General features: G+C 72.6%; 47 protein-coding genes and 3 pseudogenes. 20 read left to right on the top strand and 30 right to left on the bottom strand.

Annotation, left to right across the window (positions count from 1 at the left end; all coding sequences use genetic code 11):
- Positions 1-25: 25 nt before the first annotated feature.
- The gene (locus tag QSK45_RS12340) at positions 26-691 is read left to right on the top strand and encodes a CBS domain-containing protein (protein WP_285556075.1); all 666 of its coding nucleotides are present in this window, start codon (positions 26-28) and stop codon (positions 689-691) included.
- A 241-nt stretch (positions 692-932) separates the two neighbouring features.
- Positions 933-2,423 (top strand): AAA family ATPase, encoded by a 1,491-nt coding sequence (locus QSK45_RS12335; RefSeq protein ID WP_285556072.1) that lies wholly within the window; start codon positions 933-935, stop codon positions 2,421-2,423.
- A gap of 90 nt (positions 2,424-2,513) precedes the next feature.
- Here the strand turns inward: QSK45_RS12335 and QSK45_RS12330 are convergent, their stop codons facing one another.
- The 5 genes from QSK45_RS12330 to acsA all read right to left on the bottom strand — a co-directional run bounded on the left by QSK45_RS12330 (position 2,514) and on the right by acsA (position 7,963).
- Positions 2,514-2,759: an acyl carrier protein gene (locus tag QSK45_RS12330; RefSeq protein ID WP_285556070.1), complete on the bottom strand. Its 246-nt coding sequence runs from the start codon at positions 2,757-2,759 to the stop codon at positions 2,514-2,516.
- A complete protein-coding gene (locus tag QSK45_RS12325; protein WP_285556069.1) occupies positions 2,756-4,090 on the bottom strand; it encodes a dihydrolipoamide acetyltransferase family protein in 1,335 nt (444 codons plus the stop codon). The genes QSK45_RS12330 and QSK45_RS12325 overlap by 4 nt, the downstream gene beginning before the upstream one ends.
- A gap of 3 nt (positions 4,091-4,093) precedes the next feature.
- Positions 4,094-5,041: an alpha-ketoacid dehydrogenase subunit beta gene (locus tag QSK45_RS12320; RefSeq protein ID WP_490993559.1), complete on the bottom strand. Its 948-nt coding sequence runs from the start codon at positions 5,039-5,041 to the stop codon at positions 4,094-4,096.
- A 55-nt stretch (positions 5,042-5,096) separates the two neighbouring features.
- On the bottom strand, positions 5,097-6,029 hold the full coding sequence (pdhA, locus tag QSK45_RS12315; RefSeq protein ID WP_490993558.1) for a pyruvate dehydrogenase (acetyl-transferring) E1 component subunit alpha: 933 nt from the start codon (positions 6,027-6,029) through the stop codon (positions 5,097-5,099).
- A 143-nt stretch (positions 6,030-6,172) separates the two neighbouring features.
- Positions 6,173-7,963, bottom strand: coding sequence for an acetate--CoA ligase (acsA, locus tag QSK45_RS12310; protein WP_285556062.1), 1,791 nt, complete (start codon positions 7,961-7,963; stop codon positions 6,173-6,175).
- Between the two features lie 312 nt (positions 7,964-8,275).
- On the opposite strand from acsA, the pseudogene sigK reads away from it, so the two are divergent.
- A pseudogene (sigK, locus tag QSK45_RS12305) lies at positions 8,276-8,858 on the top strand (ECF RNA polymerase sigma factor SigK).
- 3 nt (positions 8,859-8,861) lie between these two features.
- Here sigK and QSK45_RS12300 read toward each other — a convergent pair.
- Positions 8,862-9,680: pseudogene (locus tag QSK45_RS12300) on the bottom strand (molybdopterin-binding oxidoreductase); the annotation flags it as partial.
- 180 nt (positions 9,681-9,860) lie between these two features.
- On the opposite strand from QSK45_RS12300, the gene QSK45_RS12295 reads away from it, so the two are divergent.
- From QSK45_RS12295 to QSK45_RS12285, 3 genes are all read left to right on the top strand, one after another.
- Positions 9,861-10,376 (top strand): NUDIX hydrolase, encoded by a 516-nt coding sequence (locus QSK45_RS12295; RefSeq protein WP_285556056.1) that lies wholly within the window; start codon positions 9,861-9,863, stop codon positions 10,374-10,376.
- Positions 10,377-10,518: 142 nt separating this feature from the next.
- Complete coding sequence (locus QSK45_RS12290) at positions 10,519-12,198, top strand: serine/threonine-protein kinase (protein ID WP_285556054.1); 1,680 nt, start codon at positions 10,519-10,521, stop codon at positions 12,196-12,198.
- A 230-nt stretch (positions 12,199-12,428) separates the two neighbouring features.
- Positions 12,429-15,926, top strand: coding sequence for a hypothetical protein (locus QSK45_RS12285; RefSeq protein ID WP_285556053.1), 3,498 nt, complete (start codon positions 12,429-12,431; stop codon positions 15,924-15,926).
- A gap of 789 nt (positions 15,927-16,715) precedes the next feature.
- Here QSK45_RS12285 and QSK45_RS12280 read toward each other — a convergent pair.
- The 3 genes from QSK45_RS12280 to QSK45_RS12270 form a co-directional block, all read right to left on the bottom strand.
- Complete coding sequence (locus QSK45_RS12280) at positions 16,716-17,519, bottom strand: hypothetical protein (RefSeq protein WP_285556050.1); 804 nt, start codon at positions 17,517-17,519, stop codon at positions 16,716-16,718.
- A 449-nt stretch (positions 17,520-17,968) separates the two neighbouring features.
- Positions 17,969-18,547: a GNAT family N-acetyltransferase gene (locus tag QSK45_RS12275; protein ID WP_285556048.1), complete on the bottom strand. Its 579-nt coding sequence runs from the start codon at positions 18,545-18,547 to the stop codon at positions 17,969-17,971.
- Positions 18,548-19,045: 498 nt separating this feature from the next.
- Complete coding sequence (locus tag QSK45_RS12270; protein ID WP_285556044.1) at positions 19,046-19,483, bottom strand: copper-binding protein; 438 nt, start codon at positions 19,481-19,483, stop codon at positions 19,046-19,048.
- A gap of 373 nt (positions 19,484-19,856) precedes the next feature.
- Here QSK45_RS12270 and QSK45_RS12265 point away from each other — a divergent pair, with 373 nt between their 5' ends.
- Positions 19,857-20,228 carry a hypothetical protein gene (locus QSK45_RS12265; RefSeq protein WP_285556042.1) on the top strand — a complete coding sequence of 124 codons (372 nt, stop codon included), beginning with the start codon at positions 19,857-19,859 and terminating at the stop codon, positions 20,226-20,228.
- Between the two features lie 518 nt (positions 20,229-20,746).
- On the opposite strand, the gene QSK45_RS12260 is transcribed toward QSK45_RS12265, so the two are convergent.
- From QSK45_RS12260 to QSK45_RS12250, 3 genes are all read right to left on the bottom strand, one after another.
- Positions 20,747-21,289 (bottom strand): hypothetical protein, encoded by a 543-nt coding sequence (locus tag QSK45_RS12260; protein ID WP_285556040.1) that lies wholly within the window; start codon positions 21,287-21,289, stop codon positions 20,747-20,749.
- A 218-nt stretch (positions 21,290-21,507) separates the two neighbouring features.
- On the bottom strand, positions 21,508-22,779 hold the full coding sequence (locus QSK45_RS12255) for a Dyp-type peroxidase (protein WP_285556038.1): 1,272 nt from the start codon (positions 22,777-22,779) through the stop codon (positions 21,508-21,510).
- 9 nt (positions 22,780-22,788) lie between these two features.
- Positions 22,789-23,370, bottom strand: a complete 582-nt coding sequence (locus QSK45_RS12250) for a copper chaperone PCu(A)C (protein WP_285556036.1) — start codon at positions 23,368-23,370, stop codon at positions 22,789-22,791.
- Positions 23,371-23,509: 139 nt separating this feature from the next.
- Here QSK45_RS12250 and QSK45_RS12245 point away from each other — a divergent pair, with 139 nt between their 5' ends.
- On the top strand, positions 23,510-24,136 hold the full coding sequence (locus QSK45_RS12245) for a copper resistance CopC family protein (RefSeq protein WP_285556034.1): 627 nt from the start codon (positions 23,510-23,512) through the stop codon (positions 24,134-24,136).
- A 1,020-nt stretch (positions 24,137-25,156) separates the two neighbouring features.
- Here QSK45_RS12245 and QSK45_RS12240 read toward each other — a convergent pair.
- From QSK45_RS12240 to QSK45_RS12220, 5 genes are read right to left on the bottom strand one after another with little or no spacing between them, the layout of a single operon-like run.
- A complete protein-coding gene (locus QSK45_RS12240) occupies positions 25,157-25,963 on the bottom strand; it encodes an ABC transporter ATP-binding protein (RefSeq protein WP_285556032.1) in 807 nt (268 codons plus the stop codon).
- A complete protein-coding gene (locus QSK45_RS12235; protein ID WP_285556030.1) occupies positions 25,960-26,946 on the bottom strand; it encodes an ABC transporter ATP-binding protein in 987 nt (328 codons plus the stop codon). The genes QSK45_RS12240 and QSK45_RS12235 overlap by 4 nt, the downstream gene beginning before the upstream one ends.
- A gap of 5 nt (positions 26,947-26,951) precedes the next feature.
- Positions 26,952-27,851, bottom strand: a complete 900-nt coding sequence (locus tag QSK45_RS12230; protein WP_285556028.1) for an ABC transporter permease — start codon at positions 27,849-27,851, stop codon at positions 26,952-26,954.
- On the bottom strand, positions 27,848-28,801 hold the full coding sequence (locus QSK45_RS12225; RefSeq protein WP_285556027.1) for an ABC transporter permease: 954 nt from the start codon (positions 28,799-28,801) through the stop codon (positions 27,848-27,850). The genes QSK45_RS12230 and QSK45_RS12225 overlap by 4 nt, the downstream gene beginning before the upstream one ends.
- The gene (locus tag QSK45_RS12220) at positions 28,798-30,426 is read right to left on the bottom strand and encodes an ABC transporter substrate-binding protein (protein ID WP_285556024.1); all 1,629 of its coding nucleotides are present in this window, start codon (positions 30,424-30,426) and stop codon (positions 28,798-28,800) included. The genes QSK45_RS12225 and QSK45_RS12220 overlap by 4 nt, the downstream gene beginning before the upstream one ends.
- A 130-nt stretch (positions 30,427-30,556) precedes the next feature.
- Here QSK45_RS12220 and QSK45_RS12215 point away from each other — a divergent pair, with 130 nt between their 5' ends.
- Complete coding sequence (locus tag QSK45_RS12215; RefSeq protein WP_285556022.1) at positions 30,557-31,648, top strand: LacI family DNA-binding transcriptional regulator; 1,092 nt, start codon at positions 30,557-30,559, stop codon at positions 31,646-31,648.
- On the opposite strand, the gene QSK45_RS12210 is transcribed toward QSK45_RS12215, so the two are convergent.
- On the bottom strand, positions 31,615-33,249 hold the full coding sequence (locus QSK45_RS12210; RefSeq protein ID WP_285556021.1) for an amidohydrolase: 1,635 nt from the start codon (positions 33,247-33,249) through the stop codon (positions 31,615-31,617). The two genes, QSK45_RS12215 and QSK45_RS12210, sit on opposite strands and share 34 nt — an antisense overlap.
- Positions 33,250-33,346: 97 nt before the next feature.
- Here QSK45_RS12210 and QSK45_RS12205 point away from each other — a divergent pair, with 97 nt between their 5' ends.
- From QSK45_RS12205 to QSK45_RS12175, 7 genes are all read left to right on the top strand, one after another.
- Positions 33,347-34,057 (top strand): TetR/AcrR family transcriptional regulator, encoded by a 711-nt coding sequence (locus QSK45_RS12205; RefSeq protein ID WP_285556020.1) that lies wholly within the window; start codon positions 33,347-33,349, stop codon positions 34,055-34,057.
- 271 nt (positions 34,058-34,328) lie between these two features.
- Positions 34,329-34,997 carry a hypothetical protein gene (locus QSK45_RS12200; RefSeq protein WP_285556018.1) on the top strand — a complete coding sequence of 223 codons (669 nt, stop codon included), beginning with the start codon at positions 34,329-34,331 and terminating at the stop codon, positions 34,995-34,997.
- 218 nt (positions 34,998-35,215) lie between these two features.
- Entirely contained in the window at positions 35,216-35,695 is a 480-nt protein-coding gene (locus QSK45_RS12195) for a hypothetical protein (RefSeq protein ID WP_285556016.1), read from the top strand.
- Between the two features lie 263 nt (positions 35,696-35,958).
- Entirely contained in the window at positions 35,959-36,978 is a 1,020-nt protein-coding gene (locus QSK45_RS12190) for a hypothetical protein (RefSeq protein WP_285556333.1), read from the top strand.
- Between the two features lie 642 nt (positions 36,979-37,620).
- Positions 37,621-38,028 (top strand): YciI family protein, encoded by a 408-nt coding sequence (locus QSK45_RS12185; RefSeq protein ID WP_285556015.1) that lies wholly within the window; start codon positions 37,621-37,623, stop codon positions 38,026-38,028.
- Positions 38,029-38,036: 8 nt separating this feature from the next.
- Complete coding sequence (locus QSK45_RS12180; RefSeq protein WP_285556331.1) at positions 38,037-39,182, top strand: RNA polymerase sigma factor; 1,146 nt, start codon at positions 38,037-38,039, stop codon at positions 39,180-39,182.
- A 678-nt stretch (positions 39,183-39,860) separates the two neighbouring features.
- Positions 39,861-41,093: a GNAT family N-acetyltransferase gene (locus QSK45_RS12175; protein ID WP_285556013.1), complete on the top strand. Its 1,233-nt coding sequence runs from the start codon at positions 39,861-39,863 to the stop codon at positions 41,091-41,093.
- Between the two features lie 115 nt (positions 41,094-41,208).
- Here QSK45_RS12175 and QSK45_RS12170 read toward each other — a convergent pair whose 3' ends face one another.
- The 4 genes from QSK45_RS12170 to QSK45_RS12155 form a co-directional block, all read right to left on the bottom strand.
- Positions 41,209-41,649, bottom strand: coding sequence for an Lrp/AsnC family transcriptional regulator (locus QSK45_RS12170; protein ID WP_285556010.1), 441 nt, complete (start codon positions 41,647-41,649; stop codon positions 41,209-41,211).
- Between the two features lie 372 nt (positions 41,650-42,021).
- Complete coding sequence (locus QSK45_RS12165; protein WP_285556008.1) at positions 42,022-43,353, bottom strand: flavin monoamine oxidase family protein; 1,332 nt, start codon at positions 43,351-43,353, stop codon at positions 42,022-42,024.
- A gap of 82 nt (positions 43,354-43,435) precedes the next feature.
- Positions 43,436-43,645, bottom strand: coding sequence for a hypothetical protein (locus QSK45_RS12160; RefSeq protein WP_285556006.1), 210 nt, complete (start codon positions 43,643-43,645; stop codon positions 43,436-43,438).
- Between the two features lie 279 nt (positions 43,646-43,924).
- On the bottom strand, positions 43,925-46,885 hold the full coding sequence (locus QSK45_RS12155; protein ID WP_285556005.1) for an aminotransferase: 2,961 nt from the start codon (positions 46,883-46,885) through the stop codon (positions 43,925-43,927).
- Between the two features lie 575 nt (positions 46,886-47,460).
- On the opposite strand from QSK45_RS12155, the gene QSK45_RS12150 reads away from it, so the two are divergent.
- Both QSK45_RS12150 and QSK45_RS12145 read left to right on the top strand, forming a co-directional pair.
- Positions 47,461-48,003, top strand: a complete 543-nt coding sequence (locus tag QSK45_RS12150; RefSeq protein ID WP_285556330.1) for a GNAT family N-acetyltransferase — start codon at positions 47,461-47,463, stop codon at positions 48,001-48,003.
- 796 nt (positions 48,004-48,799) lie between these two features.
- Positions 48,800-49,585 carry a DUF1963 domain-containing protein gene (locus QSK45_RS12145; protein ID WP_285556003.1) on the top strand — a complete coding sequence of 262 codons (786 nt, stop codon included), beginning with the start codon at positions 48,800-48,802 and terminating at the stop codon, positions 49,583-49,585.
- 231 nt (positions 49,586-49,816) lie between these two features.
- Here QSK45_RS12145 and QSK45_RS12140 read toward each other — a convergent pair whose 3' ends face one another.
- The 4 genes from QSK45_RS12140 to QSK45_RS12125 all read right to left on the bottom strand — a co-directional run bounded on the left by QSK45_RS12140 (position 49,817) and on the right by QSK45_RS12125 (position 53,907).
- Positions 49,817-50,116, bottom strand: a complete 300-nt coding sequence (locus tag QSK45_RS12140) for a sulfurtransferase TusA family protein (RefSeq protein WP_285556001.1) — start codon at positions 50,114-50,116, stop codon at positions 49,817-49,819.
- The gene (locus QSK45_RS12135) at positions 50,113-51,375 is read right to left on the bottom strand and encodes an MFS transporter (RefSeq protein WP_285555999.1); all 1,263 of its coding nucleotides are present in this window, start codon (positions 51,373-51,375) and stop codon (positions 50,113-50,115) included. Before QSK45_RS12135 ends, QSK45_RS12140 begins: the two co-directional genes overlap by 4 nt.
- Positions 51,376-51,600: 225 nt before the next feature.
- Entirely contained in the window at positions 51,601-52,809 is a 1,209-nt protein-coding gene (locus QSK45_RS12130; protein ID WP_490993557.1) for a flavin monoamine oxidase family protein, read from the bottom strand.
- A gap of 69 nt (positions 52,810-52,878) precedes the next feature.
- A complete protein-coding gene (locus QSK45_RS12125) occupies positions 52,879-53,907 on the bottom strand; it encodes an alcohol dehydrogenase catalytic domain-containing protein (RefSeq protein WP_285555995.1) in 1,029 nt (342 codons plus the stop codon).
- 123 nt (positions 53,908-54,030) lie between these two features.
- Here QSK45_RS12125 and QSK45_RS12120 point away from each other — a divergent pair, with 123 nt between their 5' ends.
- On the top strand, positions 54,031-54,927 hold the full coding sequence (locus QSK45_RS12120) for a LysR family transcriptional regulator (protein ID WP_285555993.1): 897 nt from the start codon (positions 54,031-54,033) through the stop codon (positions 54,925-54,927).
- 46 nt (positions 54,928-54,973) lie between these two features.
- Here the strand turns inward: QSK45_RS12120 and QSK45_RS12115 are convergent.
- Together QSK45_RS12115 and QSK45_RS12110 are read right to left on the bottom strand one after the other, a co-directional pair.
- Positions 54,974-55,243 (bottom strand): annotated as a pseudogene (locus QSK45_RS12115) (alpha/beta hydrolase); the annotation flags it as partial.
- 31 nt (positions 55,244-55,274) lie between these two features.
- Positions 55,275-55,703, bottom strand: a complete 429-nt coding sequence (locus tag QSK45_RS12110; RefSeq protein WP_285555991.1) for a hypothetical protein — start codon at positions 55,701-55,703, stop codon at positions 55,275-55,277.
- Positions 55,704-55,755: 52 nt separating this feature from the next.
- On the opposite strand from QSK45_RS12110, the gene QSK45_RS12105 reads away from it, so the two are divergent.
- Positions 55,756-56,019: a hypothetical protein gene (locus tag QSK45_RS12105; protein WP_285555989.1), complete on the top strand. Its 264-nt coding sequence runs from the start codon at positions 55,756-55,758 to the stop codon at positions 56,017-56,019.
- A gap of 53 nt (positions 56,020-56,072) precedes the next feature.
- Here the strand turns inward: QSK45_RS12105 and QSK45_RS12100 are convergent, their stop codons facing one another.
- Positions 56,073-56,267, bottom strand: coding sequence for a hypothetical protein (locus QSK45_RS12100; protein ID WP_285555988.1), 195 nt, complete (start codon positions 56,265-56,267; stop codon positions 56,073-56,075).
- A gap of 640 nt (positions 56,268-56,907) precedes the next feature.
- Positions 56,908-57,639: a hypothetical protein gene (locus QSK45_RS12095; RefSeq protein ID WP_285555986.1), complete on the bottom strand. Its 732-nt coding sequence runs from the start codon at positions 57,637-57,639 to the stop codon at positions 56,908-56,910.
- Positions 57,640-57,671: the final 32 nt, after the last annotated feature.

Here is a 57,671-nt window from a genome sequence, read left to right as displayed (position 1 = left end):
GCGCACGCAGGAAGGAACTGTCACGATGTCCGCCCAGCACAGCACCGTCAGCGAAGTGATGACACGCGATGTCGTCACCATCGGCCCTGACACCCCGTTCAAGGAGATCACCTCCGTCCTGACCACCCACGGCATCAGCGCCGTACCCGTGGCCGACGCACGTGGTGCGCCCATGGGACTGGTCTCCGAAGCCGACCTGCTCCGCAAGCAGACCGAGCAGCCCAAGGGGGACGGCGAGCGGGAAGTACCCGCCGGATGGCCGCACGAGAGGGCCAAGGCGCGTGCGGAGAACGCCGCCGGGCTGATGACCACACCCGTGGTCACCGCGCACGCCGACTGGCCGGTCGCCCAGGCGGCCCGGACGATGGACCATCACCGGGTCAGGCGGCTGGTGGTCGTGGACGAGACCGACCGGATCATCGGCATCGTCAGCCGCTCGGACCTGCTGCGCGTCTTCCTGCGCCCTGACGACGAGATCCGCGAGGAGATCCGCGACGACGTACTGAGGGGGATGCTGCGACTGGGCGGCACGGAAGTACAGGTCCATGTTCACGACGGTGTCGTCACCCTGCGCGGCGAGGTCGAGAACCGCAGCACCGCCCAGATCGCCGAACGACTCGCCAACGGCGTGGACGGGGTCGTCACCGTCAGGCCGCTGATCGACTACGCCGTCGACGACAGGGTCGCGTAGGGCCGGCCGCCACCGCGGGGGTGCGTACCACCGACCGGCAGACTCGTTCGGCGCGCGGAACCGCAGGTCCACGACGGACGCGGGCACGGCGGACAGGAACTGACGGGCCGAGACGCCTCGGGCGACGGAGGCGGCGCCCTCAGGGCCTGACCTGCTGTCCGAGCGTGGCCGCTCCTGTCGCGGTGCGCGGCAATCGACGTTGTACTGGTGGCAGGAGCGCCGCCGAGCGAGGGGAGAAGTCGTGTCGCCGTCCGACGTTTCCCGTCCCGCGAAGCCGAAGACGGTCTTCGACCGCGACGCCGAGTGGGACGCGCTCGTCGCGTTCGCCGGTGACACCCGGCCCGGACCCGGCCTCGGCGTGGTGTCGGGACGGCTGCGGCAGGGCAAGACGTACCTCCTGAAGACTCTCACCGCAGCCCTGGGCGGCTTCTACTTCGGAGCGCAGTCGGCGACCCAGGCCGAGTCCCTGCGTCGGCTCGCCGACGAAGTGTCCCAGTTCACGGGCACGAGGCCGGCGAGCCCCTGGCACGACTGGGGGGAGGCCGTCGACGCGTTGCTCGCGCTGGGAGACCGGCGGCCGGTCCCGATCGTCATCGACGAGTTCCCCGACCTCGTACGGCAGAGTCCCCCGCTGCCCTCCGCCATCCACAGCGCCTACCGGCGTCTGCGCGAGACGGACCCCGGCAACCGCGCCCGCCTGGTGCTGAGCGGCAGCACCCTGCCGGTGATGCACCGACTGTTCAGCGCGGCCTCACCGCTGCGCGAGCTGACCGACCTGCAACTCACCCTCCGCCCGCTGGACTACCGTCAGGCCGCGCGGCTGTGGGACATCGACGATCCCCGCCTCGCGCTGCTGGTCCATGCCGTCGTCGGCGGAACGCCCGCTTACTGGGGCTACGGCGGGGAACGCGCGCCCGGCGGGCCGGACGACTTCGACGCCTGGGTGTGCACAACGGTGCTCAACCCCCGGACTCCCTTGTTCCTCGAGGCACATCACCTGCTGCAGGAGGAGACCGACCACTGGGACCGCGCACTGTGCCACTCCGCACTCGCCGCCATCGCCTCGGGCTGCTCGACACAGGGCGAGATCGCGGAGCACCTCGGCGCTCCGCTCACCGATGCCGCCCGCTGTCTGGCGCTGTTGCGGGACAACGGTCTGCTGCACGGCGAGCCCGACGCCTTCCGTCCGAACCTGGTCCGGCTGCGCATCACCGAACCGCTGCTGGCCTTCGAGCACGCTGCCGTCTGGTCCCGTCGCCCGGCGCTGGAGCAGCAGGGCGGCGACGAGGTCTGGCGGCGCATGCGTCCCGTCTTCGACTCCGCTGTGGTCGGCCCCCATTTCGCGCGGATCTGCCGGGACTGGGTCATGGACTTCGCCGACCCGGCTGTCTTCGGCGCGCGGCCCGCGACGGCCGCCTACGGATCGCTCCCCGACCCGACGCGCCGTGCCGGCCCCGACACGCAAGCGGAGGTGGTCGTACGCGGCCCGGCCGGCACACGTCCCTCGGCCCTGCTGTCCGTGGGTGCGGCGCGCTGGGACCAGGTCATGGACCTGCACCACCTGGAACAACTCCGTCACCTCCTCGACCTCCTCGCCGCCCACGGCGAGGACGTCGCCCACACCCGACCCGCCTGCTACAGCGGAGTCGGCTTCACGTCCGCGCTCCGCGCGGCCGAAGCCAACGGGCATGTCGTGCTCGTCGACCTCGACCGGCTGTACCGGGGGACGTAGCCCGGCAGCAGCCGCGACGAGAGCGGCACTCGGCGGTGATCCGGTTCAGCCGGAACCCGCTTGCCGTGCCGACCAGGGCAACGGCGCCCGTCACTCGGTGCGGGCGACGAGAAGGTCGGCGCTGCCGGAGAGCGTGGTGAGGCGGGGGGTGTCCTCGTCGTCGATGCGGACGCCGGTGCGTTCGCTGAGGATCTCGATGAAGCCGAGGAAGTCGAGCGAGTCCATTTCGAGGGCGTCCCTGAAGGGGTCGTCGAGCCCCAGCCCGGCCAGGTCGGCGTCGGGGACGGCCTGGGCGATCGACTCCTTGACCGCGTCGAGTGCCTCGGTTCGGTTCACAGCTGCTCCGGGTTGCGCAGGAGGTGGTCGACGGCCGTGAGGTAGTGCGCTCCGACGGCGCCGTCCGTCGCTCGGTGGTCTGCGGACAGGGTGGCCGTGACGACGGGCCGTACCCCCAGCAGGCCGTCGACCGCGCACGGCCGGTCGACAATCCGTCCGAAGCCGACCAGGGCGACTTGTGGCGGGTAGATGACGCCGAAGACCGTTTCCACGCCCTGATCACCGAGATTGGTGACCGTGATCGTGGGGTCGGACACTTCGGAGCCGCGCAGCCTGCCCGTGCGGGCGCGCGCGACCAGGTCCTTCAGGGCTGTCATCAGCTCCCCGAGTTCGAGGGCGTCGGCGTCGTGCAGGGCGGGGGCGACGAGACCTCCGCCGCGCAGGGACACGGCTACGCCGAGGTGTACGCCCTCGCCGGCGGTGAAACGGTCGTCGGCCCAGAAGCCGTTGAGCGAGGGCACCTCTCGGGCCGCCAGGGCGGCTGCCTTGAGCAGCAGGGCCGCAGGGAGTATCCGCTCGGCGACGGGGATGCGCCGGTTGTGTTCGTGGAGCCACTCCATCGCCGGGGCCATGTCGATCGTGGTGGACAGGTAGTAGTGCGGGATGTCCCGGTTGGCGCGGGTCATCAGGCCGGCGATCGCCCGGCGCATGGCTGCCGTCCGGTCCTCCGGAGGGTGCGCGGGACGCCCCGGGGCGGCGGGGTGCCGCGGGGGCGGGGCCTCGGGGCGGGGGGCCGCCTCGCGTACGTCCGCGGCACGGATGGCGAAGTCCCCGCCGGTGCCGGTCACCGTGGCCAGGTCGATGTCCCGTTCGGCGGCAAGCCGACGGGCAAGCGGGGTGGCCCGTACCCGCGCCCGCGCAGCCGCCGTCGTGGCGGCCGCCGCCTGCTCGACGTCGGTCCGGGTGAGGCGCCCCCCGGGCCCGGATCCCCGGACGGCCTCCAGATCGACGCCCGTCTGCTCCGCGAGGTGTCGGACCAGGGGGCCTGCCTCGATGTGCCCGCGGTCCTGGCCCGCGGTCGGCGCGGACACCGGGGCGGGCACGGGCCGGACCGGCGGTTCGTCCTCGGTCTTCCGGGGTTTCCCGGCGCCCTCCGCCGTCGGTTCGATCAGCGCGAGCGGCGTGCCGACCGGCACCGTCGTGCCCGGCTCGACGAGCAGCTCCCCCATCCTGCCGGTCTCGAAGCACTCCACTTCGATCGCGGACTTCGCGGTTTCGACGACAGCCACCGGATCGCCCTTGCGCACCACGTCACCGGGCTGTACGAGCCATTCCTGGAGCGTGCCCTCGTCCATGTCGGCGCCCAGGGAGGGCATGGTGAACTCGGCCATGGTTCAGTCCACCGCCCGGTGTGCGGCCGCGACGATGTCGGCGCTCTGCGGCAGAGCGGCTTCCTCCAGCCGCCGGGCGTAGGGAATGGGCACCTCCGCGCTGCACACCCGCTCGACGGGTGCGTCCAGTTCGTAGAACGACCGCTCGGCGATACGGGCGGACACCTCCGCGGCGAGACTTCCGGTGCGCCAGGCCTCGTCGACGAGCACCGCACGGTGGGTACGAGCCACGGAGGCGGCGACGGCCGCGTCGTCCAGGGGCCGGAGCGTACGCAGGTCGATCACCTCGGCGTCGACGCCCTCGGCGGCAAGTTCGTCCGCCGCGGCGAGGGCTTTGGGCAGCGAACCGCCGTACGTGATGAGGGAGATGTCGGTTCCGGGCCTGCGGATCGCGGCGTGGTCCAGGTCCACGGGGCGGGTGGGCGGGCGGAGTTCGCCGGCGAGTCCGTACAGGCTTCCGTGCTCGAAGATCAGGACCGGATCGGGGTCGGCGAGCGCCGGAGCCAGCATGTGGCGGGCGTCCTCGATGGTGGCGGGGGCGAGGACCCGGATGCCGGGGATGTGGGCGTACCAACCCTCAAGGCTGTGCGAGTGCTGGGCGGCGAGCTGCCGTCCGGCGCCCGTGGTCATCCGGATGACGATCGGCACGGGCAGCTGGCCCCCGGACATGTGCAGCAGGGTGGCGGCGTTGTTGAGGATCTGGTCCAGCGCCAGCAGGCTGAAGTTGACCGTCATGATCTCGACGATGGGCCGCATCCCGGCCAGGGCCGCGCCGATGCCGGCGCCCACGAACGCGGACTCCGACAGGGGGGTGTCGCGGACGCGTTCGGGGCCGAACTCCTCCAGGAGGCCGAAGCTGACGCCGAAGCATCCGCCGTAGCGGCCCACGTCCTCGCCCATGAGAAAGACGCGGTCGTCCGAGCGCAGGGCCTCCCGGATCGCCTCGCGCATCGCCTCCCGGTAGGTCGTCTTCGGCTCTGCCGTCCCGCTGGCGCCCACAGCCGACTCACCCTCCCTGCCGAGCACTGGTGACATGGCGGAGGAGGTTCTCGGCCGGCTCCTCGGGCGCCTTCTCGGCTGCTTCGACGGCGTGGTCGATCTCCTCGGTGATCCGTCGCTCGATCTGTTCGAGTTCCTCGTCGACCGGCTGGCCGTCCTCGCGCATGCGGTCCGTCAGCCGGTTGATCGGGTCCCGGGCCTTCCACTGTTCGACCTCCGCCTTGTCGCGGTAGCGGTCCGGGTCGTACATCGAGTGGGCGCGGAAGCGGTACGTGCGCAACTCCAGGAAGTGGGGTCCGGTGCCGGCGCGGATGCCTTCGACGGCCCGCCGTGCGGCCTGTTCGACGGCTTCGGCGTCCATGCCGTCCACGGCCCAGGCGGGCATGCCGTAGGAGGCGGCGCGCATGGCCAGGTCGGCCTGCGCGTGCTCGCGGGCGAGGGCTGTACCCATGGCGTACAGGTTGTTCTCGCAGGCGAGCAGCAACGGCAGATTCCACAGCGCGGCGAGGTTCGCCGTCTCGTGGAACTCGCCCTCGGCGAAGGCCCCGTCGCCGAAGAAGCAGCAGGTGACGTGGTTCTGCCCGCGCATGCGGCCGGCGAGGGCGAGACCCGCGGCCAGGGGGAGACCGCCGGCGACGATGGCGCTGCCGCCGTAGAAGCGGCGGCTCGCGTCGAACAGGTGCATGGATCCGCCCCGCCCTCCGCTGCACCCGGTCGTCTTGCCGTACATCTCGGCCATGACGGCCTCGGCCGTGATGCCGCGGGCCAGCGCGTGGCCGTGTTCGCGATAGGTGGAGACGACCGCGTCCTCGGGCGTCAGCACTTCGTTGACGCCGACGGCGACGGCCTCCTCGCCGATGTAGAGGTGGACGAAGCCCCGGATCTTCGCGGCGCTGTACAGCTCGACGCAGCGTTCCTCGAAGCGCCGGATGCGCAGCATCGCCTCCAGCAGGTCCGCCCGGTGCCGGGCAGCCGGCCGGCCGGCGGGAGGCACGGCCCGCGGAGCCCGACTGCTTCTCGCGCTCTTCTGCGCAGGCTTCGGGGCGGCCGTGGCCTGCCGGGTGCGTGCGGGTCGCGCCAGACTCATGCGGATCCCTCCAAGGTGGACAAGTCCCCTACGGGTAGCCCGAGTTCACGTGCACGCAGCAGCCGGCGCATGACCTTGCCGCTGCGGGTCCTGGGCAGGTTCTCGTCGAACGCGATCTCCCTGGGCGCGACCGCGGGACCCAGTCGTCGACGGGCGAAGGCCAGCAACTCCCGTTCCAGCTCCGCGGACGGCTCGATGCCGGGGCGCAGCGAGACGAACGCCTTGACCACGTTCCCGGCGACGGGGTCCGGCCGGCCGATCACTCCGGCCTCCGCGACCGCCGCGTGCTCCATCAGCGCGCTCTCCACCTCGAACGGGCCGATGAGGTGGCCCGCCGATTTGATGACGTCGTCGGCGCGGCCCACGAACCAGTACCAGCCGTCCGCATCCCGCCGCACCAGGTCGCCGGTCAGGTACCAGCCGTCGGCGAACGCGGCCTCGTAGCGCTCCTTGTCGTGCAGATAGCCGCGGAACATCGACGGCCAGCCAGGGCGCAGCGCCAACTCGCCACTGACATCGTGGCTTTCCACCTCCCGCACCTTGCCGTCCACGACCAGGGCGCGTCCGTCCTCGCCCTGCCGCAGCACAGCGGCCTCGATGCCCGGCAGGGGGCGTCCCATCGAGCCGACCCGGATGTCGCAGCCCGCGAAGTTCGCGATCATGATGCAGCCGGTCTCGGTCTGCCACCAGTTGTCGTGCACCGGCAGCCCCAGCACATCCCGGCCCCAGACCACGGCCTCGGGGTTGAGGGGTTCGCCGACGGAAGCGATGAAGCGCAGGGCCGACAGGTCGTAGGAGCGCGGCAGGTCGTACGGGCCCTCGCGCGGGGTCACGCGCATGAGCATCCGCAGAGCGGTGGGAGCGGTGTACCAGACGGTGACCTTCTGCTCACCGAGGATGCGGTACCAACGCCGGGCCTCGTAGTCGCCCTCGTCGACGACCACCGTCACGCCGTGGACGAGCGGGGCGATGACGCCGTACGACATGCCGGTGACCCAGCCGGGGTCGGCGGTGCACCAGTACACGTCCTCGGGGTGCAGGTCCAGCGCGTACGCGGCCGTGGCGTAATGGGCGACCACCGCCTCGTGGACGTGGACGGCGCCCTTGGGAGTGCCCGTGGTGCCACTGGTGAAGTGCACCAGGGCCATGTCCTCGGGCGCGGTCGGCGGGATCGTGAAGGTGTCCGGGGCGGCGGACATCAGCTCGTCGAAGGAGACCGTGCCGGGCAGGTCCGCGGCACCGGGCCCGACGATCACCACGTGTTCCAGCCCGGTCAGCGATCTCCGGCGCTCGGCCACCTTGCGGTGGTAGAGGGTCGCGGTGGTGACCAGGACCTTGGCGTCGCCCAGGCGCAATCGCTGTTCCACCGGGTCCGGCCCGAAGGCGGGGAAGAGCGGGCACAGCACGCCGGCGTTCTTCAGCGTGCCCAGCACCACGGTGTAGAGCTCGGGGCATCGACCGAGCAGGGTGAACACGCGGTCGCCACGGCCGACGCCGAGCGACCGCAGGACGTTCGCGAAGCGGGACGTACGACGAGCCAGTTCCCCGTACGTGACGGTCGAGACGGTGTCGTCCCGGGAGACGCACCGCAGGGCGGGCTTGTCCGCGCGGCCCTGCCCCGTATGCCTGTCGACCGCCTCGTACGCGATGTTCAGACCGCCGCCCGGCAGACCAGCCAGCGCGCCGCGCGCCTGTGACCAGGTGAAATCGGAGCGAGCCTGTTCGTAGTCGGTGAGGTGCGGCGTCACAGGCGGTGCAGCCTCCTTGCGGATCGTCTCCCTCGGCATGAGGCGCTCCTCCCGACACCTGGCCTACGTCTTCAGAATCGCCGAGCCCCTCCCGGACCGCATCGCGACAGGAGTCGGCGACGACCGCGGGTGTGGGTGACGAGCCGGGATACGGGGAGGCGTCCCGCGCCACCAGCCGTGATCACGGTCTCCCCGGGCACCGGCACGCTGCGCCCGTGCCCGGCGACGGCGCGTGGATCGTCCCGGGAGGCGCCGTATGCTGCCCGCCCTTCGCACGCGACCAATCCGCGGCTCGCGTGGCCCCGGAATACCCGGGAATGTTCCGCCCTGCCACGCCAACGGGAGAAACCAGTGAAGGAACCTGTGCATATCGGCACGAGCCCAGCCGCGAAACCTGACGTCCAGCACCTGCTGCACGAGGTGGCCCTGGGTGATCAGGAGGCCTTCGCGGCGGTCTACAACGCCGTGGCCAGCTCCGGCCTCGGGGTCGCTCGGGCGGTCCTGCGCGACCAGGCGCAGTCGGAGGACGTGGCGCAGGAGGTGCTGGTGGAGGTGTGGCGCACGGCCCCGCGCTACCGGCCCGAGCGTGGCACCGCCATCAACTGGATCCTCACCCTCGCTCACCGGGGCGGTTGACCGGGTCCGGTCGGTGGAGGCCGCGGCGGCCCGCGACACCAAGGCCGCTCTGCTCGAACACCGGCCGGCCTACGACGAGGTGACCGAGCAGGTCGAGAGCCGACTGGAGCAGGAGCAGGTGCGGCGCTGCCTGCGTACCCTGACCGAGCTGCAACGTCGGTCGGTCACTCTGGCGTACTACCGCGGCCTGACCTACCGGGAGGTCGCCGAGGCGCTCGCGCTGCCGCTCGGCACGGTCAAGACCGGGCTGCGCGACGGACTCATCCGGCTCCGTGACTGCCTGGGGGTGACCGCATGACCTCGTGGCCGGACGGCGTACGCCCTCGCCGTGGATACGCAGCCGCCAGCCGGTGACGTCCACCCTGGGTACCACCAGTGCGGTGTCCACCCGGTAGAAGTCGGCGTTCGGCGTGACGAAGGGGCTGGTTCCCGGGACGCGCGGTCCGGCCCTCCGGGGTACCGGTTGCGCCGGTGACCCGGGACGCGGCAGCACGGCCTTGCTGCGTGAGGCGATCGCGCCCTGGCCGTGCGAGGCGTTCAGTGACCGGCCGACCGCGCCCACCGCGGCGGAGGCCGCCGCGGCAGAGGTGGCCGCGAGGACGAATCCCCGCCGGTCCCGTCCTCCGGATGCGGGCGGACCCTTTCCCGCTTCCTCGGCGGACGACCCGGGCGCCGGCGCCGGTGACCGCGTGACCGCGGTCAGGCGGCCCGTCAGAACGTACAGAAGCAGAGCCCCCGCAGCGGCCCCCACGACGGAGGGCAACGCGTCGGTGACGGCGGTGGAGTCGGGGCGGCTGACGGCGGCCACCGCCCCGACGGCCCCGAGGAGAAGGACCCCGGCGGCTCCGGCCCGCCGGGAACGCACCGCCGACATACCCAGAGTCAGTGCGAGTACGGCCGACACGGCGAGGATGCCGAACTGCTGTGCGAGCTTGTCGTTGCCGCCGAAGTGGCGGATCGCCCAGTCCTTGACCGGCGCGGGCGTCGCGTCGATGGACGCCCCACCCACCGCGATGACCGGACCGGCCTGCGGCCGCAGCGCCGCCGCGACCAGCTCGGCCACCGCCAGCGACGCGAAGCCGGCCAGCACCAATCCACCACGCGTTCCGCGACGGATCAACCAGTTCAACGCCGACGGCAACCGCCGTCCCCGCGCAGGTCTTCGACTCGCGGCTTCCGCCCCGGTGACTGGTTGGTCCGACGCGGGCGGTCGGAGAGTCAGCGGGATTCGTCGGCAGTTAGGTTCGGGGCGTCCAAGGGACACCACGACACCTCGCCCGCCAAAGGAGAGACACCCTCGATGACTTCTGCCGAGCCGTTCACCCGTGTCAAGATCCGCGTCGCCGCAGCCCTGTTCAACGGCGAGGAGATCGCCCTGATCCACCGCACCAAGGACGGCCAGGACCAGTACACCCTGCCAGGGGGCAACGTCGAACCCGGCGAACCCATCCAGCGGGCCCTCGCGCGCGAACTCGACGAAGAGCTGGGTCTGGATCTCACGGATGCGACCGGTGTCCCGCATCTGACCTGGATCCAGGACGCCATGATCACCCGCCCCGGCTCCACCCCGCCCCGTAAACTCCACCTCGTCTTCCGCGTGCACATCGACAAGCCCACCCGTGCCCGTCTGCGCACCGTCGAGCACGACGACACCGCCGGCGCCGGCCACCTCGTCTGGAGCCACTACAAGGACACGGACGACAAGGCACTGTTTCCACCGGTTCCGCTCGCCGCGCTGGCCACTCCCACCGCACCGCTCGATGCCGCCGTGGCCCTCCTTCCGGCCCTCGACGACACCAATTACCGCTGGATCTGATCCCCATGGACCATGACGGAGCCCGTCCGACGACGTCTTTGTGAAACCGCCGATGAGACCGTCACCGTCTGCGGTCATATCCGCCTCTGCGATCGGCTTTATGCTGGCGGGCCACGATCGACCGCCGGCGAAGGGACGGGGCGTGGTGGAGCGGATCCTCGATGGCAGGTACGAGATGAGGCGCCTGCTTGGCCGAGGCGGGATGGGCGAGGTGTGGGAGGCGTACGACCGGGCCCTGCGCCGTCCCGTAGCCGTCAAGCTGATTTCAGCCCTGGCCGGGAGAAATGCGGGGGCCGGTGAAGTGCGTGACCGTTTCCTCAGGGAGGCGCGGTTCACTGCCCGGCTGCAGCATCCGGGCATCGTCACGGTGCACGACCTCGGTGAAGCCACGATCGCGGATCAGCCCACACCGTTCGTGGTCATGGAACTGGTGCGCGGCGAGGGGTTGGACACGCGGCTGCGTGGGACCCCGGTGCCCCTCGAAGCCGCCGCCCGCTGGGGTGAACGGATCTGCCGCGCGCTCGCTGCCGCCCACCAGGCGGGCATCGTGCACCGGGACATCAAGCCCGGCAACATAATGATCACTGGGCAGGAGCGTTTGGTAGTGCTCGACTTCGGCATCGCAAGCGCCTTCAACAGCTCCGCGACGGTCTCCCGGCTGACACCCACCGGAGCCGTGTTCGGCACCCCGCGGTACATGGCCCCGGAACAGGCCCGAGGCCGTCCGGAACCGGCCAGCGACCTGTACTCGGTCGGCTGTCTGCTGTTCGAGATGGTCACCGGTCGGCTGCCGTTCGATGCTCCCGATGCGGTCGGCTTCCTCTTGGCCCACCTGAACGACGCGCCGCCCGCCCCCAGCACCCTGTCACCTGATCTTCCCGAGCAGTGGAACCGACTGATCATCTCCCTGCTGACCAAGAACCCCAGGCACCGTCCCTCTTCGGCCACCCAAGTCGCCGACAGGCTGCGGCTACTCCAGCACGGCCACGGTTCCGAGGCACGCGAACGAGGCTCGGCAGCGTACGTCCCAACCGAAGCAGACCGATCACGCCAGGACGGAGGACCGGACGAGGGGCGTTCGATCACATGGGAGGAACGCCCTCGCGCAGGCACCGGACACCCTGGCAGGAACGCGACCGACGAGCTACTCGCACGGGCCCTTGGACCGGTCAGAGCGCTCATCCGGCAGATCGCGGCCCTGGGGCAGGACGGCGAGAACTCGCGCAAGCACGAGCTTCTGAAGCTGGCCGCCGTCCACCGACCCCCAAGGGATTGCCTGCTGATCCTCGACGCCCTGCGGGACCGGGAACAGGACGCGGTGGCCTTTCGGGAACTCCTGGCCACGGAACGTCCGGCTGAAAAGACGGCAGCGCTGGTCGCCGCCCTCGAAGACCCCGGCAATCGGCACTCGGATGTCGACGTCGGGCGCGAACTCTCCGACTTGCTGATCGCTGTCAGGGAACGCCCGTGGACGGAGCTCCGGCAGCTGTTCGAAGCCCTGGCCAGAAACCACCAGCACGCTGTCATCACGCGCATCCTGGACGAGACGCACGGCACGGTTCTCAGCGACAGCGAGAAACGGAGCGCCACCTATCTCCGGGTCATGGTGGCCGCCCATCACGCAGGACTGACCGATCATGTCAAGGACCGGCTGAGCGCCCTCAAACCCCCCTATCTCCTCGCGGCCCGCCGCCGACTGGAACATGCCCTCAACCACAGCGACACCGCACTTCCGGTCAAAACCCTCCGCCTCTTCGTCGAGTATCTTCCCAACCCCGAGCCAGGAGGCCGGTTCCGCTGGTGGCAAGGCCGTCGCCGCTGAAGCGTGAGCCGCGACGGGGTGCGCGGGATCAGGCTCCGCTGCCGTCATGTGAGGCGGTGCGACCACTCGTCCACCACGTCGTCGGGTTGGTCGAGAGCGGGAGCGCATTCCACCAACGGATCGCCGCACCGAGGCGCCGTGGTGCGGCGATCCGTCGACCACGGCCGCTCCCCAGGTCTGAGACGCGAAGCCCCGAGGCGGACGCCGGTGCCGTGTCTACCATGGCGACCATGACGAAAACGCAGGTGGGGGCGGCCGGGCGGCTGCTGCGCGAGATGGTCGCCGCCGGTCGGGACACGGAAGGCGCGAGCACCAGGAGTGGTGCCGCGCTGCGGGCGGTGGAGGGGGCGCGGCCCGCGCGCTCCGTGGCGGCCAAGGTCGCCGCCGCGGGTGGAGTCGACGACGAGACGGCCGCGCTCCTCCGTGAGCTGACGAGGCGCCACCTCGGTGCGGACGCCGGCCGCTGGTGCGGGCTTCACGACGCGCTGGCCGGGCACCGCGGCAGTCTGCCCGAGCTGCTCGCCGCACCGCCGGTGCCGTCGACGCCCGACGACGCGCTCCGTCCTCCGGCTCCCCGCAGTGTCCACCGCACGCTCGGCCTGCTCCTCGAACACGCGGAGCCGCAGCATGCCGCCGCCGCGTTCGCCGCGCTGCCCGAGCGGGTGACGACGGAGCTTCTCGCCGGCGGGGCTCTGCCGGGGGCCGCCCTCCTCACCGCCGTCGTCCACCACGGTGACACCCGCACCCGGGCAGCCCTGGCCCGCCATCCCCGGCTCGACACCCGGGTCCTCGCCCGGCTGGTGGCGGTCGGCGACGCCCAGGTCGCCGCGGCCGTCTATCGCAACCCGCGCACCACCCAGTCCCTGCGCCGCACCATCGCCGAGCGGCTCGACACCGTGCCGCTGGACGACGCGTTGCGCGCCGAGCTGACGGCGCCGCACGGCCAGGTCCCGCGCACCTGGCTCGCCCCGCTGCTCGGCTCGGGCGACCCGCAGCTCGTGGTGCCGGCACTGCGGTGGGGCGCGCGCCAAGTCGCCCAGCAGTACGCCCTGCTGAGGATCTGGGAGCGCAGCGGCCCGGACGCGGTACACGCCCTGCTCGACGACCCCGCCGCAGCCCCTTGGCTCAGCCGGTCCGTCGTGGACACGGTCCTCGCGGCCCTGGCCGCCCCGGACAACGACGGGCCGCGCCGACTGCGCGCGCAGGGCGAGCCGTACGCGGACCCCGGCCGGCTGCCCGCGCTGCTCGCCACAGCCCGGGGCACCAGCACCCTGCGTCACCTGCTGTCCGAGCCGTACACCCATGATCTCGGCGCCCTCGCCGCGGCCCATGCCGCGACCCCGTTCATGCCCAAGGCCTGCGAGGAGCTGGCCCGCCACGAGGCGGCGAGCGATGCGCAGCGCCACGCGTTCCGGCTGAGCGTCCTCAACGAGCCGTGGCGGGCCGGGGGCCGTCGTGCGGGGAACACCACCCCGCCCGCGCGGCGCCTCGCGGAGGAGGAACTCGACGGGAGCGCCGCCGTCTGGGCGGAGGGCATGGCGGCGGCGGGGCTTCTCGACCCGGTCGAGCTGATCGGCACCGCGCGCCCTGCCGCCCGCGCCCTGGCCGCGCTCGCTCGCCTCGCGGAACGGGATCTGCTGGGCGCCGCGGCGCTCGCCGAGCTGCGCGCGCTGACGGAGGCGCATCTGGACGAACAGGAGCGAGCCTGGGCGGCGCTCGATGTCCTGCTGCCCGAACACCGGGGAACGGTCGCGGAGCTGATAGCCGAGGCGGGCAAAGCCGCGGCTGAGGCCGTCGCCGAGCCCGAACCGGCGGCCGAGCCCGTCACCCCGGCATCGGAACCCGCGCCCCGGGTGTCCCGCAACCGGAGCGACCGTGTGCACGCTCTGGCCGCGCTCGACCTGCTGTACTCCCTCGCCCCGGACGGTGCGCCCCGGCCGAGGGATCCCCGGGTGCTGCGCGCGCTGACCGAGTACGAGCCGGCGACCGCGCCCGGCCTCGCCCTCCCCCGCTGGTTCGCCGCCGCCTGCGCCCTCCAGGACATCCCCCTGCCCGGGAACGGTCTCGCGTACGAGGCGCCCAGCCTCGCTCAGGTGCGCGCGCGGCTCCCCGAGACGTACGGATCCGGCGCGCAGCACACCGAACGCGCTTACGTCCAGGGCGTGTTGTCCTCCGGCGAACTCCTCACCCTGCTGCCCGCGCGGCGCCTTCTCCTGCTGCCCCACGACTGGAGGCGACTCGCGTTCGCCGACGCCTGGCGGACCGCGCTCGCCCGTCGACTGCGCGCCGAACTCGGCACCGACCCCGACGCCTGGCTCCGCCTGGCCGCGACCGTGACGGCGTCCGAAGCCGCCTCGGAGGGGCTGACCTGGGCGGCGTTGGTGGAGCGCGCACAGTCCGGAGACGGCCCGACGGCGAGCGCGGGAACGTCCCTCGGCGGCACCAGGCCGCGCACCCCCGACGAGGCGATCAGGCTTCTGGAGCGCGGTGATCATCTGTGGGCATGGCCGGAGGGCACCCTGCTCTGCCTCGCCGACGCGGAGGTGGTCGACGCCGTACTTCCCCGGCTCGGCCCCGACGGACCCTGGCTGCTCGCCGCGTACCTGCTGCGCTACGACCGCACCCCGCGCGCCGCCCTCGCCCGGCTGCTCGCGGACCGCGACCACGACGCGCTGCGCGTCCTCGCCGCCCAGTCCCGCTGGCTGGAGCGGAGCGCGGTGGAAGGCCTCGTCGACCTCGACGACACCGAGGTCGACCTCGCCCTGCTGCGGCACTGGACACCCCGTCCCGCCGTCCACCGGATCGTGACCCGGTCGCGGCCCGGCACCGGGCGGCCGTCCCTGGGTGCCCGGGTACTGGCCGACTGGCGTGCCGAGGGCTCCGCCTGGCCGGCCGGCGGTCTGGTGTGGCTGCGCTCCGCCGAACCCGACCTCGTGGAGGAGCTGCTGGAAAAAGCAGGCCGGCGACTTGGCCTCGGGCATCAACTGCTCGGCTGCTTGCGACTGTTGGAACACGGCGGTGCCGGCCGGCTGGCGCGGCTCGCGGGGCGGGACGTGCTGGGGCCCTCCGCCGCCACCGTATGCGCGAAGGCCCTGGCGTCCGCCGACCCCGCGGACGTCCTTCGCGCCCGGCTCGACCGCGAGGTGGCGCCGGACAAGCTCGTCCGGAAGCTGCGGCGTGCCCAGAGCGCCGCGCGCGCACGTGACCTCGTCGAATCCCTTCCGCCGGGCGAGCCCGTGGACTGGGCCGCTCTGGAAGCCGCCCATGCCCAGGACCCGCTCCCGTACTGGGAGGACCTCGTCCGCCTGGACGGCGTACCCGAGGACGTGGGGCTGCGGCATGCGGCGCTGCTGCCCGAGCCGGGCCCCGACGGTCTGCCCGGCGGCGCGCGCCTCACTCGGGAGCGGGCCCGGCACGGTCTGGGCGGCCTGTTCCACTGCGCGCCGTCCACCCAGATGGACGGGCTGCTCAGGGCTGGGCTCCTCGACGGCCCGGACCTGGTGCGCCTCGCAGCCCCGGCAGCGCGGCTGCTCGCCTACCTGGGCGGCGCCGCCCGCCGCACGGACGCCCCACCCGAGACCGCCGAGGCCCTCACCGTCCTGGCGGATCTCGTGCGCTCCGGCCTCGGCACGGACCCGGTGGCCTGGCGCCGGGTCGCCGAGCGACTGACCGGCCTCGACCCCGACTGGGACCCGGTCTCGCCGGTGGAGGCGCTGCTCGCCGGCTGACAGCGCTTCGTCGGGAGCTGCCGGAGGGCGCGTGACGGGGTGACTGGTGGTCGTTCCGTCCGGTGTGGGGCGGGGTGATCCGGCGGACGCGGGGCGAGGCGACCCTCGCCATCGTCCGGTCCGGGCAGCCCTCGGTATCGGCGTCGGCCTGGGCGGCCCGCAGGATCCTTTTCTGGTCTGCCGGGCCACCAGCAGGCGGCCGGTGCTGCGGACGGCCTCCGCGATTCCCCGGGTGGCGGAGTCGGCCCGCTCGTCATCGGGACGTCGAGGGGCTGGGCCGCCCTCCCCGGGGACCGGCCACGACGATTCGTCCCGCGGGTGAGGGCGGGCGGTGTCCGCCCGCCCTACCGATCACCGCGCGCAGGCCGGCGACGGGCCGCGGATGCTCCCGGTGCTGGAGAAGCGTCGGTGTGCCGGGCCCGGCCGACGGGCACGTTCGCACTCGTCCGGAGACCAGCCGCCTCAGCGGCGGCCATGGCCGCGGCTCCCGCCGAAGGCGCCGCCGTCTGCGAGGCCGGCAGCTCAAGCACACCACGCCCGAGCGCCCCGACCAGCAGGTCCGTCGGCAGGAGCGCGGCAGCAGGGCCGGTGGGCCCGCAGGCTTCGACCGGGTCCGGTACGCCCGTGGAAACGAGGTCGAGCGAACGATCAACGCCCACAAAGGCTTCCCCGCCGTAGCGACCGGCTTCGACGAACGTGCTTGCGTCCTCCACGGCACGGTGATCGTCACCGCGGTCCGGCCGCGGCTCCGCTCCTGCCCCTTTCCGCTTCCTTCCGATTCGCCCCGGCCTACCGCAGGACGGGGCGGTTGGCGGACGCGTACTCGTCCGCGATGGTGAACACGCTGGCACAGTGCGGGCATTCGGCCTTGCCGAAGAGGTGGGCGATTCCGTCGGCGAGTGACTCCTGTCCGTCGCGGACGGCCGTCTCGTACATCCACCGGCCGGTGCCGGAGAGTTCCTCGGCGGACGCCGGCCGCAGGCCGCGACGGTCCACGTCGCCCAGGTGCCAGTCACGGATCGCCGAATAGCACCCGTGCTCGCCGATGGCGATCGTCACTTCCACGGCGCAGTGGGGGCAGGCCAGGTGGTAGAAGTCGTCCGTGAAGTCCCCGAGGACCGCACTCCAGTGGTACTCCCCCTTGGCCGCGAGCAGATCGAGGAAGGACGCGAGGTAGCCGGCGGGCCGCGATCGCAGGTGCCGGTCCAGCAGTTCGCGGAACTCCGCGATGGCGTCGGCGCGGTCCGCCAGCAGATCGTCGCAGCCATGGTGTCCTGCCGCGCGTCGCAGGATCGTGCCGGCCAGTCCACGCGCCCGTGCGCTCCGCGGGGCGAGACGCACCAGGCGCGGCAGGGCGGCGAAGCCGGCGGGGAAGACGAGGTCGTCTTCGAGGACCAGCCGGTATCCCAGTTCCTCCCATGCTTCGGCGTTGTCGTCGAACTCCACCCGCCCCAGGAGCGCGGGGACGCGCTCGACGTCCCCGTAGCAGTCGTGCATCAGCGTCCAGTTCACCACCTGGGCATTAAAGCGCCCCATGGCAGCCGGGGTGGACCGCGGCAGCGCGTCGTCGACGGCGGTGCACGTCGCCGCCACTTCGCGAGAAGGCCGGCCGGGTCGTGGCCCACAGCGGCGGACATCCGCTCCGGGAAGACCCCGCCCGACCAGCGGAACTCGGCATCCGCCGGATCGAGCGAGCGGCAGTGGCCGCTGGCCGGAGCGATCGTGCTCGGCGTGCGTCCGGGCCCACGGCCCGGCAGCGGCCGGCTGGTCACTCAGCCGGAGCGGTTGGGACTCCCGCAGCCGCCTTCATGGGACAGATCATCCGGCCGCGGTATCACTGAGCGGATCCGATCATCCGGCCGCGGTATCACTGAGCGGATCCGATCACCTGGTCACGGAACCGCTGGACGAGAAGGCGCCCAGCGCCCGGGACCGGGCGCCGAGATGCGGTTCTCGGCGTGGGCAGCATGAAGAGGGCGATCCCGTACGGATCGACGACACGACCGCGAACCCCGGCCGGGTGAGGCTCCGAGCCACGGAACTCAACGGGCGGGGACCGGCTCGGACGGCGGCTCCCACTCCCGCCTGATCAGCCCGTAGACCCACGAGTCGGAGACATCGCCGTTGACGACGCAGTCCTCCCGCAACGTCCCTTCCCGCACGAAGCCGAGCTTCTCCAGCACGCGGGCGGAAGCCACGTTGCGCGTGTCGGTCTCGGCTTGGACGCGATTGAGATCCAGCGTGTCGAACGCCCACCGCAGCAGAGCGCCTGCGGCCTCGGTCGCGTAGCCGTGGCCCCACGCCGCATCGCCGTAGCAGTAGCCGAGCGACGCGCTGCGGTAGTCCGGATTCCACTTGCTCAGGCTGCACCAGCCGAGGAACGCCCCGTCGGAGGCACGGTCCACCGCCAGCCGCGCCCCGGTGCCCTCCTGTGCCATCTGCCGGCAGGCCGTGATGAACTTCTCGGCGCGCGCGCGTTCGCTCCACGGTGGCGTGTCCCAGTAGCGCAGCACATAGCCGCTGCTGTGCAGTGCGAAGAGGTCGTTCGCATCCGCGTCTTCGAAGGCACGCAGACGAAGGCGAGCGGTGTGCAACGAGGGGGCGGGCAGCGATGTCCTCATGTTCCCCGTCCTGATCGGTGGCCGATCAATGTGACATCCGATGCGGGTCATCCGCAACGGGTTTTCTCCGCGGGCCGGCAGAACGACGTGTCCGCTCATCGGCGCGGCCGAGTGCTCCCGGAGGGCAGCGTTCGAGGTGATGCCCGGTCTGGCCTCTGGGTTGCGCCGAGCAGGCTGGGCGCGGCCCGCCGGAGGGGCTACGGCCGCGGCGAACACCGCCAGGTCGCCAGATGGGCGAGGCGGCCGGTGAGGAAGATCCGTCCGGGCCGCCTTGGCCCGAGCGCGGGCCGACCGCCTGCGAGCGCCCGCTGGACGGGTACGGCTACGCACACCGACCAGGCTCCGGTCGCACAGCCGCCCTTCGACCCGCCGGCCGCAGTGGCCCCCGACTGGTCCGCGGTCTGAACCGCGCATTCCTCGGCGGCTACCCGGACGGCATCGAGGAAGCGGCCTCCGGGCCGTCCTCGTCTCCGGGCCAGGCCGCCCTTCGTCATGGGTTCAGCGGACCTGGATGTGCTGGTCCATCCCCAGTTGCCGGTGCCCGTCGACCGGGCAGTACACGTCGTACGTGCCCTTCTTGAGGGACACCTTCAGCACTCCCTCCTGACCGCTTCGGATGCCGTGGGTGCCGGCGTCCTCCACGCCGGGCCCGTCCACCGACAGGGCGTGGGTGACCTTGCCGGCGTTCCGCGCGACGAAGGTGTAGGTGCCGGGTGTGAAGGACGACCGGGACAGCTTGAGCGCGTACTCCGTCTCGGTGACCGTCACACGCGTCCCCGTGGGAGTCCTGCCGGTCCCGGAACCGGCCGAGCCGCCCGCGTGACCGCCCCCGCCGGAGCAGGCGGCCAGGGCCAGAGCGGCGGCGACGGCCAGCGCCGCGGGGAGGAGTGTCGTGTTCCTGCCTCTGCCGCGGGTTGTCTGTGCCGAGATAGTCATGCGGCTCATCCCCTTCGGGGTATGCCCGCGTGCGGTCGGAACCGTCCCGTGTCCGCCACGGGCCTCCCTCCGAGAGGGATACGGATGAGGATGCCGTCGGGATTCCGGCAGTGGGCCATTGCCTGGCGGCCCTGGAGCGGCGACGTCCGCTCACGTCACGCGGGCGCAGCCCGACCCCAGGAATGCGTCCGGGGTGAAGGAGGAGCCCGGGAGTTCAGGAGGACCGGTGGTACGAGTCGGCGATCCCTCCGATCGGCCCCGCGGCGCGCGTCTCCGGGGGCCAACCAGACGAACGGGAGCCACGCAATCTCCGAGGGCGCCGGATACGTACAGGTAGTGCATATGCAGCAAGCCTGTTTAGGAGGCACGTACCATGCGTCTCTCAACGGCCACGATCGTCCCTCTGCTGGCAGTGGGAGTGGCGTTCACGGGGGCCGCGCCCGCTATGGCTGACCCGCAACCGGGCCCGCCTCCACCCGTCTCCAGCCCTGTGCCGCAGCCGGGAACGGATTCGGGATCCGACAACGGATTCGGGTTCGGCAACGTCCGGCCGGGCCACGGGTTCGGTGACCGCAACCACACCCACGTCTTCCGGCTGCACCGGCAGCACCGGTTCGAGGAGGAGTGCTTCTTCGTGCATCGGCACGTGGTCGTCCGGATCTTCCGGCATGATGACCGCGTGGTGATCATCAAGACGGTCGTTCCCGGCCACCTTGTATGCATCACCCCGTTCAGGGACTTCTGAGGAAATGCCGGCTCGGTGACCGCGAGCGAGACGGTCACCGAGTCGGCGCGGATGGTGCGCGAAAGGTGAAGCGCACGTCTGCGGAAACTTCGCCGTACCCGCGATCGGGGCGCTCCATCGTGTCCGGACGCTGCCCTCGGCCGCTCCCCCGCCGCGCCGGCGGCGTCGCCGAGAAAGCCGATGGTCCCGAGCGCCGTACGCTGGTCACGGATCGTCGCCGGCCGCTCGTCGTGCTCGGCATACGTCCGCCCCGGTACGGACGCCCCGGCCATCCGCCCGGCGTGGACGCCCCGGCCGAGCCGGGCGCAGGGAACGCGCACTGTCCCGGGATTCCCGAGTCGGGAGTGCGTCAGGGTCTTCGTCGGCGGCCTCGCGTAGGCCGGGATGACGGCGGCTCCGTGACGAGGCGGCGCTGGGACAGGTGAGCGCGGGCGTTTCAGCGGTTGGCTGCCACGATGCCGGTGGGCGCCGACCAGCGCGGAGAAGGGCTGCTGACGGTGGAAGCCGCCTGAAGTCGGCTATCCGAGACCGCTGTTGCCGGCCAGCCCTCCGGTGCGTGTGCGCGGGTCGGTGGCACGTACCCGTCTCTCCGGTCGAGTCCTCCTGCGCGGGCTGAGCAGTATCTCCTTCAGCTCGGCCCGCATCGCGTCCTCCAGCGCGGACAGCCCGCTGCTCAACCGCGCCGCCGTGCCGCTCTCCTCCACCTGCACGCGCCCGTCGCGGAGTCCGGTCTCCATAGCCTCGAACGCGGCCCGCACCTCGTCGAGGGCCAGTCGTACCGGTTCCGAGGCGATCAACGACGCCTCCACCGACCATTTCAGTGCCGATCGGCGCAGACCGTCGAGATCATCCGCGCCCGTGTCCGGGTCCAACAACGCCTCGCGCCACCGCCGGAAGACCACCAGCAGATCTCGAAACAGCGGCTTCTTGTCGGCAAGCCACCGCACCTGTTCCTGGTGGGTACGTTCCTCTCGCTGCATCCGCGTCTGCGCGCGCTGGGCGAGCCACGCTCCGGCGAACCCTGCGAGAGCGCCCACCGTCGTCCCGAGCAACCCAGTCAACGCAGCATCCACACCGCGCTTTTTATCACACGCCATCAGCGGCGATCCCGGGAACGAAAGCAGGCACGGCCGCCAAGAGGCGGTGCGCCGCCCGCCGCCCGCCGACCGCCCCCGAGAGCGGCTGGTGCCGCCGATCCGCGTGCCTGCGCGGGCAGTTCCACGCCGGTGTGCGGCCGGGCGAGGATCGACGGCGGCATCGGCACGTACGCGGAGCGGCTCTACCCCAGCAGGGATTCGCCGATCCAGCCGCCGGGAGTGCAGCCGGGCGGGACGGCGAAGACGGCGGAGCCGACAGGGGTGGTCCACTGGTTGAGGAGGTCGGAGGCCGCGAGGTTTCGCTGGATGGGCAGGAACTGTTCGCCGATGTCGCGCTGGAAAGAGGCGAAGAGCAGCCCGGTGTCGGGGCGCCCGTCCGCGGCCGGGGCGTCGTCGTAGTTGTAGGGGCGGCGGAAGATGCGCTGCCGGTCCTCGCTCACGCGGGCCAGCCGTATGTGCGCGAACTCGGAGATGACCGGGAAGCCGAGCTCGTCCTTGGCGTCGAAGTCGGGCAGGTCGGTCTCGGCTGTGCCGGTGAGCGGGGCGCCGGTCGCCAGCCGCCGGCCGACCGTGAATTCCTTGGCCCGCGTGTCGGCGGCGTCCCAGGTCTCCAGCTCCATGCGGATGCGTCGCAGGACGAGGGTCGTACCGCCGCCCCGCAACCAGTCGGGTCCGGCGTCGCTCCACACGGCCCGGGTGAAGACGTCGCCGCCGGGTGCCGGATTGGCGGTGCCGTCGAGCTGGCCCATGAGGTTGCGCTGGGTGGCGCCGTCGTCCTGGATGCCGCGTCCGCGGCGGAACCCGCGCTGTGTCCAGCGCAGTCGGGCGAACGTGCGGGCATCCTTGGTGAGCATCCGCTGGGCGTGCGCGACGGTGAGGGGGTCGTCGGCGCAGATCTGGACCAGCAGGTCGCCGCCACTGAAGCGGTCCTGGAGCCGGTCCATGGGGAAACGGGGCAGGGGTGTGAGCGAGGCGGGCCGCTGGTCCTCCAGCCCGGCGGCCCGGAAGAGGCCGGGGCCGAACCCGAACGTGACGGTCAACCTGGCCGGCAGAACAGCGAGTTCCCCCTCGGTGTCGGCCAGGGCCGGCTCGCCCTGGGTGAGGCGTGCTGCGTCGTCGGTGAGCAGCCGCATCATCCGGCCCAGTCCCGCCCGGTCCACCTCCCTGGCCAAGTCGAAGCCGAGGAAGACGGCGTGAGCCTGGGCCGGGGTCGCGATCCCCGCCTGGTGCCTGCCGTGGAAGGCCACCTTCTGCGTGCCGTACGTGGCGTCGTCCTGGCGCCGCGCCCGGCCGGAGGCTTCGCCGGAGCCGGTGGCCGCGGCGGCGCCGATCCCGGCTCCGGCCAGGGCCGAGCCGACGGTGAGCGCGCCCCCGGCCAGCAACCGGCGGCGGCTGACCGCGGCCGTGCCACCGGACGCGGAGGGCGTGGAGGGCTGGGTGGGGATCTTGTCCATGGCGGGCCCTCAGCCCTTCTTCATGCCGGGGCTGTAGTTCTCCTTGCCGCCCGCGAACGCCTTGGCGACGGCGGTGAACCGCAGCGTCCGGCCGTCCTGGAACGTCAGGGTCACGGCGATCTCGTCACCCGGCTTCACCGCCTTGGCCAGGCCCATCAGCATCAGATGGTCGCCGCCCGGCTGGAGCTGGTGGCTGCCGCCCGCACGGATCACGAAGCCGCCCTCCTTCGGGCGCATCACCGGCTTGCCGTCCACGTCGACGACTTCGTGCAGCTCCGTCTTCTCGGCCACGGTCGAGGTGGCGGACACGACCGTGACCTTGCCGCCGGTGGTGTTGACCAGGGTTCCGAAGACGGCCGTCCTCCCGGAGTCGGCGGCCTTCACCCACGGGTCCTTCATCGTCACCGGTGCCGCCGCGGCCTTGGCAGGCGCCGTGGTGGGGGCATCCGTACCGGAGTCGGAGGCGGAGGACCCGCTCGTGCCGCAGCCGACGAGGGCGGTCAGGCATATGGTCGCTGTCGCCGTGGCGGCGGCAAGGACGCGCGGGCGGGGGCGGCGCCCCGAGGTGGAATGGGTTGTCGTGGTGCGCATGGCTTCGTCGGCCTCCGGCTCGGTTGCGGCATCGGTCCCGCAGTCACACCAGTAGTCGTGCCGCACCGGCGGTGAGTTCCCGGACGGGCGCGGCAAAGTCCCGGGAACTTTCCGGGGGTCGCGGCCGACGTACTGGTATGTGAAGCACCGAACCGTTTCCCGCCCGGTCTGCCTGTCGCTCCTCCTGGCCCTGCCGCCGGCCGCACTGGGTGTCCTCCTGCCGGCGTCACCGGCGTGGGCGCACGCACAGCTGCTCGACTCCAGCCCGGCCGCCGACTCGGTCGTGGCCAAGGCGCCGACGGCCCTCACGCTGAGCTTCGACAGCCCGGTGAAGCAGCGGTACACGACGGTCGTGGTCACCGGCCCGGACAAGGCGTCCTACAGCGACGGTGCACCACGTGTGGTGAACGGCGACGTACGGCAGGACCTCAGGCCCCTGCCGACGGGCAGGATCCAGGTGACCTGGCAGACCGTCGCGGCCGACGGGGCTCCGCTCCAGGGCCGGTACACCTTCACCAGCACGGACACCGCAACAGCCGCCTCCGCCCGGCCCGCCTCCCCACCCACCGCGAAACCGTCCCCGCCCACGGCGCCGGCGCCGTCCTCGCCCGCACGACCGGTGGCGACGGCGAGCTCCGGCGGCACCGCCGACTGGCCCTGGTGGGCGGCAGCGGGTGCTCTGGTGGCGGCCTCGGTGGCGCTCCTGGTCTTCGGTGTCCTGCGCTCCGCCCGCTCGGCGAGCAGGAGCGACCGCGGGCGGCACTGAGCGCCGGCCCTGCCCCCGGGCGGACCGGCACCGGTGCCCGGCCGCGGCACGGGGGCAACCGGGCCGCCCGAGCTGGGCGGCGATGTGCTTGACCCACTTGTCGGCCGGGGGGATGGGCGGCCCGGTCGGAGAAGCGCCCTCGCCGTGAGGTCGGCTCCCCTGGTCCGCCGAGGACAGCACCGGCAGACCCGGCGAGACGGCCGTCGATCCGGCCGGCGACACGCCGTGCGGAGCCCGCTGCTCAGCCTCGGTGTCCGCGAGCGGCCGGCTGGTCCGGCCGCCGCTCGGCCGAAGAGGGCGGCGCCGGTCGGCGACATCGAGGAGCGCGTCCGCGCCCTCACGGGGAGCGGCCAGACCAGTGCGCGCATGGCCGCAGAGGTCGGGCCGCGTCCGGACGGGGGCGACCACCACCTCGCGCCACCGTCCCGGTGCTGCGCAGTGACCAGGCGCTGGTCGCACCCGCGCCCCCACGAAGGGCGTTCCGGCCCCGCCCTGCCTCCCCCACCGGCCGAACCGCCGCCTCCGCGTCGGCCCCGGGGTTGCCGTGCGAGGCGGATCGGCGCTGATCGTCCCGTGGACCGCGCGAGGCGGATCGGCGCTGAACGTCCCGTGGGCCGTGCGAGGCGGATCGGCGCTGATCGTCCCGTGGACCGTGCGATCGGAGCGCGGCACCGGGTAGCCACCGTCGCTCGCGCGGCTTCGGCGCCGGCAAGAAGCCCGGCTGCCGGGCGGCACCTGCTCATCGACAGCCTCGGAGTCGTCCCGGACGTCCTGAGCCGCAAGGCGCCCGGAGCGAAGCCGTCCTCAGGTGGGCGACGACCACACTCACGAGCCGCCGCCTCGCGGCTCGGCACCGAGGCGCCCCGCTCCGATGCGCGGCGCGAAGCGGCCCGGCCTCCTCCCGGCCGGCTGGCCCCCGCCACCAGCCGGCCGCGGGGCCCTGCCGCGGACCTGGCCGCGAAGGCCACCCGCGTCACGGTCCCCGGACGCCGCGCGACCTCCTCGGCGCCGGCCCGCCGTCTACGTCGCCCGCGCCGGCGACCCGTGCCCCGGGTCCCAGCCCCGGCGAGGCACGGAAGCCAGGAGCAGCCGGGTGTACGGGTGCTCCGGGGCGTGCAGGACGTGGGCGGCGGGGCCGCTCTCGACGACCCGCCCCGCCCTGAGCACCAGCACCGCGTCGGCGATGTGCCGGACCACGGCCAGGTCATGGGTGACGAACAGGTAGCCGATACCCGCCTCGCGGCGGATCGTCGCGAGCAGGTCGAGGATCTGCGCCTGGATGGACACATCGAGTGCCGCGACCGCCTCGTCCAGGACGAGGACCCTCGGCTCCACCGCCAACGCCCGTGCGATGGCCACGCGTTGGCGCTGGCCGCCGGAGAGCCGACGTGGCAGGACCGCGGCCTCGCGGGCGCCGAGGCCGACCTGGTCGAGCAGTTCGGCGACCCGGGCGCGGCGGGCGGTGGCGTCGAGCGCCGTGTGCAGCCGGAGCACCTCGTCCAGGCAGCCGGACACCGTCACCCGCGGGTCGAGCGAGAGGTACGGATCCTGGAAGACCATCTGGATCTCCCGGGCACGGGCCAGCCGTTCGGCCCGGTTCCGGGGCCGTGCCGACCGGTCCCGGCCGTCCAGGCGGACCGTGCCGCCGTCCGGCCGCTCCAGTCCGACGAGCATGCGCACCGTCGTGGTCTTGCCGCTGCCGGACTCGCCGACGATCGCGAGTGAGGCGGCGGGGGCCAGCGTGAACGACACGTCCTCGACGGCCGTGTGGTCCCCGTACCGCTTGCGCAGCCCCTCGACGACCAGTCCCTTCGATGGCGCGGTCACCACGTGATCCCTTCGTCGGCACGGTGGCAGGCGGCGAGGCCGTCGCCGTACGGAGCGAGGGCAGGCGTCTCCTCGCGGCAGCGCGGCAGCGCGTGGGCGCAGCGCGCGGCGAAGGCGCACCCGGGCGGCGCCTCGGCCAGCGAGACCGGGCGGCCCGGGATCGGGCGGGGTGCCGGTGCGCCCGCCTCGATGCGGGGGGTGCAGGCGAGCAGGCCCGCCGTGTACGGATGGCGCGGCCGGTCGAACAGCTCGTCCGTGCCCCGCGCCTCGACGATCCGGCCCGCGTACATCACGTACACCCGGTCGCAGACGGCCGAGGCCAGCTCCAGGTCGTGGGTGACGAAGAGCAGGCCGGTGCCACGCTCCACCCGCAGCCGGGTCAGGATCGCGATGATCTCCGCCTGGGTGGTGACGTCGAGGGCGGTGGTCGGTTCGTCCGCGACGAGCAGCGCCGGTTCGGCGGCGAGCGCCGCGGCGATCACGACCCGTTGGAGCATGCCGCCGGAGAACTCGTGCGGATGCCGGCGCAGCGCGCCGCGCGGGTCGCGGATGCCGACCGCGGTGAGGAGTTCCTCGGCTCGGGCGGTCGCCGCGGGGGCCGGGGTCCCGGCCGCGCGCAGCCCCTCGGTGAGGAAGTCGCCGATCCGGCGCAGCGGGTTCACGGAGGCCCGCGGGTCCTGGAAGACCATCGCGACCTGCCGGGTCCGCAGCGCGATCAGCTGGGTGCGGTCCATGCCCAGCACGTCGTGTCCGCCGACCCTGACCTGCCCGCTGACGCGCGCGCCGCCGGGCAGCAGCCCGAGAACGCTGCGGCAGGCCACCGACTTGCCGGAGCCGGACTCACCGACCAGGCCGACGGTCTCCCCGGGCCGTACGTGCAGGCTGACGCCGTCGAGGAGGGGCCGGGCCGCGTGGTCGGCCGCGAGACGGACCCCCAGCTCGTCGATCCGCAGGACGGGTTCCGGTTCCGTACGCCGCGTCATGCCGTTCACCGTTCCCGCCGGGAGATCCGGTCGGCGAGTCCCTCGCCGACGATGCCGAACGCCACCACGGCGAGCACGATGCACGTGGACGGCGCGAGGGCGGGCAGCATCGCCCCCTGCTGGATGGCCGACTGGCCTTCGTTGATCATGGCGCCCCAGTCGGCGGTCGGCGGCTGCACGCCGAAGCCCAGGAAGGAGAGCGCCGCCAGGTCCATCAGCGCGTAGCCGAAGTTCATCGCGGACTGCGCGAAGATCGTCGGGGCGATGTTGGGCAGCAGACGGCGTACGCAGACCGTCCAGCCGGACCAGCCCTGCACCCGGTACGCCTCGATGTACGGGCGTGCCTTCTCCTGCCGGGCGATTCCGCGCACCAGGCGCCCCGCGTACGGGGTGTAGGCCACGGCCATGGCGATCACCGGCGCGGTCATGCCGGAGCCGACGACCGCCACCAGCAGGATCGCGAGAAGCAGACCGGGGATCGCGAACGCCATGTCCATGGCGCGGGACAGCAGCGCATCCGCCCAGCCGCCGCGCCAGGCCCCGACCAGTCCGAGCAGCGTGCCGAGGAGCGTGGACACCCCGACGACCAGCAGCGGCCCGAGCAGTCCGGTGCGGGCCCCGTGGATCAGCCGGGACAGGATGTCCCGCCCGGACTGGTCGGTGCCGAGCAGGTGCCCGCCGCTGGTTCCGGTCAGGCTCGCCGAGAGGTCCACGGCATCGGGGTCGTACGGGGCGAGGAGGGGGGCGAGCAGGGCGACCAGGACGAGGACGGCGAGCACCGCGACCGAGGCGGTGAACAGCGGGCCCCGGCCGAGCTCGCGCAGTCTGCCCAGGCCCGGTCGGCGGCGCAGCGCGTCGGCCGCGCCGCCGGCCGCCGGGGCTGCGGAGGGTGTGGTGCCGGTCATGAGGAGCCCTCCCCGTGGAGCGAGAGCCGCGGGTCGACGAGCGGGGCGAGCAGGTCGACGGCGAAGTTGACGAGGACGAAGGCCGCCACGCTGAGCAGGGTGATCGCCTGGACGACCGCGAAGTCCTTCGCGGTCACCGACTGCACGAGCAGGGAGCCGAGACCGGGTACGTCGAAGGCGGTCTCCACGATCGAGGTACTGATCAGGAGCCCGGCGAGCATCGTGCCGCCGACGGTGACGACCGGGCCGAGCGCGTTGCGCAGCACGTGCCGACGCACCACGGACCGCTCCGCGACACCGCGGGCGCGCGCCACCTCCACGTGCTCGCGGCCCAGTTCGTCGAGCATCGCCGACCGGGTCACCCGGGCGAGCAGGCCCGCGAAGGTCAGTGCCAGCGCGAAGGCGGGCAGCGTCAGGTGGTGGAGACGGTCCCCGAGGCCGGACGAGGTACCACCCGGTCCCGGGAACCAGCCCAGCCGTACGGAGAAGAGCGACACCAGCGCGATGGCGGTGACGAACGACGGGGTCGCCGTGGCCACGCCGGTGCCGATGAGCACCGCCCGGTCCAGCGGGCCGGGCCGCAGCGCGGCCAGGACCCCGCCCGCCAAGCCGAGCACGGCGACGAGCACGGCCGCGTACCCGACGAGCAGGGCGGTGCCCGGCAGCCGGGAGCCGATGAGGCCGGCGACGTCCTGGTGGAACTGGGCGGAGCGGCCGAAGTCGCCGTGCAGAACGCCGCCGAGCCACTTGAGGTACTGCACGGGCAGCGGGTCGTCGAGGTGGTACCGGGCGCGCAGGGAGGCCACGGCCTCCGGGGTGGCGGGGCGGCCGTGGAGCAGGAACGACACCGGGTCGCCGGGGGCGAGGTAGAGGGCGCCGAAGACCACGACGGAGGTCACGAGGAGCACCGTCACCAGGCCGAGGAGGCGTCCGACGAGGTAGCGGGTCATCGCTTCGCGGCCCCGATCGTCGCCGCCCACGGGTAGTACAGCTGGGCGATTCCGGTGGGCGCGCCGGTGATCCGCCTGCTGAGGAAGACCGAGTAGGGCGCCTCGTACAGGGGGATGATCGGCAGCTCGCGCAGCGCGATCTTCTGCAGGCGTGCGGTGAGGTCGGTGCGCGCCGCGGCGTCCGGCTCGGCGTTCGCGCGGTCGAAGGCGGCGTCGAACTCGGCGTTCGACCAGTTGCCGTAGTTCCCGAAGTCGCCGGTGCGCAGGTACTGGTAGAACTCCAGCGGGTCGGGGGTGTTGTCATAGCCGTTGGTGAGGACCAGGTCGAGGCCGGCTCGGGCCTTCGGGTCGACGAAGATGCTGCTGTACGCCTCGGGCGCGACCGGCTCCAGCTCGACCTTCAGACCGATCTCCTTCGCGGCGGCCTGCACCGCGAGGGCGACGACGCTGATCTCGGGGGCGAGCGAGCTGGTGGCCATGACGATCCTGCGCCCCTTCGCGCCGGCCTCCTCGACGAGCGCGCGGGCGGCTTTCACGTCGTACTTCGGCTCGGGCAGCGAGTCGAAGACCGCGGCGCTCCTCCTCGGGTCCAGCTCCCATGCCCCGCGGGCCGCGGGGGCTTTGGCGGGAGCGCCGACGCCGCCGGCCGCGGCCTTGATGATGTTCCTCCGGTCGAGCGCCAATGACAGTGCCCGGCGGACCCGGACGTCCTTGAGGGCGCCCTTGAAGTTCAGCACCGCGAGGTCCGCGGTGGCGGTGTTGGGGCCGAAGAGCAGCCTGCCCGCGGCGCTGGAGCGCAGCTGCGCGATCGAGGAGGACGGCACCATGTACCCGCCGTCGGCCGTCCCGGACCGGAAGGCGTTGACCCGGGCGGCCGGGTCCTCGATGAAGGTGAACGTGACCCTGCTGGTCTTCGGGACGAGCCTGGGGTCCCAGTACCCGTCGTACTTCTTCAACGTGATGCTGTCGCCCTGCGCCCAGCGGTCCAGCGCGTACGGGCCGGTGCAGTTCACCTCGCCCTTCGGGGTTCCGTAGGTCTTGCCGGCCTTGGCGAGTGTCGCGGCGCTCTCCACGGTGCCTGGCGAGGCGGCCATCAACTCGGGCAGCAGCACGTCGGGTCTGGACAGCCGGATCGTCACCTGGAGCGGGCCGGTCTTCTCGATGGCGGAGACGTTCTTGAACACCGAGGCCCAGGGGGATCCGGTGGCCGGGTCGGTGTGCCGCTTCAGGGAGGCGACCACGTCGTCCGCGGTCATGGTCGTCCCGTCGTGGAACTTCACCCCGGGGCGCAGCGTGTAGACGAGGGTGTGCGGGTCGGGCCGGTCGAACTTCTCCGCGAGGCCGGGCTCGATCCTCATGTCCGGGGTGACGCGCATGAGTTGCTCGCAGACATTGGCGAGCACGGTGTTGGGCGGGTAGTCGTACGCGAGGGCGTAGTCGAGCGTGTACGGCTCCGCGTACAGGGACCAGGTGATCGAGGGCAGCGGGCCGCTCGCGGCCGGCGAGGTCGGCCCGACCTCGTATCCGGAGCCGTCGGTGTTCCGTGTGGCGCCGGAACAGGCAGTGGCGGTGGCCGCGAGCGCGGCCGTACAGGCGGCGAGCGCGATGGTTCTGGGCATGCGCATGCAGACCCACCCCTTTACGGGTGTAGTGAAGGGCGCTGGGGGATGGAGCGAGTATTGATGCGGGAACGTTCCCGCACAAGGCTCTGCGGGAACGGTTTTCCAGAGGTCACCGGGGTGGCAGCATCACCCCATGACCGATGTTTCACGGCACGGCGGGCAGCCCTCGCGGCCCGCCCCGCGGGTACGGCTCGTGGACGTGGCCCGCGAGGCGGGCCTGTCCAAGACGACCGTCTCGGCGGCACTCAACGGCACGGGACGGCTCTCCGCGGAAGTGCGGGAGAAAGCCCGCGAGACCGCGCGCAGAATGGGTTACCGACCCCATCCCACCGCGCGCCAACTGCGTTCGGGCCGGGCCAGGTTGATCGGCTACGTCGTGGGGGAACTCGCCGACGCGCCGTGGACGTTCCTGGAGTCGCCCTACTTCGCCCGGCTGACCGGCGCCACCGCCGCGACCGCGCTGGAGCGCGGCTACGCCGTGGTGCTGCTGCCTGTCGGCTCGCTTCAGGGCGAGTGGGCCGAACTGCCGCTCGACGCGGTGGTCGTCGCCGACCCCGTCGCCGAGGACCGGATCGTCGACGACCTGCTGGCCGCCCGGATCCCGGTGTTCAGCGACCGCTCCGTGGAGGGGCGGCCCGGCGCGCACTGGGTCGACGTGGACGCCGGTGAGGCCGTCCGCGCGAGCATGGAGCACCTGCGTGAGCAGGGGGCGCGGCGACCCGCGCTCGTCGCGCCCGACAGCACCACCCGGTTCCACACCGCCGTGTTCGCCGCGTACCACGAGTGGTGCGCCGAGCACGGCGTGCCCGAACGGGTCGTGCGCGCGCAGGCGCCCGGCAACGGTCCGGTCGTCCGCGCGGTCGAGACCGCCCTGGCGGGGGGACCGGCCGGCGGGGAGGAGCGGCCGGACGCGCTGTTCGTCGTGGCCGAGGCCAGCCCGCCGCTCGTCCTGGACGCGGCTCGCCGGCTCGGCTACCGGGTCCCCGACGACCTGCTGCTCGTCTGCGTGAGCGAGGACACGACCGCCCCGCACACCGTGCCGCCGGTGACGACGGTGAGCCTGCGGCCCCGCGAGGTCGCGCAGGCCGGGCTCGAACTCCTCGTCGCCGTACTGGAGCACGGCCGCCAGGAGCCGTCCGGGACGCTCGTGCCGACCACCCTCGATGTTCGGGCCTCCTCGGTCCGGCACGGTCAGACCGCGTGGACGAGCCGGCCGCCGACGTAGGTCCGCTCGACCCTGGCCCCGGCGATCTCCTCCGGCGGCGCGGTGAGGATGTCACGGTCGAGGACGACGAGGTCGGCGAGATGACCGGGGACCAGGCTGCCGGTGTCGTCGAGGCGGTTCACATGAGCGGAGCCGGCCGTGTACGCGGCCAGCGCGCTGGGCAGGTCGAGGCGATGTCCGGGGAGGAAGACCCGCTCGTCCCCGGTCTCCGGGGCGCGGCGGTTGACCGCGACGTGGATGCCCTCCAGCGGCGCGGGGCTGCTGACCGGCCAGTCGCTGCCCGCCGCCAGGGTCGCTCCGGCGCGCAACAGGCCGCCGAAGGGGTACTGCCAGGCGGACCGTTCGGGCCCGAGGAAGGGGATGGTGAGCTCGTCCATCTGCCGTTCGTGGGCGGCCCACAGCGGCTGGATGTTGGCGATCGCCCCGAGCCGGGCGAACCGCGCGATGTCGTCCGGGTGGACGACCTGGAGATGTGCCAGGTGGTGGCGGTTGCCGCGGCGGCCGTTCGCCCTCACCGCGGCCTCGACGGCGTCCAGGGCCTCGCGCACGGCGCGGTCGCCCAGCGCGTGGAAGTGCACCTGGAAGTCGAGGGCGTCGAGTTCCGTCACGTACCCGCGCAGCGCCGTGGGGTCCACGAAGCTGATGCCGGTGTTGGTGGTGGCGCAGCCGCAGCCGTCCAGATACGGGGAGGACAACGCGGCGGTGAAGTTCTCCGCGATGCCGTCCTGCATGATCTTCACCGAGTCGGCCCGGAACCAGCCGTGCCGCAACTCGGCGCGCTTGGCGACCAGTTCGTCGATCTGCTCGGCACCGCGCTCCCGGTCCCACCACAGCGCACCGGTGACCCGGGCGGTGAGCGAGCCGTCGCGGGCGGCGGTCAGGTAGGCGTCCGACGGGTCGGACATGCCGCCGAAGGAGCCGAGCAGCGCGTCGTGCCAGGCCGTGACGCCGAGCGAGTGGAGCAGCTTCTGGGCCCGCAGCAGACCGGCCAGCCGGTCCTGCGGCGTGGTGGCCGGCACCAGCCGGGCGACCAGCCCGATCGCGCCCTCCTGGAGCACGCCCCCGGGGGAGCCGTCCGCCTCCCGCTCGATCCGGCCGTCGACCGGATCGGGGGTGTCGGCGCGGATCCCGGCCAGTTCGAGTGCCCGGGTGTTGGCCCACGCGCCGTGGTGGTCCCGGTTCGAGAGCAGCACCGGGCGGTCCGGCACGACGGAGTCGAGCAACTGCCGGGTGGGCAGGCCGCCGTCGAAGCTCTCCATCGACCAGCCGCCGCCGGTGATCCAGGCACGGTCGGGATGGGCGTCCGCGTATCCGCGGATCAGGTCCAGGTACTCCGTGACGCCGACCGTGCCGGACAGGTCGCACTCGGCCAGCTCCCGGCCGCCGGCGACGGCGTGGACGTGGGCGTCCTGGAACCCTGGGAGCAGCAGCTTCCCCGTCAGGTCGACGACCTCGGTGCCGGGCCCCACGAGCGCCAGCACCTCGTCGTGGCCGACGGCCGCGATCCGGTCGCCGACCACGGCGAGCGAGCTCGCCCGGGTACGGGCCGGATCGACCGTGAAGACGGGACCTCGTGTGAAGACCAGATCGGCGGTTGCCATGGTCGGCTCCCAGTGTTTGAGACGGCGGGCTTGGTAGGCGTCATGGAAGTGGGACGGCCGTTTACACGTCAATGGTGTTGACGTAATGTCCCGGGGCATGACCGAGCGCGTGGTTCCCGAAGGCAGGCGTCAGCGCCGCCGCCCCACCAAGCAGGGCGCCGTCCTGTCGGAGGCGCTGATCGTCGAGACCGCGTTGCGCCTCGTCGCGCAGCACGGAGCGGAGGCGCTGTCGGTACGGCGGCTGGGCGCCGCGCTGGGCGCCGATCCCAGCGCGCTCTACCGCTACTTCCGCAACACCGACGCCCTGTTGCTCGCCCTCGCGGACGAGCTGATCGGCCGCGCGCAGGACGGCTGGACGAGCACCGGCGACTGGCGCGCCGACCTACGGGCGATCGGGCTGCGGATCCACGCCTCGTACCAGTCGAACCCGCAGGCCGCGCTGCTGGCGGCGCATCGCACCACCGGGCGGCCGAACGAGACCCGGGCGGTCGAGACGATCCTCGGCATCCTGCGCTCCGGCGGCTTTCCGGACCCCCTCGCGGTGCGGATCTACCACGCGTTCGTCGACCAGGCGCTCGCCTTCGCCGCTCAGGACGCCGCCGCGCTCGCGCTGCCGAAGGCGGCCCGGCGCGCGGACGAGGAGGTATGGCAGGAGGTCTACGGCCGGCTGCCGTCCGACACACACCCGAACATCGCGGCGACCTTGCCGCTGCTCGCCGCCGACATGCGCACCAGCGGATACCCCTACGCCCTGGAGTTGATGCTCGACGCGGTCGCGGCGCTCCGCCCGGCGGCGGGCGGCGGCTGACGGACCGTCACCCGCAGGGCGGCGGGTGGACTCAGCCGGTGACCAGCCCCGTGGAGCCCGGCGGTCGGCGCTCAGACGGCGACGTTCGCCCTCTTGGCGACGCTCCGTTCCGGCCCGAACGCCGCATTGACCCTGCTCCCGCCCGGGACGGACTGCGACGTGAATCTGTTTCCGGCACGGCAACGCCTCGGCTCGATATCGTCGCGGTGGCGCGGGACGCGCAGAGGGGCCGGGTCCGCCGCCCTTCGGGCTCATGGGTACCGTCGCCCTGGTGGATCTCAACCTCTTCGACGATGTGCCTGACGGATTGACCAGACGAGCCCGATCGTTCGTCCGCGCGCACGGCGTCAAGGTCGATGTCCGGCCCGTGGACGGGTACAGGCAGTGGTGGCTTGAGCGAGGTGTCCCGCCGGAAGTGATCGACCGAATGGGGGCGTACCAGGAGCGATGGGGTGGTCTGCTCCTGCCGCCCGCGACGCAGTACGACGGCGGCCCGAAGTACCTCGATCCGGACTCGCCCGAATCAGACTCCGCGGGGTGGTGGTTCGAAGCCGGGATGCAACGGACCGCGGTTCCCTACTCATTCATGATCAGTCCGTCCGGTGAGTTCGGCATTCATGCGGACAGGTGGGCGCCGCTCCACGCGACCGTCGAGGGCTGGGTGGAATCGCTCGCCCTGGCCCACCACGCGTCCATGTGGGCGAGGCAGGTCACCAAGCTCGTCGGCGATGACGTGGACGGCATCGAGCTGGACGGCTTCGAGCCGGTGCGCGAGGTCATGGGCCTTGCAGACACCTGGTGGAGAGGTTCCGACTCTCTGATAGCGCTCTATTCCGGGGAAGCCGAGTCCCTCGGCCTCCCCGGAGAACGCATCGCGTTGATCTACTCGGGGCTCGACGAGTGGGGGCTGCGAGGCGGCGTCGAGGCAGGCGACAGCTGAGATGACTTGTCCACGACCAGGTCCCGGGCGCCACCCTCGCACCCGGTGCGACCACGGGCTCGGGTGAGAAGGGCCGCACCCGTGGGCTTCCGATCGTCTCGGAATGACGAGCACGGTCAGAGGGGACCGAGGGCCGTCCGCCGGCTGAGCGTCTGTCCGGGCGGCGTTGAGTACTCGTACTCATGTCCGGCCTGGTCCGGTGAAACGACCATGGGTGCATGAAACGACATGAGGGGGCCTTCTTCGCCCTTGCTGCCGCCGCGATGGTGGCCGCCGTGCCCGTCGCCGCCTGGGGGCTGGTGGGGCAGCAGGACACCGAAGGGCTGCCGGCGTCCGAGCTCGACCATGCCTTCCAGCCGTGGGACATCGCTGACGGCCCCGCCCGCGCGATCGGCGCGACCGCCCTTCTGGTCACGGCGGTCGCCGCGGCGTTGCTTGTCCGGGCCACGCGCCGCGGGGCGCTGGATCGGCGTTGGTGGATGGTACTCGGGCCGCTGACCATGGCCGGGCTGATGGCGGGAGTGGGGTGGCGGGTGCTGACCGCCGGGGTGATCGGCGCCAACATCGGGGCCGGGCTGACGATCATGCTCGGTGGACCGGTGGTGGCCGGCCTCGTGCTGTGGTCACTGGCAGGCGGCGTGTGGCTGGCTGTGCGCGGTGGGGGTGACGCCAACCACCGAGCAGCACCGACCCGTTGACCGCTCCGCTCACTCGGCGGTGTTTCATCCGCCGGCCGCTCCTACCGGCTGCGGGCCTTCCGGCGGTGCGCGAGGCACCGGTGGACGCGGAGTGATCCCCGGGTGCGCGGCGCGGGACAACCTTGTGAGCAGGTTGTGAGTCTTCTGTGCGATCACGTCGTGATCGGACCCACGAGGAGAACATCATCAGCGCCATACACAAGACCCTCTCCGGTATCGCCGTCACCGGTGTCGTCCTGGCGGGGGCCACCGCCTGTGGAACGGTGGAGCAGCTCTCCGCCGGCAGGAAACTCGACCGAGCCTTCGAGAAGCTCGGCGAGAAGAAGACGGTCTCCTTCGAGCTCGACCTGGACACCGACGCCACCTCCTTGAAGGCCCTGGACGCCGGGTCCCACCCCAAGCCCGGCGAGGAGATGCCGGATGAGGCCGCCGAGTTGCTCAGCGGGGCGAAGGTCAGGGTCACCGTCCAGTCGAAGAAGCCGATCGGCGAGTCCGGCGAGAAGGACCTCGTCGGTACGGCCCTGAAGGTCAGCGGTCCGGACGGCGACCTCATCGAGTGCCGGGTGATCGGGGACTACACCTACCTCCGCGCCGACCCCGACGCCCTCGGGAAGATGACGGGAAGCCCGATGCCGACCGCCGAGGACCTGCCTCCGCAGGCCGGGGCGATGAAGGACGTCCTCAACGGCAAGTGGGTGAAGTTCAGCAACAAGGAGACGAGGAATGCCACGGGGGAGGGCCGGCGCGCCAAGGGCGGTCCCGCACCGGCTCGGTCCCTCGACGCGAAGACGCAGAAGAAGCTCGTGCGGGCCCTGCGCGAGGTGATCGCCCGTGAGGTGCGTTTCAGGACGGCCGACGGCGGCGACGGCACCGAGCACATCACCGCCACCGCGCCCTTCCGCACACTGGTCGGCGAGTTGCTGCGCGAGATCCGCCCGCTCGCGAAGGACCTTCCGCCGGGCGTCGGGCTGCCGACCGACGAGGACCTGAAGGACGCCCCCGACACCAAGGTGACGGCCGACTTCACGCTCAAGAACGGCGAGCTGTCCGAGATGAACGTGGACCTCGCCAAGCTGGCCGACAACGCCGAGGTCAAGAAGCTGGGCCTGACGCTGCGGACGGGCCAGGGCTCCAAGCCGACCGCCCCCGTCGGGGCCACGGAGCTGAACCTCGATGAACTTGCCCAGGGCTTTTTCGGGTCCGGCGCGGCGGGTGACGCGGAATTCGACGACGGTGACCTCCGCGACCTCGGCGGGCAGGACTTCCCGCAGGACGGTTCCTGATCGCACGAGGGGGTGATCCACCGGACGGTCCCGGCAGCCTGCCGTGCCGTGGGCAGGGCCGGCCGCCCCGGAGCAAGCCGTGTACCCGGGCCCCGGCTGACAAACCCAACCCAGGCGGGTCCCGCGCGTGCCGTGACGGTCGTCATGGGTCACGGGCGGGGGCATGACCAGATGCTCCCCGCGCGGGGCAGTCGACGGCGGTGCGGGCGACGCCCTCCGCTGCGGCCGGGCCGGCCTGCGCCCGGCCGGGCAGGGCGGTGACGAGGACACGCCCTCCATGACGAGTGTCCACGCACGGCTCGCCCACCTCCGGGTCGGGCCGCGGTGACCGGGACGGACGATCCGCCGATCCACGGGACTGAAGGCCGTCTCCGACGAGCTTCGCCGCGCCCGAAGCCGGACCTGGCCCGGCGCGCCAAGCCGGGCGCACCAGGCATGCGTACCGCGCAGGACGAGGCAGCCGCGCATCCACGTGCTCCTGCTGCCGCGGCTCGGATTCGTCGTGGTCGGAGCCTGACATCAGCAGGCTCCTCCACGGGATTCAAAAAAACCGGACGACGATGTCGAGAACGTGTGCCTGGCTCCGTCTCCCCGGTGAACGCGGCCACAATGGGTCGCATCAGAACCTAGGAGAGAGACACGATGGCCAAGTACCTGCTGCTCAAGCACTACCGCGGCGCTCCCGCAGCGGTCAACGACGTGCCCATGGACCAGTGGACGCCGGAGGAGATCTCCGCGCACATCCAGTACATGAACGACTTCGCGGCCCGGCTCGAGAAGTCCGGCGAGTTCGTCGACGGCCAGGCACTCGCCCCTGAGGGGGCGTGGGTCCGGTACGACGGTGAGGGGCGCCCGCCGGTCACCGACGGCCCGTTCGCGGAGACCAAGGACCTCATCGCCGGCTGGATGGTGATCGATGTCGACAGCTACGAGCGCGCCGTCGAGCTGGCCGGGGAGCTGTCGGCCGCCCCCGGGGCCGGCGGCAAGCCGATCCACGAATGGCTGGAGGTGCGCCCGTTCCTGGCCGCGCCGCCCACCATCGCGGAGTGACGTCGTCGGTGGACGAGGTCCTGCTCCGGAGCCTCACACCGACCGTGCTCGGAATCCTCGTCCGCCGCGGAGCCGACTTCGCGGCGGCCGAGGACGCCGTGCAGGACGCGCTGCTCGAGGCGGCCCGCGTCTGGCCGGCCGACCCGCCGCGGGATGCGAAGAGCTGGTTGGTCACCGTGGCCTGGCGCAAGTTCCTCGACCAGGTACGGGCGGACGCCGCCCGCCGTCGGCGTGAGAACCGCGTGGAGGAGGAGCCGGCGCCCGGTCCCGCGCCCGCGGTGGACGACACGCTCCAGCTCTACTTCCTCTGCGCCCATCCGTCGTTGACGCCGTCGTCCGCGGTTGCGCTCACGCTGCGCGCCGTCGGCGGGCTCACCACCCGGCAGATCGCCCAGGCCTACCTGGTGCCCGAGGCGACCATGGCGCAGCGCATCAGCCGGGCCAAGCGCACCGTCTCCGGCGTGCGCTTCGACCAACCCGGCGACGTCGCCACCGTGCTGCGCGTCCTCTACCTGGTCTTCAACGAGGGCTACTCCGGCGACATCGACCTCGCCGCCGAGGCCATCCGGCTCACCCGACAGCTCGCGGCCCAGGTCGACCACCCCGAGGTGGCGGGGCTGCTCGCCCTCATGCTGCTCCACCACGCCCGGCGCGCCACCCGAACCGCGCCCGACGGCAGCCTGGTGCCCCTCGCCGCGCAGGACCGCGGTCGATGGGACACCGAGCTGATCGCGGAGGGCGTCCGGATCCTACAGGCGGCCCTCGCCCGTGACCGGCTGGGCGAGTTCCAGGCCCAGGCCGCCATCGCGGCACTCCACGCCGACGCGCCCACCGCCGAGGAGACCGACTGGGTGCAGATCGTCGAGTGGTACGACGAGCTCGCGCGCCTGACCGACAGCCCGATCGTCCGGCTCAACCGCGCGGTGGCCCTCGGGGAGGCCGACGGACCGCGGGCCGGTCTGGCGGCACTCGCCGCGCTCGACACCGCACTGCCCCGCCACACCGCGGTGGCCGCGTACCTCCACGAACGCGACGGGGACCTGGTGACGGCGGCACGGCTGTACGCCGAGGCGGCCGGCAAGGCACCGAGCCTCGCGGAGCGCGATTACCTGACGCGCCAGGCCGCCCGGCTCAACGCCCTCCACCGTCACTGAACAGGTCGCGCCCCGCGCACTCGACGCGGCCGCGAATCCAACTCGCCGCACCACACAGGTGGAGTCCGGCGAGGCACCTGGTGGCGGTCTCGACGTGGCGGGCGGGCAGGCCCCGGCTGCGGTGTCGCCGCACGTAGGCACGGTGGGCGTGTGAGGAACACGCCTTGTCCGCGGCGACGGGGCAGCGCCGGGCGCGCGGGCGGCCGACCCGCCACGCACCTTGATGCCTCGCAATACCAGGGTGCGGCGGGGCTGTCGGCGGCTTGCCTCGGAGTGAGGACGACGTACCGTCAGGTCCCCGGGCCAAAGCGACTTCGCAAGCGCGGATCACCATGATTCGGCCTCCACGAACAGCATGATCACTTTCAGGAGACACCATGTGACGAACACCAGACAGGCAAGCCACAGCGCCCAGAGGACCCAGCGGACCTCTCGTCGTATACGCATGAGGGGATTGTCGCCCACCGCCGCACAGCGCGGCCTCACCGATGACGGTGCCGCGGCCGGATGCTCGCCCCCGCATAGGAGGCCGAGTTCCCGATCTTGCCGCCGTTGTGCCGCAACGGCCCGCTGGGCGGCCCGGCCGTAATTCGCTTGCCCTGGTCACGGGTTCGACGCTGCACTGTGGCCGGACACCACGAGTCGTGGTGCCGGTGTCCCGAGGAGGCTGCCGCAACGATGGAAATCCGTCCCACGACCGACAAGGATCTCGACGTCTTCGTCGACACGCTCCATGCCGCGTTCGGGCGCTTCCCGGAAACCCCGGTCGACGGCGGCGGGCTCTGGTGGTCGGCACTCGAGACGGACCGCTGCCTGCTCGCCCTGACGGCGGACGGGCGGCCCGTCGGCACCGCCGCCACACACTCCTTCGAGCTCACCCTGCCCGGTGAGGTCCTCGTCCCGGCCGCTGGGGTGACCGCCGTCGGCGTCCTGCCCTCGCACCGGCGACAGGGCGTGCTCAGCGCGATGATGCGGCATCAGCTCGCCGGCCTGCGGGCCCGGGGGGAGTTCGTCTGCGTGCTGCTGGCCTCCGAGGCCCCGATCTACGGCAGGTTCGGCTACGGACCGGCGACCTACACGGCGCGGCTGACGGTGCCGCGCCACAAGGCCGCCCTCGCCGTTCCCCGGGCGCGCGCAGTGGCCGGCGCACCGGCGGCCGGCTCGGACCACGGCTCGGTCGAGGTCCTGCGCCGTGCCGAGTGCGGGCAGATCCTGGAAGACGTCTACGACCGGTACCGCCGCGCCCAGCCCGGCGCGCTGTCCCGGCCGCGCCGCTGGTGGGCCCTGCGCGCGGGGCAGCCCCCGATCTCGCCGGCGCCGCGCTACGTCGCCGTTCACCGTGGCGCGGACGGCGTCCCGGACGGGTACGCCAGCTACTCCGTCGGCGAGGCCGAGACCTTGACCGTCGACGAGACCATCGCCACCGACGACGCCGTCTTCACGGCGCTGGCCCGGTTCGTACTCGCTCACGACCTGGTCACCAAGGTGGTGTTCAAGCACCTCCCGCCCGAACACCCGCTGCGCTGGCAGCTCGAGGACTTCCGCGCCGGCCAGGTGAGCGACGACACCGACTGGCTCTGGGTGCGGCTGCTGGACGTCCCGCGCGCGCTGACCGCGCGCGGCTGGTGCACGGACGGCGAACTCGTCCTCGACGTCGACGACCCGTTCCTCGGCGAACGCGGCCGCTACCTGCTGACCGTCCGGGACGGCAAGGCCGACTGCGTCCCGACGGACCGGGAACCCGACCTCTTCCTGGACATCAGGGACCTGGGCTCGGTCTACCTCGGCGGCACCGCCCCGAGCACACTCGTGCGGGCGGGACACATCCGGGCCCACCACCCGGGCGCGGCCACCCTCGCCGACGCCCTCTTCCGGGCCGAGCGTCCCCCGCACTGCCTGCACTGGTTCTGACCGCGCGCTCGCGGAGCCCCACGCCCATGAGGGACTGTCTCCCGGATCCGGGAACGCCGCGGTAGACCCGCCACGGTGACATCGGCGCGGATCCGGGCGTTGGAGCCCGCACCGCTCAGCCGGCGTGCCACAGGAAGCGGTGGGTGTGGATCGCGAAGTAGGGGAAGCACTCGACGGACGCGACGCCCTCGGCGGCGCGTACGACGTCGTTGACAAAGTCGAGGAGATCGTGGGGTTGGCCGCACACCACCTCGACGAACAGGTCGAAGCCACCGGCGGTCAGAACCGTGTACACGACTTCGCCGTGCCGGGACAGTTCATCGGCGACCGCCCGCGGATCGCCGTCGACGCGCAGGCCCAGGAGAGCCATGGTCTGCTGACCCATGGTCATCGGATCAGTCACTCCGACGACCTGGACCGCCTTGCTGTCGATCAGCCGCTGCAACCGGAGCCGGGCAGCAGAGGGAGACAGCCCCACCTTCGGTCCGAGATCGGAGTAGGGGATACGGCCGTCGACCTGTAGCTCCCGCAGGATCGCCTGATCGATATCGTCCATGAAGCATCTCTCTGTCTGCGTGAACAGTAAGGCGTACGGGTGTTTCGAGCACAATGACGCATCCACGCGCGCGCATCGAAGACGGTCCCGCCCTCCGTCACGTGCCGGGCGGGGGCCGAAGCCGAGGCGGTCGAGGATGCGCAGCCGGGGGTCGCGGCGGTCTTCGTCGAGGCCGGAACCCGTCCCTTGCCGTCGCCGGCGCTGTCGTCTCACTCGTCGCCCATGGACACTTGATCGTCCGTGCGGCAGAGGAGGGTGGCGAGCGCGCCCGCTGTCACGGACGCGGGCGGTCCGCCGCGGCGCCGGGACCTGACGGGACGTCGAACCCGCGATCCGCGTTCGCGCCGGCCGGTCACACCGGGCCCGGCCACGTCAATCCGAGGGGTTCATGCCCCGCGTCAGCTCGGCCAGGGAGATCGGTGAACCGAGGATCCGCTCGGCCGCTCGATGCCCTGAGCGGAGCGCGCCGTGAACGGTGGCCGGTTCGCGTCCCCAGGTCGCTTCTCCCGCGAAGTGGAGAACCCCGTCGACGGGTCCTGCCATCGCATCGTGATCGTCGTGCGAGGAGCCGACGGCGACGTAGGAGTACGAGCCGAGCGCGAGAGGGTCGATGCCCCACCGTGTGATCCAGTGCGCCACGGGCGTGGGGACGGAGTCGCCGTAGATCCCGCGGAGGGAGCCGAGCACCGACGAGACCACCTCTTCGTCGGTCTTCTGCTCGATCTCCCGCCCCCAGGCACCGCCGGCGAAGGTCAGCAGCATCGGCCTGCCGCTCACCGCGGAGACGTCGTACCAGGAATGCCAGGGGACGCCGGCCCGGCCGTGCTGCCGGATCGCGTAGGCGTGGTCCTGCCAGAACCGGTCGGGAAACTGAAGGAAGACCTTGTTGAACACGCCCATGCCGAGCCGAGCGATCGGTCCCGCGACGGCGTCGGGCAGAGCGGGCGTGAACTCGATCGCCCCGGCCTTGAGCACGCCCAGCGGAACCGTGACGAGCACATGGGCGGCCTCGAAGGACTCGTTCTCCGTGTCGACGCGCACCCCTGTGGCCGACCTGATGACGGCGGTCACGGTTTTCCCCAAACGGACGTCGAGGCCCTCCGCGAGCCTCCGGGGAAGCACGTCGTAGCCGCCCGGGAAGATCACTTCGTCACCTTCGACGGCGTCCTCGTCGAGGGCGTGCGCCGCGACCTGTTCGATCTCCGCGCCGCATTGCTCCTCCGTGCGATGCCGGTAGAACGCGCGGACCCGTTCGGCGCGTTCGGGTTCCCATCCGGTCGCGGCAAGGGCACGCTCGGCCGCCGTGGCGTAACTCTCGGCGGGTCCGGACGCCGCGACGGTCAGCTGGAGCCGGTCGTCCGCCGTCTCGACGTCGGTGGTCCACATCCGTGTCGCGTCGTCGTCCAGCAGGCGCCGTGATTCGTCGTAGTCGGCGATCGGCCGCCCGCCGGCCTGGAAGCTCCCCACGGTGAACTCGCGCGTCCGCATCCCGAGCGCGGTGACGAGTTCCGTGAGCGGGTTGCCGGTGAGGCCATGGATCCACGAGGCGCCGCGGTCGACGGAGAACCCTGCCGTGCGGTCGGTCCAGATCCGTCCGCCGACTCGGTCGCGGGCCTCGAGCACGACCACACGTCGTCCTGCGGCGTGAAGCAGTCGGGCTGCGGTGATGCCGGCGATACCCGCGCCGACGACGATGGTGTCCATCTCTTCTCTCTTCTCCGGGGATCTCGAGGTTGGCTCTGGGTGTCGGCTGTGGGAGACAGGCGTGCCCCGACGGCGGAGCTGTTCATCCGGACAGGGCCGAGGACACCGCCGCGCAGCCGTACCCACCGTGGCCGACCCCTTGTCCGGTCGGCTCGAACCGGGTGTCGGTGTCGGTGTCGGTGTCGGTTGCGAGTGTCGCGACGAGGAGATCACCGAAGTCGGGCCTGCCCGGCTCGGCATCCACCTCTTGGCACAGCAGCGTGCAGACGTTCTTGCCGCGCTCGGCGGACACCGTCGAAGACCGACGGCGGGAGCGGTGGGGTTCTGGAGAGTCCTCGCCCGGGAAGGACGCGGCCTCCTGCTCGTCGCACGGGTGGTGCTCGTGCGTCGTGGCGTCCGGCCCCGATGAGCACGGTCCGGCGTGTGGGCGTGCGGGGCGCGGGGAGCCGCCGCCCACGTTGGGCCTCGGACCAGGTGCCCGAGGGCGGGGGTGGCCGGGCGCGGTCCGCCGGCCGGCGGACCGCGCCTCACCTCGACGCCGGATCGCGAAGCGCGGACGTCGGTCCCGGTGTCACCAGGTGTGGCCGTGGCCGAGTTGGGCGAGGGCCAGGTCGAGCATGTCGGCGAAGAAGTCGGCCGCGGTGGTGTCGATGCACAGCGGGGGCTTGATCTTCAGGATGTTGAGGTGGTCTCCCGTGGGCTGGACGACCACGCCGAGGTCGAGCATGCGGTCGCAGAGCTCGGCCGTCTCCTCCGTGGCGGGTTCCAGGGTGGTGTGGTCCCGGACCAGTTCGAGGCCGAGGTAGAGGCCCGAGCCGTGGACGGCGCCGATGATGCCGTAGCGGGGGGCCAGCGCTTCGAGCCGGCGCTTCAGATGGCCGCCGACGCGCACCGCGTTGGCCTGGAGGTCCTCGTCGCGGAGGGTGTCGAGGACGGTGAGGCCCACGACACTGGAGACCGGGCTGCCACCGGTGGAGGAGAAGAAGTAGCCCTGCTCGCGGTACCGGTCGGCGATCGCCTTGGAGGTGATGACGGCGCCGAGGGGGTGCCCGTTGCCCATGGCCTTGGCGACGCAGACGATGTCGGGGACGACCTGCTGCTGCTCGAAACCCCAGAACCAGTGGCCCAGGCGCCCGTATCCGACCTGGACCTCGTCGGCGACGGTCAGGCCGCCGTGGCGGCGTACCGCCGCGTACACCTCGGCGAGGTAGCCGTCGGGCAGTTCGACTCCCCCGGCGTTGCCGTAGAAGGTCTCGCCGATGAACGCTCCCGCCGGGCGGCCGGCGGCGGCCAGTTCGTCGATCACCGCGACGGCCTCGGGCCCGTAGCGCACGGCGTCCGCCCCGCGGTGCCGGCCGCGGTAGGAGTTGGGCGAGTCCACCGTGTGCACCCAGTTCGGGCGGGTGGCGAGAGCGTTCGGGTTGTCCTGGAGCGAGGTGGAGACCGCGTCGGAGGCGTACGTCCAGCCGTGGTACGCCTCCCGCAGCGCGACGACGTCGTGCAGGCCGGAAGCTCCGATGGCCAGCCTGAGACCCAGATCCACCGCTTCGGAACCGGAGTTGACGAGGAACACCGTGTCCAGGGGGTCGGGGAGGAGGGCGGCGAGGCGTTCGGTGAACTCCACCACCGAGGCGTAGTGGAAGCGTGAGTTGGTGTTGAGCCTTCGCAGCTGTCGGGAGACCGCCTGCTCGACGCGGGGATGGGCATGGCCCAGCGGGGTGACGTTGTTGACGATGTCGAGGTACGAGCGGCCGTCGGTGGACAACAGATGGTGGCGCCAACCCCGTTCGATACGGGGAGGGTTGGCGTAGTAGTGCTCCTGCACGGTCGCGAACACGGCGTCGCGCCGGTCGAGCAGGTCCTCCTGGTGCGTGCGGTCCGTGGCCGGGAGACCCAGGAGCGGAGCGGGGTCGGCGGTGAGCGCGAGCCAGCCGGCGGCGTACTCGGGACGGACCAGGGGCGGGACGGCCGGGCCGGCGGAATCGCGCAGCACGACATGGAGCGAGGCACCGGACGGGAGACGGGCCAGCTCCCCGCCTGCCGGGACCGAGGTGCCGGAGGGGACGAGGGGAGGGACCGTGCGGGGGAAGGACAGCGCCAGCACTCGCGGACCACAGGCGATCTCCACCCGGCCCGGCGCCGCCCCGAGGACCTCCCCCGCGAAGGGGGCCTGCACCACGGTGTTCCGGCCCAGGCGCAGGTCGATACCGGTGGGCACCGTAGGGGCGGAGACGGCCGACAGCGCGGGCGTGCGGGTGAGTCTCGCACGGGCGTACCAGGTGGCTGCCGCGGCCGCTCCGCCGGCGAGCGCGACGGCCACGAGCCGCTCCTCGGCGTCGGCTTCGAGCCAGGCTCCTCGGTCCATGGAGTCCGCGTCGGTGGACAGGTCGCAGCGGACGATGTCGTCGGCCGGGATGTCTCGCAGCAGGGGGAACGCGGGTGCCTCGGCCTCTCCGGGCGCCTCGGCCAGACCGGTCGCGGCCTTGACGAGTTGGGTCATCACGGCCAGCGGGGGCCGGGTGGCCTGCTCGAATATGCGCCATTCGCGATCGAGTGCGGCCGTGACGTACGTGTTGTCCGCGTCGACGGCGGCCTGGTGCCGCCCGCTGGCGACCAGGCCGGCGGCGCGCAGGACCACCAGAGGCCACAGAGCTTCCGCCTCCTGCGGGGAGAGCGGCCGAACCGCGTGGAAGGCGCGGACGGCGGGCAGCACGTGGTGTGGCTCGACTCCGTCGTGGTGGAGCATGGACGAGAGGCACACGGCCAGTTCGCTGATCGCCCAGCTCGTGCTGAGGTCGCCGAAGTCGATGATGCCGTCGGGCAGGGGCAGGCGGGCATCGGGGCAGCGGATCAGGTTGTCGTCGGTGAGGTCCAGGTGCACGGCCTGGGACGGCAGCGCGGCGGCGAGTTCCCGGACTCGTGCCCATGCCTCGGCGGTCGCGGCCAGCACGGCGGTTCGCTGGTCGGGGTGGTCGATGTGCTCGGCGAGCCCCGCGACGACGCGATCGGCGTGGCGGAGATCCCACTGGAGGACGCGGTCGAGGCCCGGGTGCCGGTAGTCCCGCAGGGCGGTGCTGATCTTCGCGGCGGTCGTGCCCATGGCCGCGACGGTACTCGGGGACAGGTGCCGTGGTCCCGAGAGCGGGCCGCCGGGCAGGTAGCGCAGCAGCCGGGCCACGGCGGGCCCGCTCCCGGTGTCCACCGTCGTGCGGAGGGGAGAGCCGTCGGGACGGCGCAGGACGGTGGCGACGCGGAGTTCCGGGTGGGCCGATGCGACGAGGTCGGCGGCGGTGTCCTGGGCCTCGACCTCCAGCGCGCCGAAGGCGGGGTTGGCGATCTTCAGGACCGCCAGGGGCGCTCCGTCGTCGGCGCGGAGGAGGAAGTTGGCGTCCTGCTGGCTGCCCAGTGCCTCCGCGCGGGCGGTGAAGCCGAGGGCCTCGGCGACGCGTGCCGCCTCGGCCGGCGTCACCCGCGGCGCGGGAAGCGCGTCCTCGGCGAAGAAGTCGATCGTGCGGTGCGCGTCGTGCGGCATACGGGGTTCCTCGGCTGATCCGGGCGGCGACGGTGGAGAGCCTGTTGCCTGAACGATGGCTCATGCGGTTGCTTCAAGCACAATGGCGTACCTAGACGCATGAATCAAGCATACGAACGATCGAATCACGCGACTTGCGTGTTGTGGAGTCGTTGGGCCCAGGCGGTCGGACGGGCTCCGCGAACCGATGACGCTCCTGGTGGACGGGTTCACGGCCAAGGTCACCCGTGCCGACCAGGAGCGGAGGCGGTGCGGACCGAGGGCCGCCCGGCCTTCGTGTCCTCGACGGAACGCCGCCGGTCGATCCGATCGTTGCCGACACTCCGCGCCGCTCCGTGCGCCCGCCTTCGGCCGGTCGGCCGCGTGGCAGTCGGGGCACGGAGCAACCTGACGGGGCCAACCGGTGCCCGCGCCGGCGATGCCAGGGTCAGGCGGGCCGGACGCCGGCGGACGAACACTCCGGCGTCGAGTTGCCGGCGCGCCGGGGTGGCGGACGTTGACATCGCGCTAGGTCGTGTGCCGAAAGTGCCTGGTGAGGATGGCAGGTGGCCCGATTCGTGATTCAGAATGACTGGATGGTCACCCTTGAGACTCCCCGCTTGATCCTGCGTCGGTGGCGCGAGGAAGACGTCGCGCCCATGACTGCCGTCAACGCCGATCCCGAGGTCATGCGGTGGATCCGGGACGGGAGCGTCCGTGACGAACAGCAGACGCGCAGCGGCATCCAGGCATGGGAGAGCGAGTGGGAGTCACGGGGCTTCGGCCTGTTCGCCGTGGAGATCAGGTCCACCGGCGAGCTGGCCGGGTTCACCGGCCTTTCGGTGCCCGGCTTCTTGCCGGAGGTACTGCCGGCGGTTGAGGTCGGCTGGCGGCTGGGGCGTTCCCACTGGGGGCAGGGCTTCGCCACCGAGGCCGCCGAAGCCGCCGTACGGTTCGGGTTCGAAGAGCGAGGGCTGGAGCGGATCGTCAGCATCACTCAAGTGGGCAACGACGCCTCCGAACGGATCATGATCAAACTGGGCATGCGTCCGGTCCGCGAGACCGTCAATCCCACCGGCGGTCGGCGCGTCAGGGTGTTCGCGTTGTCGTCGGACCAGTACGTCCCAGCCACTCGTTGACGGCGGCGACGAGGACGGCGGCCTCATGGTGGACCGCGAGTTCCTCGGAGCAGCCGACAACGACTGACTGTGGCCGTCCGCCCCCGCGGTGGCGGTCGTGGTTCTCGTGCCGGCTCGGGGTTGCCGCGGGATGGAGGTGAAGGGCGCGGGAGCCCGCGCAGTGCGCTGCTCTCCGGGTGTTCGAAAGCCGACCGCGACAGCTTGCCGACGGCGAGGGACTCGCCCGGCGCCCGTCCGCACGTTCCCCCAGGAGTCACCGGTACCCGGTCTGGCGTCGCTCCGGCCGCGTGCGCCGATCGCGGAGGTGCCACGTGCCGTGCCACGAAGCCGCGGCTCAGGGGCGTCCGACGGCGCGGACGGTCCATCAGGCGCCGCGCCACGTACCGGTCTCCGGGGCGCCGCGTCCGTCGATGACGCGCGGGGCCGCGGTGCGGGTCGAGACGGGAACCGGAAGGCCGACCCCGTCACGACCTGAACGGTGAGGGGTGCGCGGACGTCCTCGTCGGCTCGCCCGGCGAGGCGGCCGGCACCCACCGGGGCCGGCACCGCCGTCCTGCGGCGCGGCTCGGCCTCCGGTCCGACGACCGCCAGGGCCGCCGGCCACACCCAGGACCCGGCCGGGTTGCCCGGCGCGGCGGAGACCGGCGACCGGTTCGGTGCGGCCGTGCACCTCCCCGGCCTCAACCCGCAGGGCGGAGGCGGTGATCGGCGCGGTCCACCGGGAACGGCGGCGGGCCGGGGACGTGCCGTGGGGAAGGGCCCGCACGAACCGGGTGACCGGCCATAGGGTCGTCCCGTGACCGACACGGAAACCGTTGACGAGACCCCGGCGGCAAGAGCCGCCCGCTTCCGCGCGGAGGCCGCCTCACGTGGAATTCCGGCCGCCGAAGTGGAGGCGTACATACGCACCGCCCGCCCGGCGGTCTACCTCGCGGAGGACGGCCCCCGCCCGGTAGTGGCGCTGAGCGGCGGGCACCCGCCGCTGCCGGAGGGCGCCCCCACGCCGACGGCGGCGTTCGTCGCGGCCGTCGACTGCGCGGCCCTGCCGCCCGGCGCGACGGATCTGCCGCTGCCCTCCGAGGGCCGGCTGCTCTTCTTCGCCGACCCGGATCCGGGCAGCGGTGCGGTGGTCGCCGGCGCCGTTCGGTACGTACCGGCCGGGACGCCGTCGGCAGAGCGTCCGGGCGGCCCGGACGGCAGTCCGGGTGCCTACCGCCGGGCACGGCTGGACTTCTGCTTCCACCAGTGGTCGTGGCCCTGGCCCGAGGAGGACGACGACGAGGAGTCGCAGCGGGTCGCCGAGTTGGCGTCCGCCTGGTCGCACGTGGTCGGCCGGCGCCCGCACTGGCGCCTCCAGCTCGGCGGTGAGCCGGTCCTCTTCAACTGGGATCCGGTCGAGGCGGCGCGGGACGACGTACCGCTGCCGGCCGCGGACGGCGACGAGTGGACGCTGCTGGCCACGTGGCGCGGTGAGGACGACTGCGAGGAGCTGGAGGCAGGACTCTTCCACTGGGTGATCCGCCGCTCCGACCTGGCCGCCCTCCGCTTCGACCGGCTGTATGTGTACGTCGACGCCCTCTGACGCGAGGGCAACCGACGCCCGCACCCGCCCGGCGGGTCCCCCAAGGCGCTCCCGCCCGAAAATCCCGCGCCGCCGCGCCGTGGCACTTGGGCGGCCGACCCGCCGGGCGCGCTGACCGGTGCTCCGGTCGCACTCCGTGATCAGGTGACGGTCTCCGTGGTGAGTCGTCGCTGCTCGTAGCGGCGGCCGCCCACAGCGGTTCCTTTCACGCTCGCCGAGCACGCGGAGAAGTCACTCGTCCCGGTGCCAGGGCGCATCGCGCCGGGTCGGCGTCGGCTCGGCGGCGAGCCGCAGGGCGTACCGGTCCGGGCCCTGACCGGGCACGGGTCCGAGGTAGTGGTGGCCGGTCATGTGGCACCAGGCGGGCAGATCGAGCGGAGCCGCGGGATCGGTGGCGATGACGTGGACGACCGTGCCCGGCTCGGCGCCGTCGATCTCCCCGCGCAGGCGAAGCAGGAGGGTGACGCAGAGGAGGCCGGTGCCGTCGACGGTGATGTCGGGGGCCGGGGTCTGGTGGTTCATGGGGTTCATCGGCGGTAGGCGGTGGCGGCGACGGCGGGCAGGAGGGCGAGGGAGAGGACGCCGCCGGTGAGGGCGAGGGCAGGATAGCTCGTGGCGGCGACCATGATGCCGGAGGCCATGCCCCCGGTCGCCCCGGCGATGGCGATGGAGACGTCGACCAGGCCCTGGGTCCTGGCCCGGGTGGCGAGCGGGACGGTGTCGGTGATGATCGCGGTGCCTGAGACGAGCCCGAAGTTCCAGCCGATGCCGAGCAGGGCCAGGGCGAGCGCGAGGAGGGCGATCGAGTCACCGGGCGCGAGCGCGGCGAGGATGCCGGAGGCCAGGAGGATGATGCCGGAGGCGGCCGCGATCTTCATGCGGCCGTAGCGGTCGACAAGCCATCCGGTGAGCGGGGAGGGCAGGTACATGGCGCCGATGTGGATGGCGATGACGAGGCCGGAGGCGGCGGTGCCGTGACCGTGGTCGTGCATGTGGACCGGGGCCATCGTCATGATCGCGACCATGACGAGTTGGGTGAGGACCATGACGAGCGCGCCGAGGACCACGCCGCCGCGGCTGTCCGTGGTGGCGGTGTCGGCGGTGGCCGGGGCGGTCGCGTCGTCGGATTCCCCGGTGTCGGCCAGGGCGCGGGCCGTCAGGAGGGGGTCGGGCCGGAGCCAGAGGGAGAGGACGAGTGCGGCGAGCGCGTAGGCGGCGCCGGAGAGGATGAACGGTCCGGCGAGGTTCGGGATGCCGAGGTGTTCGGCGAAGGTGCCGGTCGGGGCGGCGAGGTTGGGGCCGGCGACGCCGCCGAGGGTGGTGGCGACCAGGACGGTGGAGACCGCGCGGGCGCGGTGGCCTGGTGCGGCGAGGTCGGCTCCGGCGTAGCGGGCCTGGAGGTTGGTGGCGGTGCCCGCGCCGTACACGAACAGGGCGATGAACAGCAGCACGGGATTGTCGACGACCGCGGCGGCGATGACCCCCGCCGAGCCGATCGCCCCGGTGAGGTATCCGGCGGCCAGACCCGGGCGTCGGCCGCGGGCTTGGGAGACGCGTCCGACGGCGACGGCCGCGAGGGCGGAGCCGGCGGTGAACAGGGCGCTCGGCAGCCCGGCGAGGCTGGTGGAGCCGAGCATGCGCTGGGCGAGGAGGGCGCCGACGGTGACGCCTGCGGCGAGTCCGGCGCCACTGAGGACCTGGGAGCCGACCAGGACGCGCAGGATGCGCCGCTGTGCCTGGTCGGGGTCGGATATGGGGGCCGTCGTGCTGACGGGTGGGGTGTGGGTCATCTCTCTTCCGGGGCGGTGGTGTGGCGATGGGTGGCGGTACGGCGATGCGTGGACAAGCCGGGCATGGCCGAGGGGTGTGGGGCTTCGTGCCGTGAGTCGTACGGAGCTCGTCCGTGCGCCGGTCCGCGGCCGCGCCTCCACGCCCCAGGCCGGGGCCGTCCGTCGCGCTCGGGGGCCGGGGCGGTCAGCGGCGGTCCGTGGCCGCGGACCCGATGGGCAGGCGGATCAGGCCGTCCGCCGGCACGCCGGGGAGCTGTCGCTGCCTTCTCGGGCGATGGTGCCGCTGGTCGCGTCGTTCGCGCCGGAGGGTGCCGCGAGAACGGACCGCGCTGCCCGTTCCCCGGCGGCGAGGGCGCCTTCGATGTGTCCGGCGTGGTCGGTCGCCGTCTCGGTCGACGCCCAGTGCAGTCGGCCGTCGAGGGCGGGCCGCTGGTAGAGGTGGTGGCCGAAGAGCGCGTAGTCGGCGAGGTGCCGCACTGTGGACGGGGCGGTCCACCGTTCGGCACTCCAGTCCTGCACGTGCAGGACGGCGGGGGCGGCAGCGGCCGGGCCGAAGAGCCGGGCGAGCTGCGCGGTGACGGCCTGCTCGAAGCCGGGGCGGACGGTGCGCGCGTGCGCGAAGCCGAAGAGCGCGGCGGGATCGCCGTCGGGCCCGGACATGTCGTGGATCTCCTGGAGCGGGCCGGTCCTGCTGAACACCGCACCGGCCAGCCCTTCCTCGCGCCAGAAGGCGCAGGGGTAGTGGGCGACGACCTTGACGACGGCGCCCATCCACACGGGGGTGGACCGGGCCAGGCGTACGAGGTCGGCGGGGAGTGCGTCGCCGAAGTCGATGCGTTCCAGCGCCAGAGCGGGTGGGACGGCCAGGACGACGTGCTCGGTGTGGAGCGTGCCGGTCGCGGTGAGCACGTCGAGGCCGCCTTGACCGTTCGGGTGGACGGCGGTGACGGGCGTGCCCAGTCCCAGGGACTCGGCGGGCAACGTGGCGGCGAGGGCGGTGGCGATGCCCTGCGACCCGGCGGCGAAACGGCGGGAGGGGGCGTCCAGCAGGTTGCCGGTGAGGCGGCGGGTGCCGGTGGCCTCCTGGAGCAGGGTGTCGCCGGCGAGGTGCTGGTCGAAGGTCTCGATGCCGCTGAGCATGGTCAGAGTGCGTACGCGCTCCTCGCCGTCCCAGAACCAGGTGGCTCCCAGGTCGAGGGCCCGCTCGGGGTTCGAAGCGGGGGCGGAGAGCAGGCGTCCGCCGACCCGGTCGCGGGCCTCCAGGGCGACGACGTCGCGGCCGGCAGCGTGCAGCACGGTGGCCGCGGCCAGTCCGGAGGCGCCTGCGCCGATCACGACGACGTCGCGGCTGTCCTGGTGGGACATGGGTGGCTCCATTCTGAGCAGGCTGAACCCCCGCTGTGGTCGGTGGTTCCGGCATCGGGATCCCGGGATGCCGAGCCGGGGAGCAGGGCAGGGGGCCGCCCGCAGGGTGGCTGGGCACCCGCCGGGAGAAGGGTCTGGCTACTCGCCGCCGGCGGTGTCCAGGACGATACGGAAGCGGGGAGATCCGGAGCGCAGCCGGGTGACGGCTTCGCCGGCCTTCGCCAGCGGCATCCGCTCGATCACGGGGCGCATGCCCGTGGTGACGGCGAAGGCCATGGCTTCCTCCGTTTCCCGCGGGCTTCCGGTGAGGTGCCCGGTGACCGTGTGGCCGTTCATGACGAGTCGGGCCGCCGGGACGGTCACGGCGCCCGCGTCGACGCCGACGAGGGTGAGCTGCCCGTGCACGTTCAGGCCGGTGAGCAGTTCGTCGACGGGGGCGGTGGAGGCGGCGGTGCAGACGATGAGGTCGGCGCCGCCGAGTGCCTTCAGGGCGGCGCCGGCCGCCTGGGCGGCGCTGTCGATGTAGTGACGGGCGCCGAGGGCCAGGGCGAGCGGTTCGCGGTCCGCGCCGCGGGCGATGGCGACCGTCTCGTGTCCGAGCTTCGCCGCGAACTGGACGGCGAGGTGGCCCAGGCCGCCGATCCCGAAGACGGCGACGCGTCCGCCCGCGCGGATACCGGCCCCCCGCACCGCGTTGAAGGTGGTCACTCCCGCGCAGCCGAACGGTGCCGCGTCGAAGAGGTCGAGTCCGTCGGGGACGCGCGCGAGCGCGTCGGCGGGCACGGTGATGCTCTGGGCCCAGCCGCCCGGGTAGGACAGACCGGGAATCCTGCGTTCGGGACAGTGGACGACGTCTCCGTCGCGGCAGTACGCGCAGTGGCCGCAGCTGCCGCCGAACCAGCCGACGGCCACGCGGTCCCCGACCGCCCAGCCCTCGACCTCGTCGCCCAGCTCCGCGATCACGCCGGCGACCTCATGGCCGGGGGTGACGGGGAAGGCGGTGCCCCTGCCGGTGGCGGTGGCCGTTCCGATGTCCGCGTTGCACACGCCGCTCGCCACGACGGACACCCGGACCCACCGGACGGGCGGCGATGCCGTCCCGGCCGTGGCGGGGCGCAGGGGGCCACGAGGCTCGGTCACGACCATGGTCACGGCAGTGTCTGACATGGCGCCTTTCCGTTCCGAAGACTGAGATCTATAGCCAGTGGTTATGCTCATTCAGCAGGAGCTCCACCGTAAGCAGGGGAAACCCAGCCCGGTAGGAGACATCAGTGAATGGAGCGATAAGCGATGGCTATGGGGACGGATCGCCTGAATCTCGAAGGGCTCCGGTATGCGCAGGCGGTCGCGGAGACCAAGTCGTTCAGCGCCGCCGCGCGCGCCTACGGGGTCACCCAGCCCGCTCTCTCCAACGGCATCGCCAAGCTGGAGGAGCGCCTCGGCGACAAGCTGTTCGACCGATCGCCGCGCGGAGTGACCCAGACCGCGTTCGGCGGCAGGATCCTGCCGCTGATCGAGCGCGCCCTGGCCGCGCTCGACGCCGTCGCGGCGGAGGCCAGGCGGCTGACCGAACCCGGTGAGCAGAAGATCCGCATGGGCGTCTCGCCCCTGATCGGTGCCCACCTGGTCGCACGGGCGTTCGCCATGGTCCAGGCCCTTCCCGCACCCCGGGACCTCGTGCTGCGCGAGGCGAACATGCACGACCTGCGCGAATGTCTGCTGGCAGGCCGGCTCGACATCATCCTCATCCCGGCCGTGTCCGCGATGCCGCGCTTCGAGCACCGCGTCATCGACGTCGAGCCGGTCGTCGTCGTCAGCCCCGACACGGCGGAGGCGACCCCCGTCGAACTCTCGGAGGCCGGCAAGGAGCGGTTCATCCTCGTCCCCGACACCTGCGGTCTGACCACGTTCACCACCCAGCTCTTCGAGGCACACGAGATGCCTCTCGACAGCTATCCGGGCGAGGCCGCCAGCTACCGGGTCCTGGAGGACTGGGCGAAGCTCGGCCTGGGCTCGGCGCTGGTCCCCCGCTCCAAGCTCACGTCGCCCGACGTCTGCCACCGCCCTCTGCTGGACCGGGGCCGCGAGGTACAGATCTCCTTCGAAGCGGTCTGGAGCGCCGACTCCCCGCTCGGCCCGGACCTGCTGCGCCTCGCCGACGGCCTCGCGGCCGCCCGCCGCTGCTGAACTCGAACCGGTGATGCGGGAGCGGCTGACGCGGCCCCCGGCTTCCGACCCCGTCCAGAACCGCCTGCCATTCCGGGACGGTCCCGCGAGCCACGAGTGCCTGGAAACCGGCGACCGGCGGGGCCGGCTCCTCCCCGGCCGCCACGCGAACCCGGTTCTCGATCGCGATCCGGTCGTACCCCTCGTCCACCGGTCGGTCGCCATGGCCAGGCACGTCCACCGCCACCACCGAGACACCGCGCTCCACCACGCAGCGACGCGCACGGGCCACGATGCCGGGAGCCTTCCTGCGCCGGCCGCCGCCGTGCCCCGTCAGGACGAGGGCCGAGTACGTGCCTGGTGGGGCACTAGTCGCGCGTCGGCGGCCGTTCGCCCCTGTTCACGAGCCAGCAGAACACGGCCGCGCCGACGGGTGTTCCGAGGAGGAAGCCTGCGGGGACACCAAGGCTGTGGTCGGCCACCACCGAGAAGGCCCGCTCCGCTGTCGCGGCGACGAGCAGGGCGACCGCGGTCAACGTGAGGAGGCCGGCGGCGGCAGCGCGCCGACGCGGCGGCCCCGGTGGCCTCGCCCTGTACAGCTCGCCCGCGGGCTCGGCCGCGAACATGGAGGTCATGGCGGCGACGAAGGAGAGGTCGGGCAGCCACCCGAACGGCCACGCCACCAGGGCCATGAGCGCGCAGAAGGCGAGACCGACGAGTTGCCGCAGGACGATGGACTTCGCCAGGCTCCACGGCCGCCGGATCGAGCCGCTCGCACCGTCCTCCTCGTCGACCACGCCGAAAGAGTAGCCGCAAGCGGGGCGACCGTCGCCTGCTGGGGTACCGGCCGTGCGCCTTGACGTGCGCGACTCCAGCGCCGTCGGCGGTCACCTGGGTCAGGACACCACGTCGGCCGGCTTCGTGGTCCGCGACCTCACCCCGGCCGAGCCCAGCCCCGACCCGGAACCGGGAGGGCTCATGGACTCGGCCTGCGCCGACCCGGCCGGCCAGCTCACCGGAATCCCGCTCACCCAGGTCGGGACGTGCGTCCCGGCTCCGGTGCGGCTCATGCACGACTTCTGGGCCACCCTCCACCAGGCCATCGACGACTGACCACGCGGTCGGGGCACGGCGTGCTGGTCGAGTGCGTTCCTTTCGCCGCGTCGTCAGGCCGCGTCCGTCCGCCCAAGTCCTCCGTGCGGCACCGGTCCGGCAGGGGCGAGGCACGGCGTCCTGTCGTCGGCGGTGCGACGCCGGCGGAGCAGGACGGCCACGGCGAGGGCTGTGACGACCGCGGTGACGGCGCCGCCGAGCAGGGAGGCGTGCAGTCCGGTGACGAACGCGTCCTGGGCCTGGTGCATGGCGTGGGGGCCGGCCGCGGCGGCGCCTGCCGGGGAGGCTGTCGCGGTAGCCGGCGGTCAGCCAGGACGAGCAGGCCGAGCGCGATGCCGCCGAGCGTGACAGGGTGGCTCCGGCCGTTGACCGGGGCCTCGATCACCGCGTGGACGAGGGCCGCGATCCCGGCCGCCACCAGGAGCGCGCCGACCACGTCCAGCGGCGCCGGGCGGGAATCGGCCGATTCCGGCACGAAGGCCAGCGTGCCGACCAGCGCGACCGCGGACAGCGCCACGTTGAACCAGAACACCGACTGCCACGGCCACCACTCCAGCAAGGTGCCCGAGGCGCTGATCCCTCAGCCGAGAGCTGGCTCACCCATCCACAACCTCCCCGGACAGAACAACGAGCCCCACGGCGCGCCGACCGTCCTCACAGGGGCGGAACGGCTGCCGATGCGGCCTGCCACTCATCGGTCCAGGCATCACCGTCGCCTTCCTGGCCGGCGTCACGATCGTCATCGGACACGTCGGCGGCCGCGTTCCCGGTGAGGAGGCGCCGAAGCGAGCCGGGCCCGAACCGTCGATGCCGCGCTCCGCACGACGGCATCCGGCGACACCGTCCCTCCCCCGGCCCGGTGCGTACGGCGGCCTCGCCACGACGCGCTCAGCCGACGGCCGCCTCGTCCGGGCCCACCGGGTACGTCTCCAGGTCCGGCGCGGCCAGCAGTTCGGCGATGAGCCGCGCGGACCCGCCGACGTAGGTGCTGGTCAGGTCGACGTCCCCGCCCAGGCACCAGGCGTGGTCCTCGGGCCACCACAGGTCGGGCAGCTCGGCGAACTCGTCCAGGGCCACCGGCGACACGGCGTCGGCCAGTGCGCCGGACAGCAGCAACTCCTCCCGACCGGGGGCCGTGAACGCCGGCAGCCCGTCGAAGTCCCGGCGGCCGTAGCCGTTCCAGAGCCCGAACCAGCACCGCTCCGGGGTCGCGGTGTGCCGGGCCAGCACAGGGATCAGCGCCTCGGCGACGGCAGGCGGAGTCGGCCCCTCCCAGGGGTGCTCGTCCCAGACACCGGGCATGCCGTACTCGGCGGCGTTCAGGTAGTCGGGACCCATCCCGACGACGTCGTACCAGGGCGTGCCCGGCGTGACGCGGGTGCCGTGGGCGGCGGCCACCGTGGACCACCGCACCGGCCGCTCCTCCAGCCCCGCCGGATGCGGGACCCGGACGTAGGCGTCGAAGCCCGGCGCGCACACGCCCGCCACCGTCCCGAACGCGGCGGGCCCTCGGGCGCGTTGGGCGAACCGGAGCGCGGGAGAGAGGTCGTCCGTCCGCACGCGCAGGCGTCCGTACCGTTGAGGGGCGGGCTGCCGGTGCGCCGGCCGCGGTTCGTCCATCCGCACATTCTGCCCGGGTCCGCGACCGCTCC

It is taken from the genome of Streptomyces hygroscopicus subsp. hygroscopicus (assembly GCF_030269125.1).
In the GTDB taxonomy this organism is placed as follows: domain Bacteria; phylum Actinomycetota; class Actinomycetes; order Streptomycetales; family Streptomycetaceae; genus Streptomyces; species Streptomyces hygroscopicus_C.
Note: the sequence above shows the minus strand (reverse complement) of the source record. Positions and strands in the feature narration are given on the sequence as shown.

Coding starts and splice junctions, on each gene's coding strand:
- QSK45_RS12340 (WP_285556075.1), top strand. CDS start 26: ATGTCCGCCCAGCACAGCACCGTCAGCGAAGTGATGACACGCGATGTC.
- QSK45_RS12325 (WP_285556069.1), bottom strand. CDS start 4,090: ATGGCCGAGTTCACCATGCCCTCCCTGGGCGCCGACATGGACGAGGGC.
- QSK45_RS12320 (WP_490993559.1), bottom strand. CDS start 5,041: ATGCGCGAGGCGATCCGGGAGGCCCTGCGCTCGGACGACCGCGTCTTT.
- pdhA (WP_490993558.1), bottom strand. CDS start 6,029: ATGCTGCGCATCCGGCGCTTCGAGGAACGCTGCGTCGAGCTGTACAGC.
- acsA (WP_285556062.1), bottom strand. CDS start 7,963: ATGCCGAGGGAGACGATCCGCAAGGAGGCTGCACCGCCTGTGACGCCG.
- QSK45_RS12295 (WP_285556056.1), top strand. CDS start 9,861: ATGACTTCTGCCGAGCCGTTCACCCGTGTCAAGATCCGCGTCGCCGCA.
- QSK45_RS12285 (WP_285556053.1), top strand. CDS start 12,429: ATGACGAAAACGCAGGTGGGGGCGGCCGGGCGGCTGCTGCGCGAGATG.
- QSK45_RS12275 (WP_285556048.1), bottom strand. CDS start 18,547: ATGAGGACATCGCTGCCCGCCCCCTCGTTGCACACCGCTCGCCTTCGT.
- QSK45_RS12270 (WP_285556044.1), bottom strand. CDS start 19,483: ATGACTATCTCGGCACAGACAACCCGCGGCAGAGGCAGGAACACGACA.
- QSK45_RS12265 (WP_285556042.1), top strand. CDS start 19,857: ATGCGTCTCTCAACGGCCACGATCGTCCCTCTGCTGGCAGTGGGAGTG.
- QSK45_RS12255 (WP_285556038.1), bottom strand. CDS start 22,779: ATGGACAAGATCCCCACCCAGCCCTCCACGCCCTCCGCGTCCGGTGGC.
- QSK45_RS12250 (WP_285556036.1), bottom strand. CDS start 23,370: ATGCGCACCACGACAACCCATTCCACCTCGGGGCGCCGCCCCCGCCCG.
- QSK45_RS12235 (WP_285556030.1), bottom strand. CDS start 26,946: ATGACGCGGCGTACGGAACCGGAACCCGTCCTGCGGATCGACGAGCTG.
- QSK45_RS12230 (WP_285556028.1), bottom strand. CDS start 27,851: ATGACCGGCACCACACCCTCCGCAGCCCCGGCGGCCGGCGGCGCGGCC.
- QSK45_RS12225 (WP_285556027.1), bottom strand. CDS start 28,801: ATGACCCGCTACCTCGTCGGACGCCTCCTCGGCCTGGTGACGGTGCTC.
- QSK45_RS12220 (WP_285556024.1), bottom strand. CDS start 30,426: ATGCGCATGCCCAGAACCATCGCGCTCGCCGCCTGTACGGCCGCGCTC.
- QSK45_RS12215 (WP_285556022.1), top strand. CDS start 30,557: ATGACCGATGTTTCACGGCACGGCGGGCAGCCCTCGCGGCCCGCCCCG.
- QSK45_RS12210 (WP_285556021.1), bottom strand. CDS start 33,249: ATGGCAACCGCCGATCTGGTCTTCACACGAGGTCCCGTCTTCACGGTC.
- QSK45_RS12205 (WP_285556020.1), top strand. CDS start 33,347: ATGACCGAGCGCGTGGTTCCCGAAGGCAGGCGTCAGCGCCGCCGCCCC.
- QSK45_RS12195 (WP_285556016.1), top strand. CDS start 35,216: ATGAAACGACATGAGGGGGCCTTCTTCGCCCTTGCTGCCGCCGCGATG.
- QSK45_RS12185 (WP_285556015.1), top strand. CDS start 37,621: ATGGCCAAGTACCTGCTGCTCAAGCACTACCGCGGCGCTCCCGCAGCG.
- QSK45_RS12175 (WP_285556013.1), top strand. CDS start 39,861: ATGGAAATCCGTCCCACGACCGACAAGGATCTCGACGTCTTCGTCGAC.
- QSK45_RS12170 (WP_285556010.1), bottom strand. CDS start 41,649: ATGGACGATATCGATCAGGCGATCCTGCGGGAGCTACAGGTCGACGGC.
- QSK45_RS12165 (WP_285556008.1), bottom strand. CDS start 43,353: ATGGACACCATCGTCGTCGGCGCGGGTATCGCCGGCATCACCGCAGCC.
- QSK45_RS12155 (WP_285556005.1), bottom strand. CDS start 46,885: ATGCCGCACGACGCGCACCGCACGATCGACTTCTTCGCCGAGGACGCG.
- QSK45_RS12150 (WP_285556330.1), top strand. CDS start 47,461: ATGGTCACCCTTGAGACTCCCCGCTTGATCCTGCGTCGGTGGCGCGAG.
- QSK45_RS12140 (WP_285556001.1), bottom strand. CDS start 50,116: ATGAACCCCATGAACCACCAGACCCCGGCCCCCGACATCACCGTCGAC.
- QSK45_RS12135 (WP_285555999.1), bottom strand. CDS start 51,375: ATGACCCACACCCCACCCGTCAGCACGACGGCCCCCATATCCGACCCC.
- QSK45_RS12125 (WP_285555995.1), bottom strand. CDS start 53,907: ATGTCAGACACTGCCGTGACCATGGTCGTGACCGAGCCTCGTGGCCCC.
- QSK45_RS12120 (WP_285555993.1), top strand. CDS start 54,031: ATGGCTATGGGGACGGATCGCCTGAATCTCGAAGGGCTCCGGTATGCG.
- QSK45_RS12100 (WP_285555988.1), bottom strand. CDS start 56,267: ATGCACCAGGCCCAGGACGCGTTCGTCACCGGACTGCACGCCTCCCTG.
- QSK45_RS12095 (WP_285555986.1), bottom strand. CDS start 57,639: ATGGACGAACCGCGGCCGGCGCACCGGCAGCCCGCCCCTCAACGGTAC.